Source organism: Microtetraspora niveoalba (assembly GCF_001570405.1).
GTDB classification, from domain to species: Bacteria; Actinomycetota; Actinomycetes; order Streptosporangiales; family Streptosporangiaceae; genus Microtetraspora; species Microtetraspora niveoalba.
Window position 1 is genome coordinate 54,535 of record NZ_BBYM01000031.1, and the last position, 56,316, is coordinate 110,850.

At 72.0% G+C, this 56,316-nt stretch carries 53 protein-coding genes and 2 pseudogenes (2 of these 55 cut by a window edge); 21 read left to right on the plus strand and 34 right to left on the minus strand.

Going from position 1 to position 56,316, the window contains the following annotated elements; all coding sequences use genetic code 11:
* The 4 genes in view from AWQ70_RS27820 to AWQ70_RS27835 are tightly spaced (at most 26 nt apart) and all read right to left on the minus strand, a layout consistent with a single transcriptional unit that may run on beyond the window.
* Positions 1–960 carry the 5' portion of an FAD-dependent oxidoreductase gene (locus tag AWQ70_RS27820; protein WP_067182252.1) on the minus strand. 309 nt of this gene lie to the left of the window's left edge, so only the first 960 of its 1,269 coding nucleotides appear in the window; its start codon is at positions 958–960; its stop codon lies off the left edge, out of view.
* A gap of 26 nt (positions 961–986) precedes the next feature.
* On the minus strand, positions 987–1,697 hold the full coding sequence (locus AWQ70_RS27825) for a maleylpyruvate isomerase family mycothiol-dependent enzyme (RefSeq protein ID WP_067182127.1): 711 nt from the start codon (positions 1,695–1,697) through the stop codon (positions 987–989).
* A complete protein-coding gene (locus AWQ70_RS27830; protein WP_067182130.1) occupies positions 1,697–2,545 on the minus strand; it encodes a fumarylacetoacetate hydrolase family protein in 849 nt (282 codons plus the stop codon). Before AWQ70_RS27830 ends, AWQ70_RS27825 begins: the two co-directional genes overlap by 1 nt.
* Positions 2,542–3,711, minus strand: coding sequence for a cupin domain-containing protein (locus AWQ70_RS27835; RefSeq protein WP_067182133.1), 1,170 nt, complete (start codon positions 3,709–3,711; stop codon positions 2,542–2,544). The genes AWQ70_RS27830 and AWQ70_RS27835 overlap by 4 nt, the downstream gene beginning before the upstream one ends.
* Positions 3,712–3,777: 66 nt before the next feature.
* Here AWQ70_RS27835 and AWQ70_RS27840 point away from each other — a divergent pair, with 66 nt between their 5' ends.
* Positions 3,778–4,554 (plus strand): IclR family transcriptional regulator, encoded by a 777-nt coding sequence (locus AWQ70_RS27840; RefSeq protein WP_067182137.1) that lies wholly within the window; start codon positions 3,778–3,780, stop codon positions 4,552–4,554.
* A 99-nt stretch (positions 4,555–4,653) separates the two neighbouring features.
* A complete protein-coding gene (locus AWQ70_RS27845; protein WP_067182140.1) occupies positions 4,654–5,427 on the plus strand; it encodes a MerR family transcriptional regulator in 774 nt (257 codons plus the stop codon).
* Between the two features lie 29 nt (positions 5,428–5,456).
* On the opposite strand, the gene AWQ70_RS27850 is transcribed toward AWQ70_RS27845, so the two are convergent.
* Positions 5,457–6,986, minus strand: a complete 1,530-nt coding sequence (locus tag AWQ70_RS27850) for an FAD-dependent monooxygenase (RefSeq protein WP_067182256.1) — start codon at positions 6,984–6,986, stop codon at positions 5,457–5,459.
* A 73-nt stretch (positions 6,987–7,059) separates the two neighbouring features.
* On the opposite strand from AWQ70_RS27850, the gene AWQ70_RS27855 reads away from it, so the two are divergent.
* Complete coding sequence (locus tag AWQ70_RS27855; protein ID WP_218004683.1) at positions 7,060–7,770, plus strand: TetR/AcrR family transcriptional regulator; 711 nt, start codon at positions 7,060–7,062, stop codon at positions 7,768–7,770.
* Between the two features lie 113 nt (positions 7,771–7,883).
* Here AWQ70_RS27855 and AWQ70_RS27860 read toward each other — a convergent pair whose 3' ends face one another.
* Genes AWQ70_RS27860 through AWQ70_RS27870 form a run of 3 tightly spaced genes read right to left on the minus strand, consistent with a single transcriptional unit; the run spans position 7,884 to position 9,229 of the window.
* Positions 7,884–8,039 (minus strand): hypothetical protein, encoded by a 156-nt coding sequence (locus AWQ70_RS27860; RefSeq protein ID WP_157530490.1) that lies wholly within the window; start codon positions 8,037–8,039, stop codon positions 7,884–7,886.
* A 31-nt stretch (positions 8,040–8,070) separates the two neighbouring features.
* Positions 8,071–8,682 (minus strand): TetR/AcrR family transcriptional regulator, encoded by a 612-nt coding sequence (locus tag AWQ70_RS27865; RefSeq protein WP_067182145.1) that lies wholly within the window; start codon positions 8,680–8,682, stop codon positions 8,071–8,073.
* 43 nt (positions 8,683–8,725) lie between these two features.
* Positions 8,726–9,229, minus strand: coding sequence for a DUF6653 family protein (locus tag AWQ70_RS27870; protein ID WP_067182148.1), 504 nt, complete (start codon positions 9,227–9,229; stop codon positions 8,726–8,728).
* A gap of 249 nt (positions 9,230–9,478) precedes the next feature.
* On the opposite strand from AWQ70_RS27870, the gene AWQ70_RS40010 reads away from it, so the two are divergent.
* Positions 9,479–10,969, plus strand: a complete 1,491-nt coding sequence (locus AWQ70_RS40010; protein WP_084517888.1) for an ATP-binding protein — start codon at positions 9,479–9,481, stop codon at positions 10,967–10,969.
* Positions 10,963–12,153 carry a tetratricopeptide repeat protein gene (locus AWQ70_RS27880; protein WP_067182151.1) on the plus strand — a complete coding sequence of 397 codons (1,191 nt, stop codon included), beginning with the start codon at positions 10,963–10,965 and terminating at the stop codon, positions 12,151–12,153. The genes AWQ70_RS40010 and AWQ70_RS27880 overlap by 7 nt, the downstream gene beginning before the upstream one ends.
* Positions 12,154–12,313: 160 nt before the next feature.
* Here AWQ70_RS27880 and AWQ70_RS27885 read toward each other — a convergent pair whose 3' ends face one another.
* The 4 genes from AWQ70_RS27885 to AWQ70_RS27900 form a co-directional block, all read right to left on the minus strand.
* Positions 12,314–13,015: a hypothetical protein gene (locus tag AWQ70_RS27885; protein WP_067182153.1), complete on the minus strand. Its 702-nt coding sequence runs from the start codon at positions 13,013–13,015 to the stop codon at positions 12,314–12,316.
* A gap of 70 nt (positions 13,016–13,085) precedes the next feature.
* On the minus strand, positions 13,086–13,736 hold the full coding sequence (locus AWQ70_RS27890; RefSeq protein WP_157530492.1) for a response regulator transcription factor: 651 nt from the start codon (positions 13,734–13,736) through the stop codon (positions 13,086–13,088).
* Positions 13,724–14,896 carry a sensor histidine kinase gene (locus AWQ70_RS27895; RefSeq protein WP_067182159.1) on the minus strand — a complete coding sequence of 391 codons (1,173 nt, stop codon included), beginning with the start codon at positions 14,894–14,896 and terminating at the stop codon, positions 13,724–13,726. Before AWQ70_RS27895 ends, AWQ70_RS27890 begins: the two co-directional genes overlap by 13 nt.
* Positions 14,897–15,183: 287 nt before the next feature.
* Positions 15,184–16,224 (minus strand): FUSC family protein, encoded by a 1,041-nt coding sequence (locus AWQ70_RS27900; RefSeq protein WP_245647180.1) that lies wholly within the window; start codon positions 16,222–16,224, stop codon positions 15,184–15,186.
* 264 nt (positions 16,225–16,488) lie between these two features.
* On the opposite strand from AWQ70_RS27900, the gene AWQ70_RS27905 reads away from it, so the two are divergent.
* Positions 16,489–17,022 carry a GNAT family N-acetyltransferase gene (locus AWQ70_RS27905; RefSeq protein WP_245647181.1) on the plus strand — a complete coding sequence of 178 codons (534 nt, stop codon included), beginning with the start codon at positions 16,489–16,491 and terminating at the stop codon, positions 17,020–17,022.
* 24 nt (positions 17,023–17,046) lie between these two features.
* On the opposite strand, the gene AWQ70_RS27910 is transcribed toward AWQ70_RS27905, so the two are convergent.
* A complete protein-coding gene (locus AWQ70_RS27910) occupies positions 17,047–18,012 on the minus strand; it encodes a helix-turn-helix transcriptional regulator (protein WP_084517898.1) in 966 nt (321 codons plus the stop codon).
* Positions 18,013–18,115: 103 nt separating this feature from the next.
* Between AWQ70_RS27910 and AWQ70_RS27915 the strand changes: the two genes are divergently transcribed.
* The 4 genes and pseudogenes from AWQ70_RS27915 to dnaK form a co-directional block, all read left to right on the plus strand.
* A complete protein-coding gene (locus AWQ70_RS27915) occupies positions 18,116–19,243 on the plus strand; it encodes an epoxide hydrolase family protein (RefSeq protein ID WP_067182164.1) in 1,128 nt (375 codons plus the stop codon).
* A gap of 24 nt (positions 19,244–19,267) precedes the next feature.
* Positions 19,268–20,422, plus strand: coding sequence for a winged helix DNA-binding domain-containing protein (locus AWQ70_RS27920; protein WP_067182166.1), 1,155 nt, complete (start codon positions 19,268–19,270; stop codon positions 20,420–20,422).
* A 339-nt stretch (positions 20,423–20,761) separates the two neighbouring features.
* Positions 20,762–21,547 (plus strand): annotated as a pseudogene (locus AWQ70_RS41560) (serine/threonine-protein kinase); the annotation flags it as partial.
* Positions 21,548–21,583: 36 nt separating this feature from the next.
* Positions 21,584–23,062: pseudogene (gene dnaK / locus AWQ70_RS38080) on the plus strand (molecular chaperone DnaK); the annotation flags it as partial.
* Positions 23,063–23,227: 165 nt separating this feature from the next.
* Here the strand turns inward: dnaK and bla are convergent.
* Positions 23,228–24,196 (minus strand): class A beta-lactamase, encoded by a 969-nt coding sequence (bla, locus tag AWQ70_RS27930; protein ID WP_084517891.1) that lies wholly within the window; start codon positions 24,194–24,196, stop codon positions 23,228–23,230.
* A gap of 227 nt (positions 24,197–24,423) precedes the next feature.
* Here bla and AWQ70_RS27935 point away from each other — a divergent pair, with 227 nt between their 5' ends.
* Positions 24,424–25,086: a hypothetical protein gene (locus tag AWQ70_RS27935; RefSeq protein ID WP_067182169.1), complete on the plus strand. Its 663-nt coding sequence runs from the start codon at positions 24,424–24,426 to the stop codon at positions 25,084–25,086.
* 39 nt (positions 25,087–25,125) lie between these two features.
* Here the strand turns inward: AWQ70_RS27935 and AWQ70_RS27940 are convergent, their stop codons facing one another.
* The 3 genes from AWQ70_RS27940 to AWQ70_RS27950 all read right to left on the minus strand — a co-directional run bounded on the left by AWQ70_RS27940 (position 25,126) and on the right by AWQ70_RS27950 (position 27,982).
* Positions 25,126–25,947 carry a sulfite exporter TauE/SafE family protein gene (locus tag AWQ70_RS27940; RefSeq protein ID WP_218004685.1) on the minus strand — a complete coding sequence of 274 codons (822 nt, stop codon included), beginning with the start codon at positions 25,945–25,947 and terminating at the stop codon, positions 25,126–25,128.
* A gap of 104 nt (positions 25,948–26,051) precedes the next feature.
* Positions 26,052–26,828, minus strand: coding sequence for a GntR family transcriptional regulator (locus tag AWQ70_RS27945; RefSeq protein WP_067182277.1), 777 nt, complete (start codon positions 26,826–26,828; stop codon positions 26,052–26,054).
* Positions 26,829–27,127: 299 nt separating this feature from the next.
* Positions 27,128–27,982, minus strand: coding sequence for a hypothetical protein (locus AWQ70_RS27950; RefSeq protein WP_157530496.1), 855 nt, complete (start codon positions 27,980–27,982; stop codon positions 27,128–27,130).
* A gap of 122 nt (positions 27,983–28,104) precedes the next feature.
* Between AWQ70_RS27950 and AWQ70_RS27955 the strand changes: the two genes are divergently transcribed.
* Entirely contained in the window at positions 28,105–28,413 is a 309-nt protein-coding gene (locus tag AWQ70_RS27955; RefSeq protein ID WP_157530498.1) for a hypothetical protein, read from the plus strand.
* A 435-nt stretch (positions 28,414–28,848) separates the two neighbouring features.
* Entirely contained in the window at positions 28,849–30,417 is a 1,569-nt protein-coding gene (locus tag AWQ70_RS27960) for a glycosyl hydrolase family 18 protein (RefSeq protein WP_067182177.1), read from the plus strand.
* Positions 30,418–30,477: 60 nt separating this feature from the next.
* On the opposite strand, the gene AWQ70_RS27965 is transcribed toward AWQ70_RS27960, so the two are convergent.
* The 9 genes from AWQ70_RS27965 to AWQ70_RS28005 all read right to left on the minus strand — a co-directional run bounded on the left by AWQ70_RS27965 (position 30,478) and on the right by AWQ70_RS28005 (position 38,988).
* Positions 30,478–30,879 carry an ASCH domain-containing protein gene (locus AWQ70_RS27965; RefSeq protein WP_067182179.1) on the minus strand — a complete coding sequence of 134 codons (402 nt, stop codon included), beginning with the start codon at positions 30,877–30,879 and terminating at the stop codon, positions 30,478–30,480.
* A gap of 210 nt (positions 30,880–31,089) precedes the next feature.
* Positions 31,090–32,025: a LysR family transcriptional regulator gene (locus AWQ70_RS27970; protein WP_067182182.1), complete on the minus strand. Its 936-nt coding sequence runs from the start codon at positions 32,023–32,025 to the stop codon at positions 31,090–31,092.
* 155 nt (positions 32,026–32,180) lie between these two features.
* Positions 32,181–32,690, minus strand: coding sequence for a hypothetical protein (locus AWQ70_RS27975; protein WP_067182185.1), 510 nt, complete (start codon positions 32,688–32,690; stop codon positions 32,181–32,183).
* A 39-nt stretch (positions 32,691–32,729) separates the two neighbouring features.
* On the minus strand, positions 32,730–33,608 hold the full coding sequence (locus tag AWQ70_RS27980; RefSeq protein WP_067182187.1) for a polysaccharide deacetylase family protein: 879 nt from the start codon (positions 33,606–33,608) through the stop codon (positions 32,730–32,732).
* 35 nt (positions 33,609–33,643) lie between these two features.
* A complete protein-coding gene (locus AWQ70_RS27985) occupies positions 33,644–34,645 on the minus strand; it encodes an asparaginase (protein WP_067182280.1) in 1,002 nt (333 codons plus the stop codon).
* 5 nt (positions 34,646–34,650) lie between these two features.
* Positions 34,651–35,382, minus strand: coding sequence for an SDR family NAD(P)-dependent oxidoreductase (locus tag AWQ70_RS27990; protein WP_067182188.1), 732 nt, complete (start codon positions 35,380–35,382; stop codon positions 34,651–34,653).
* A 13-nt stretch (positions 35,383–35,395) separates the two neighbouring features.
* Positions 35,396–36,175 (minus strand): SDR family NAD(P)-dependent oxidoreductase, encoded by a 780-nt coding sequence (locus AWQ70_RS27995; RefSeq protein ID WP_067182191.1) that lies wholly within the window; start codon positions 36,173–36,175, stop codon positions 35,396–35,398.
* Positions 36,172–37,548 carry an MFS transporter gene (locus AWQ70_RS28000; RefSeq protein WP_067182194.1) on the minus strand — a complete coding sequence of 459 codons (1,377 nt, stop codon included), beginning with the start codon at positions 37,546–37,548 and terminating at the stop codon, positions 36,172–36,174. The genes AWQ70_RS27995 and AWQ70_RS28000 overlap by 4 nt, the downstream gene beginning before the upstream one ends.
* Before the next feature lie 336 nt (positions 37,549–37,884).
* Complete coding sequence (locus AWQ70_RS28005; protein ID WP_067182196.1) at positions 37,885–38,988, minus strand: LacI family DNA-binding transcriptional regulator; 1,104 nt, start codon at positions 38,986–38,988, stop codon at positions 37,885–37,887.
* Positions 38,989–39,158: 170 nt separating this feature from the next.
* Between AWQ70_RS28005 and AWQ70_RS28010 the strand changes: the two genes are divergently transcribed.
* Positions 39,159–39,617 carry a GNAT family N-acetyltransferase gene (locus AWQ70_RS28010; RefSeq protein WP_174552426.1) on the plus strand — a complete coding sequence of 153 codons (459 nt, stop codon included), beginning with the start codon at positions 39,159–39,161 and terminating at the stop codon, positions 39,615–39,617.
* Here the strand turns inward: AWQ70_RS28010 and AWQ70_RS28015 are convergent.
* Both AWQ70_RS28015 and AWQ70_RS28020 read right to left on the minus strand, forming a co-directional pair.
* On the minus strand, positions 39,592–40,839 hold the full coding sequence (locus tag AWQ70_RS28015; protein WP_067182200.1) for an MFS transporter: 1,248 nt from the start codon (positions 40,837–40,839) through the stop codon (positions 39,592–39,594). The genes AWQ70_RS28010 and AWQ70_RS28015 overlap by 26 nt on opposite strands.
* A gap of 72 nt (positions 40,840–40,911) precedes the next feature.
* Positions 40,912–41,799: a LysR family transcriptional regulator gene (locus AWQ70_RS28020; RefSeq protein ID WP_067182287.1), complete on the minus strand. Its 888-nt coding sequence runs from the start codon at positions 41,797–41,799 to the stop codon at positions 40,912–40,914.
* A 353-nt stretch (positions 41,800–42,152) separates the two neighbouring features.
* Between AWQ70_RS28020 and AWQ70_RS28025 the strand changes: the two genes are divergently transcribed.
* On the plus strand, positions 42,153–43,895 hold the full coding sequence (locus tag AWQ70_RS28025; RefSeq protein WP_067182291.1) for a glycosyl hydrolase family 18 protein: 1,743 nt from the start codon (positions 42,153–42,155) through the stop codon (positions 43,893–43,895).
* 81 nt (positions 43,896–43,976) lie between these two features.
* Here the strand turns inward: AWQ70_RS28025 and AWQ70_RS42580 are convergent, their stop codons facing one another.
* Positions 43,977–44,375 carry a Vgb family protein gene (locus AWQ70_RS42580; protein ID WP_444543149.1) on the minus strand — a complete coding sequence of 133 codons (399 nt, stop codon included), beginning with the start codon at positions 44,373–44,375 and terminating at the stop codon, positions 43,977–43,979.
* A 50-nt stretch (positions 44,376–44,425) separates the two neighbouring features.
* On the opposite strand from AWQ70_RS42580, the gene AWQ70_RS28035 reads away from it, so the two are divergent.
* Positions 44,426–44,722, plus strand: coding sequence for a hypothetical protein (locus AWQ70_RS28035; protein WP_067182206.1), 297 nt, complete (start codon positions 44,426–44,428; stop codon positions 44,720–44,722).
* A 132-nt stretch (positions 44,723–44,854) separates the two neighbouring features.
* Here AWQ70_RS28035 and AWQ70_RS28040 read toward each other — a convergent pair whose 3' ends face one another.
* On the minus strand, positions 44,855–45,466 hold the full coding sequence (locus AWQ70_RS28040; RefSeq protein ID WP_157530501.1) for a hypothetical protein: 612 nt from the start codon (positions 45,464–45,466) through the stop codon (positions 44,855–44,857).
* Positions 45,467–45,853: 387 nt separating this feature from the next.
* On the opposite strand from AWQ70_RS28040, the gene AWQ70_RS28045 reads away from it, so the two are divergent.
* Genes AWQ70_RS28045 through AWQ70_RS28055 form a run of 3 tightly spaced genes read left to right on the plus strand, consistent with a single transcriptional unit; the run spans position 45,854 to position 49,852 of the window.
* Positions 45,854–46,990, plus strand: coding sequence for a hypothetical protein (locus AWQ70_RS28045; protein WP_067182208.1), 1,137 nt, complete (start codon positions 45,854–45,856; stop codon positions 46,988–46,990).
* A gap of 52 nt (positions 46,991–47,042) precedes the next feature.
* Positions 47,043–48,488 (plus strand): hypothetical protein, encoded by a 1,446-nt coding sequence (locus AWQ70_RS28050; protein WP_067182212.1) that lies wholly within the window; start codon positions 47,043–47,045, stop codon positions 48,486–48,488.
* Positions 48,485–49,852, plus strand: coding sequence for an AAA family ATPase (locus tag AWQ70_RS28055; RefSeq protein ID WP_174552427.1), 1,368 nt, complete (start codon positions 48,485–48,487; stop codon positions 49,850–49,852). The genes AWQ70_RS28050 and AWQ70_RS28055 overlap by 4 nt, the downstream gene beginning before the upstream one ends.
* Positions 49,853–49,866: 14 nt before the next feature.
* On the opposite strand, the gene AWQ70_RS28060 is transcribed toward AWQ70_RS28055, so the two are convergent.
* The 4 genes from AWQ70_RS28060 to AWQ70_RS28075 all read right to left on the minus strand — a co-directional run bounded on the left by AWQ70_RS28060 (position 49,867) and on the right by AWQ70_RS28075 (position 53,885).
* Positions 49,867–51,228: a hypothetical protein gene (locus AWQ70_RS28060; protein ID WP_067182215.1), complete on the minus strand. Its 1,362-nt coding sequence runs from the start codon at positions 51,226–51,228 to the stop codon at positions 49,867–49,869.
* The gene (locus AWQ70_RS28065; RefSeq protein ID WP_067182218.1) at positions 51,225–51,707 is read right to left on the minus strand and encodes a SigE family RNA polymerase sigma factor; all 483 of its coding nucleotides are present in this window, start codon (positions 51,705–51,707) and stop codon (positions 51,225–51,227) included. Before AWQ70_RS28065 ends, AWQ70_RS28060 begins: the two co-directional genes overlap by 4 nt.
* 42 nt (positions 51,708–51,749) lie before the next feature.
* Positions 51,750–52,181 (minus strand): hypothetical protein, encoded by a 432-nt coding sequence (locus AWQ70_RS28070; protein WP_067182220.1) that lies wholly within the window; start codon positions 52,179–52,181, stop codon positions 51,750–51,752.
* A 150-nt stretch (positions 52,182–52,331) separates the two neighbouring features.
* The gene (locus tag AWQ70_RS28075; protein WP_067182223.1) at positions 52,332–53,885 is read right to left on the minus strand and encodes a trypsin-like serine peptidase; all 1,554 of its coding nucleotides are present in this window, start codon (positions 53,883–53,885) and stop codon (positions 52,332–52,334) included.
* A 570-nt stretch (positions 53,886–54,455) separates the two neighbouring features.
* On the opposite strand from AWQ70_RS28075, the gene AWQ70_RS28080 reads away from it, so the two are divergent.
* On the plus strand, positions 54,456–54,965 hold the full coding sequence (locus AWQ70_RS28080; protein ID WP_067182226.1) for a hypothetical protein: 510 nt from the start codon (positions 54,456–54,458) through the stop codon (positions 54,963–54,965).
* A protein-coding gene (locus AWQ70_RS28085) for a hypothetical protein (protein ID WP_067182228.1) crosses the window boundary here: on the plus strand, positions 54,965–56,316 show its 5' portion. It continues 58 nt past the right edge of the window; the window shows 1,352 of its 1,410 coding nt (coding positions 1–1,352); the start codon lies at positions 54,965–54,967; the stop codon falls past the right edge of the window. The genes AWQ70_RS28080 and AWQ70_RS28085 overlap by 1 nt, the downstream gene beginning before the upstream one ends.

Genomic DNA, 56,316 nt, shown 5'->3' on the forward strand with positions numbered 1-56,316 from the left:
GAGCACCCAGCCGTCCTCGATGGCCATGATCGCGCCCTGCGCCATGTACTGCAGCGGCGGGTGGGCGGCGTCGCCGAGCAGCGCGATGTTGCCGTCGACCCAGGTCATGATCGGGTCGCGGTCGAACATCCGCCACCAGCGGTCGCGCCACATCAGCGGGATGCCGGCCCGGACCTCCGGGCAGGTCGTGGCGAAGGCGGCGTCCAGTTCGTCGGGCGTGCCCCAGTCCTCCTCCCCGGCGAGGGCCTTCGGGGACTCGAAGACCGCGACCTGGTTGAGCATCTCGCCGCCGCGCAGCCCGTATTGGACGAAGTGGCAGCGCGGGCCGACGTGGACCGAGACCTCGCTGAGGTCGACGTCCCGACCGGCCTGCTCGATGGGCACCGCGGCGCGGTAGGCGACGTAGGACGAGCTGACCGGCTCGTCCTCGACGAGGAGCCGGCGCGCGACCGAGTGCAGGCCGTCGGCGGCGACGACGATCCGGGCCTCGTCGGCGCGGCCGTCCGCCCGCAGCGCCCGGGCGCCGGACGCGGTGTTCTCGTAGCCGCTGACGCGGGCGTCGGTGACCAGGTCGACTCCCGCGCGACGGCAGGCGCGCAGGAAGATGCCGTGCAGGTCGCTGCGGTGGATGACCATGTACGGGAACCCGTAGGCGCGTTCCAGGTCCACCAGGTCCAGGCGGGTCAGCTCGCCGCCGTCGACGGCGTCGCGCATCACCATGCTCTTCGGCACGACGCCGAGGCTCTTGGCCTCCTCCAGCAGACCGTAGTCGTGCAGGATCCGGGTGCAGTTGGGCGCGATCTGGAGGCCGGCGCCGACCTCGCCGAACTCGCGGGCCTGCTCCAGCACGCGCACCCGCAGGCCCTCGCGGGCCAGGGCGAAGGCCGCGCTCAGGCCGCCGATGCCGCCCCCGACGATCAGGACGTCGACGGGGTCGGCCGAGGTGGTGGATGTCGTCACGCTGCTCTCCTCGAAGGCCGGGACGCTCACAGCCACGCCGGCAGGGTCGGCGCGAGGGAGCCGTCGGGGGTGGTCAGGGCGTGCGGGCGTCCGGCGAGGTAGGCCGCGACGTCGGCGAGCGGGCCGCCGACGGTGGCGGGCTCGCCCTCACCGGGCAGCTCCCAGCGGTCGCCGGTGTCGGTGGCGGCCAGGACGACCGCGAGACCCGCGGCCCCACCGCGCTTGGCGGCGATGTCGTCGGCGAGGGCGGTCAGGAAACCGGCGGGCAGGTCGCCGAAGGCGATGCCGGAGGCCAGGTCGACGGCGTGGACGCAGACCTCGCGGGCGCGCAGCCACGGGATCTCGGTCGCGGGGACGGTACGGCCCTGGGCGGTGACGACCTCGGCGTTCCACTGGTCGTCGTCCAGCCCGGCGATGCCCGCGGCGAGCCGTTCGGCGGACGAGCTCAGCCAGGCGGCCAGCTCGGCGGCCGGCCTGCGGGAGCCGGCCTCGATGTCGGCGTCGCGCTGCCGGGGCGAGGAGTACATCGGGGTCCTCTCGCCGGTGGCGGCCCAGCGCACCAGGTTGCTGAGCGCGTCGGCGTTCGCCGCCACGTGCGCCACCAGGTGCTTGCGGGTCCAGCCGGGGAGCCCGGAGGGGGCGAGGAACTGCTCCTCGCCCCACCCGGTGGCGGCGCCGAGGAGCAGCTCGGTGCCCGTCTCGCTCCAGCTCAGGGTGTCGTCGAAGGTGCGGCGCATCAGGCCGCCCCGTCCTTGGCCACGGTGTTCTCGAGCCGGCCGATGCCCTGGATCTCGGTGACGACGCGCTCGCCGCCGGTCAGGTAGCGCTTGGGGGTGCGGGCGTGGCCGACGCCGCCGGGGGTGCCGGTGGCGATGATGTCGCCGGGGTTGAGGCGCACGATGGTCGAGACGTACTCGACCAGTGCGACCGGGTCGAAGAGCAGGTCGCCGGTGTTGTCGTGCTGCATGATCTCACCGTCGACGCTGAGGGTGACGTCGAGCTCGGGGCGTACGCCGCCGGGCAGTTCGTCGGGGGTGACGAGGTAGGGGCCGACGGGGGTCGAGGAGTCCCAGATCTTGCCCTGCAGCCACTCGCGGGTGCGGAACTGCCAGTCGCGGCAGGTGACGTCGTTGAGGACGGTGAAGCCGGCGATCGCGGCTTCGGCCTCGGCGCCCTCGGCACGGCGGACCGGCTTGCCGATCACGACGGCGAGTTCGACCTCCCAGTCGAACTCCGCGGTCTCGTCGGGGCGGGCGATGTCGTCGGCGGCGCCGATGAGGCAGTCGGCGAACTTGGCGAACAGGGTGGGGTACTGCGGCAGGTCGCGGCCCATCTCCTGGATGTGGTTCTTGTAGTTCAGGCCCACGCAGACGACCTTCGAGGGCCGCGGGACGACCGGCGCGAAGTCGGCGCTCTCGACGGGGTAGGTCGTGGCCGTGCCCGCGTCGACGGCGGCGGCCTCGGCGGCCCAGTCGTCCCGGGAGAGGAGTTCGCCGAGGTCGGCGGCGCCGAGGTCGACCAGCCGGTCGCCGTCGAGCCGTACGGCGCGGGTCGAGTCGTCGACGCGGAGGGTGGCGAGCTTCATCGGGTGGTCCCTTCGATACGGGTGTCGTGCTGGGTGCGGTCGAGCCGGAGAGCCTCGAAGACGGGGGCGTCGCTGAACCGGAACAGGTCCAGCGCGCCGGAGTCGGAGTCGGTGGAGCCGGCCTCGGACCGGGCCGAGAACGGCTGCCAGGACGGGACGGCGAACAGGTCGCCGCGGGTGACCGTCCAGGTCCTGTCGCCCACGGTCACGGTGCCGGAGCCGTCGAAGACCTGGTAGACCGACGAGCCGGTCTCGCGTACCGGGGCGGTCTCGGCTCCGCGCGCGATGCGGTGCATCTCGGCGCGGAGCGTGGGCAGCACGTCGGCGCCGGTGGCGGGGTCGGTGTAGCGGACGGCGGCGTGGCCGGGCTCGACGGTGCCGCCGAAGCCCTCCGCCTCCAGGGCGAGCTGGTCGGCCAGGGCGCGGTCGGTGAACTCCCACTTGTACGACAGCAGCGGGCTGCCCGGGGCGAGCTCGCCGACCGACAACGGGCGCAGGCCGGGGTGGCCCCACAGCCGCTCGGAGCGGGACCGCTCGGGGGTGATCCGCTCGGCGTCGCTGATCGCGTCGCGGCCGAACTCGAAGAACTGCGTCTCGGTGACGTACTGGAAGGGGATGTCCAGGCCGTCGAGCCAGGCCATCGGCTCGCCGGCCGCGTTGTGGTGGGCGTGCCAGTTCCAGCCGGCCTGCGGGAGGAAGTCACCGCGGCGCATCGGGACCGCGTCGCCGCCGACGACCGTCCAGACGCCCTCGCCCTCGACGACGAAGCGGAAGGCGTGCTGGGTGTGGCGGTGCTCGGGAGCGTCCTCCCCGGGCATCAGGTACTGGATCGCGGCCCACAGCGTGGGCGTCGCGAAGGGCCGTCCGCCCAGCGCGGGGTTGGCCAGCGCGATCGCCCGCCGCTCTCCACCGCGGCCGACCGGGACCAGGTCGCCGGCCTGCTCGGCGAGCCGCCGCAGGTTCTCCCAGCGCCACACGTGCGGCACCGCGCGCGAACGGGGACGCGCCGGCATCAGGTCGCCGATCTCCGTCCACAACGGCACGAGCAGCTCCCGCTCGAACCCGCGGTAGAGGTCTTCGAGCGCGGGGGTGACGTCGGGCTGGTCCGGCGCGTCGACCGCGCGGAGCCGCACCGGGGAGTCTGGCGAGGTCACAGGGGTGCTCATACGGCTAATGTTGCTGCCGCATCACTATGAAGAACGCGTAATTCTGCTCTGCAGAATCGAGGGGCCATGGGCAAGCCGCTGAAGAATCCGCCGACCTACATGATCAACAGTGTCGACCACGCGCTGCGGATCGCCGCGATGCTGCAGTTGGAGGGCGAGCTGACCGTCTCGGAGGTCGCCGATCGGCTGGGCGTGGCCCGCTCCACCGCGCACCGGCTGCTCGCGATGCTGGTCTACCGGGACTTCGCGGTCCAGGACGAACGGCGCCTCTACCGGGCCGGCCCGGTCCTGGAGCTCGCGGCCCACTCGCCCTCGGCCGCGTCCCGCCTGCGGGCGGCGGCCCTGCCGCACATGCACCGGATGGTCGGCGTGCTCGACGAGTCCGCCAACCTGACGGTGCGCACCGGGGACACGGTCCGGTTCATCGCCAGCGTCGAGTGTTTCCAGAGCCTGCGGGTGGGCTCCCGCGAGGGCATGGTGTTCCCGGCCCACCACACCACGGCGGGGCTGCTGCTGCTGGCGGAGCTGAGCGGCGAGGAACTCGAGGCGGTCTATCCGGCCGAGCGGTACGCCGACCGGCCCGCCGAGCGGCCCGACCTGGACCGGCTGCGGACCGAGCTGGCCCGGGTGCGGCGCAACGGTTTCGCGCTCAACCAGGGCCGCTCGGAGCGCGGCGTGGTGGCGCTCGGCGTGCCGGTCCGGGCCCCGGACGGGACCGCCCTCGCCGGCCTGTCGGTGTCGATGCCGAGCGCACGCTACGACCGGCACCGGTTGCCGTCACTGGTCGACGCCCTCTCCCGTACCGCGGGCGCCGTCGAGGCCGATCTCGCCCGCTCCGCCTGAACGGGTGCTGCGCCTCCGCGCGCCTCACCCCGCATACGTTCGACGCCGGTGTGCGAGACGGCTTGACCCCTACGTGGCGTGAGGCGGCACGGTGGTGGCATGAACGCAGAGGAGTACACCGTCGGCGTCGTCGCCAAGATGGCCGGAGTGTCCGTACGCACGCTGCACCACTACGACGAGATCGGCCTGCTGGAGCCGGAGGGGCGCAGTTCCACCGGCTACCGGCTCTACACCGGCGACGACATTCGCACGCTGCAACGCATCCTGTTCTACCGGGAGCTGGACTTCGACCTGGAAGCGATCCGGGCGATCCTGGCCGACCCGGCGTCCACCGACGTCGACCTGCTCCACCGGCAACGGCGCCTTCTCACCGAACGGGTGGCACGACACCAGGCCATGGTCGCCCTGATCGACAAAGAGTTGAACGCGCGCACGCTCGGCATCACCCTCACCCCGCAAGAGCGGCTGGAGGTCTTCGGAAGCTCCGTCTTGGAGGACAACGCCACGCGCGCCGAGGAGCAGTGGAGCGGGTCCGACCTCTGGGAGCAGCGGAAGCTCCGCGCCTCGGCCTACTCGGCCGAAGACTGGCGGGAGATCCGCTCGGAGCAGTCCCGCATCCATCAACGCTTTCTCGACTCCATGAACGCCGGGATCCCCGCCACCGACCCGACCGTCATGGACGTGGCCGAGGAGCATCGGCTCCACCTCCACCGGCGGTTTCACGACTGCGACTACGGCACTCATCGATCGCTCGCCGAGTCCTACCTCGCCAATGAGCGGATCGGGCTCAACTTCGACGACGTGGCCCCGGGCCTGTCGCGATACATCCATGACGCGATCAACGCCAACGCCGAGCGCATGACGGACGCCTAAGGGTCCCGCGGCGCGGGCGTGGCGGAGCCTCAGCCCGGGCTGAACCAGCGGGTGAGGGCCGACTTCAGGCTGTCGGGGTCGCCGCCCGCCCAGGCGACGTAGCCGTCGGGACGGATGAGCAACGCGGGCGCCGGGGAGTCGTCGGCGGTCGCGGTCACGCGGCGCACCCGGTCGCTCCAGGACGCCGCGGTGGCGGCGAGGTCGTTCCCGCCGGTGAGGTCGAGGAGCAGGGGACGGGCGTCGCGCAGGAGCTCGGCCAGGCGCCGTGTGCGTCCGTCGCCGGTGGTCAGGTCGACGGGTGGCACGAACCAGCCGGTGGGCGCGGCGGGGTGTTCCTCGCCCATGTCGTGGCGGACAGCGGCGCCCGCCATCAGGGCGGCGACCATGTGCACGTTCTCGGCGCGCTCCAGGAGTTCCGCGAAGAGCCGGCGCAGTGCGGTGACATCGCCGCCGGGCGCCATCAGAGCGGTCGCGGCCCGGGTGTGCATGAGCACACGTTCACCGCTCGCGCGGCGTTCGGTCTCGTAGCTGTCCAGCAGGCCCTCCGGGGCCCACCCCCGCAGTGCGGCGGCGAGTTTCCAGGCGAGGTTGGCCGCGTCCTGCAGCGCCTCGTTGAGGGTCGGCCCGTGGCTCACGTGCGCGGCGTCGCCGGCGATGAAGACCCGACCGGCGCGGTAGCGGTCGGCGAGCCGGAAGTTCCGGCCGCACAGGCGGCGAAGCAACGTGGGCGCGCCCTCGGGCGGCGGAGCCAGGGGCAGGCGCACTCCGAGGACCCGTTCGACGCTCTCCTCCATCTCGGTCAGCGTCATCGGCGCGCCCGTCCCCGGGAAGTCGCCCGCCGGGTGATCCTCCCATTCGGCCGTGTTGACCAGCGGCCGCTCCGGGTCGTGCGCGAGAAGGGTGAAGACGCCCCGCTCGGTGCGGTGGAACATGGCCGGGATCTCGCCGAGGCCGTCGATCACGACACGTCCCCCCGGCGTGAAACGGAAGCGGTCGCTCGGGCCGATCAGGGCGGTCCGGTCGACGACGTTGTCGTCGCTGACGCCGGAGAAGGCGATCCCCGCCCGCTTGCGGATCAGGCTGCGGCCGCCGTCGCAGCCGACGAGGTACCGGGCCGTGAATGTCGTCTCGGTGCCGTCCGAACCGCGTGCCACGACATCGACCCGGTCATCGGTCTGGTCGAAGGACAACACGTCCCAACCTCGCCGGACCTCCGCGCCGAGTTCCGCCGCGCGCTCGTGGAGCACACGTTCGAGATCGCGCTGGTTGACCGGCAGGAGATACATCGGGTTCTCCTCGCCGAGCACGCGCAGCGGCAGCGGCATCCCGCCGAAGAACAACCCCGGCGCGGGCGCCGGCGCCCCTCGGCCCCCGCAGCGTTCGAAGAGACCGCGGTTGTCCAGCAGCCGCACGACCTGGCCGGCGAGGCCGTGCGCCTTGTCTGACAGGTCCGGCTCAGCCCGTCGTTCCAGCACCAGGGGCCGGACTCCCGCGAGGCGGAGCTCGCAGGCCAGAAAGAGGCCGGTGGGTCCACCGCCGACGATGATGACGTCGAACATCACTGACGCTTCCTTAGGATACGCGACTGTATCTAACGGCGGACACCGTAGATCACCGAGATAAGATACGCAAGTGGATCCTAAGCACGAGCGGATCGCCGGTGACCGCGGGGCGATCGGGGCGGGCGGGGCGCGGACGGCGGAACGTCGTGCCGACGGCGGCGCGACCGGCGACGGGGGCACGCCCCGCGACGGCGGCGCATCCCGTCGACGCGGCACCGAACTCGAAGGCGCGATCCTCGACGCCGCGTGGGACGTGCTGGTCGAGCACGGGTACCACGGCTTCACCTACGAAGCCGTCGCCGCCCGCGCCGGCACGAGTCGTCCCGTTCTCTACCGGCGCTGGCCGCGGCGCGACGACCTGCTGCTGGCCACCCTCGCCAAGTTCTGGCAGCCGATCGCGGTGCCCGACACCGGCAACCTCCGCGACGACGCGATCGGCTTCCTGCGCAACGCCGACGCCGACCGGGCGGGCATGATCACATTGATGAGCGTGCAGCTGGTGGGCTACTTCCGCGACACCGGCACCGGCCTCGGCGACCTACGCGACACCCTCCTCACGCCGGGCCTGGCGACCGCGTTCGAGATGATCGTCACCCGCGCGGTCGAGCGCGGCGAACTGCCCGACGTGCCGCGCTCGTCCCGCGTGGTGAACCTGCCGCTGGACCTGTTGCGCCACGACATGCTCATGACGATGCGCGCGGTGCCGGACGAGTCGATCGTCGAGATCGTGGACGAGGTGTGGCTGCCGCTGATGGGAGTGCCCGGGGCCCCGTCCGCGTAGACGCGGCACCCGCCGGGGACCCATCTTGATCGATTCCCGGTGTCGCGATGGTACGCCGCGGGCCGCGCGGTACGGCGCCCTGGCCCCGCGGCGTGCGCCACCGGGGGCGGCCGTCAGGCGTCCGGCGTTCCGTCCTGCTCCGGCACTCCGTCCTGCCGGTGGACGGCGGCGAGATAGGCATGGATGGCGTCGCGGTTGCGGGTGAGGCGGTCGATGCGCTGCTGGATCCGCTCCGCCTCGCCGGCCGTCCTGCCGGTGCTGTCCGGCACCGATCTTCCGGCCGGCAGGTTCACCTGCGGGTCACTTCCGCCCGGTGAGACCTGAGGCGACGATGTCGACGAGCAGGTCGAGGATCTTGCCGTGGAGATCGGGGTCGCCGAGCCGGTCGGCGAACATCGGCACCAGCAGCACGCACTGCAGCACGCCGATGATCACGGCCGGGTCGGCGTGGACGAGCTCACCGCGGCCGGAGCGGTCGGCGACGAACTCCGTCAACGCCGTGACGGGGTTGTCGCCCAGGGCGGTGACACGTGCCGGGTCGAGCTTGCGCGCCACGGCCTGCATCTCTTCCGGGTGGGTCATCAGGCGGCGCCACAGCGGGTTGGCCGACAGCTCGGCGAGGGTGGCGTGCAGGAAGCGGCGCAGCCCCTCGCGCGGGTCGTCGGCGCTCAGCAGGGCGCCGTCGATGACCCGGCGCTTGACCTCGCCCGACTGGCGGATCATCAGTTCCAGATACAGCGCTTCCTTGGAGTCGAAGAAGACGTAGAAGCTGCTCTTGGCCACTCCGGTGGGGGCCATCAGCTCCTCCAACGAGGTCTTGCGCAGCCCTTGGGCGGTGAACAGCTTCTCTCCGGTCTCCAGGAGCAGGGCCGTGATGTGGGCCTTCTCCTCGGCGGTGAACGCGGGCGGCATCGGGGGCAACCTTCCTTCAAGCGAACGCTTTGTTCATATGTTTTCACTGTTCCGTGCGGACGTGGCCGAGCGCCCGTCGCAGGCCCTCTTCGTAGATGGCGACGAAGCGGTCGATCTGCCACAACTGGGAGATGAAGACGAGTGCCCATCCGAAGACGGCGGGCCAGGCCTCGACGCGGACCAGGCCGTACACCATGATCAGGGCGCCGACGGCGGCCATGGCGATCAGCCACCGAACCGCGGGCCGGTGTGCCTCTGCCGCCAGTGAACGGTCGGCGGCGTACATCTTCTCGCCGTAGATGCCCTTCTCCGCCCAACTGCGCGGCTCGTGGACCGGTTTGAACGCGTGGGGGTTGATCCACATCCAGATCACGCCCGCCGCGATCGGGACCAGCGCCCACCAGCCGAAGACGTCGCGGAAGTAGATCGGCAGCAGGATCGGCGCCAGCCCGGCCATCCGGGTCCACACGCTCCACGCGTTGGCGTGCCGCTTCCACGAGTCGTCGTCGAGCCCGAACGTCGCCGCGGCGGCCTGGGTGAGCTTCATCGTCGCTCCTCGAAGAGGGAATCGGTCGGGCACCTCCCGGCCATGCATCCATAAAACCAGATTGGAGATTTGTTTTCAACACTCGGCGATCTCCGCCTCCGGTCGCCGCCGGTGCAGGCCCGGCACTCCCGTCGGACGGCGGAGCGGTGATGGGGGCCGGCGGCGGAGCCGTACCGGTGCATGTAGGCCGATTTCGATATCTTGCATAGTTCGTGGCCGACCGAAACCTGTGACAGAAGGGAACGGCACGTGCTCGACGATGCTGGCCTACAGGCGCTCCGCGAAGCGGCGCGTCTTTCTCCGGAGAATCTCCCCCTGCGGCAACACCTCGCCGGACAGCTCCTGGCCCGGGGGTACCTCGCCGAGGCCGAGGCCGAATATCGGGCCGCTCTCGTGCTCGCCCCCAAGAACGCGGACATCACGGCGGGTCTGGCGGAGGCGTTCGTCCGGCAGAGCGCCCACGGCGCCGCGCTGGCGGCGCTCGAACCGCTGCTGGCCTCACCCGGCTACCCACCCAAGCTGGGCGTGCTGGCGGCTCGGGCGCTGCTGGCCGAAGGGGACGCGGCGCGGGCGGCCCACCGCTACCACGAGGCCGTGTCCCGTGATCCGTCCGTGGGCGACCCCGATCTCGCCGCCCGCCTGTCGGTCCCTCCCGCGCCCGCGTCGCCGTACCCGGCGCCCGCGCCCACCCCCGCGTATCCGGCGTATCCGGCGCCAGGATCCGCACCGGCCCACCACCCGGCGCCCGCTCCCGCTCCCGCTCCGGCGAACGTCGCAGCGGGCTCCGCACCGGCCCACCCGCTGTATCCGCCGCCCGCCCCCGCACCGGCGTACCCGGCGGCGGGCCCCACGCCGACGGAGAGCGCCGAGGTCGAGCGCTCCGGCCTGTCCTTCGCCGATGTGGCGGGCATGGAGGCGGTCAAGGAGGCCCTGCGCATCAAGCTGCTGCTGCCGATCCAGCAGCCGGAGCTGTTCGCCGCGTACGGCAAGCGCGCCGGCGGCGGGGTGCTGCTGTACGGGCCTCCGGGAGCGGGGAAGACCCACCTGGCCAGGGCCGCCGCCGGCGAGCTGGGCGCCGCCTTCGTCAACGTGGGACTGGCCGACATCCTCGACATGTACATCGGGTCGAGCGAGCGCAACCTGCGCGCCACCTTCGATCTGGCCCGCCGCAACCGGCCGTGCGTGCTGTTCTTCGACGAGGTCGACGCGCTGGCGGCCCGCCGCTCCGACATGCGCCAGGCGCACACGCGGCAGCTCGTCAACCAGTTCCTGGCCGAGCTGGACGGCGTGGACCAGAAGGCCAACGAGGGCGTCCTGGTGCTGGCCGCCACGAACGCCCCGTGGTACGTGGACGCGGCGTTCCGCCGTCCCGGCCGGTTCGACCAGCCGGTGCTCGTGCCGCCGCCCGACGCCGCGGCGCGCGCGGCCATCCTGCGCATCCTGTGCCGGGACAAGCCTCTGGCCGAGATGGACTTCGACGCGGTGGCGCGGGTGACCGAGCATTTCGTCGGCGCGGACCTGAAGGGCGTGGTGGACCGGGCGGTGGAGGCCAAGCTCCAGCAGTCGATCAGCGCCGGTCGTCCCCTCCCGCTGTCGACGCCCGACCTGCTGGCCGCCGCTCAGACCGTGCGGCCGACCGCCGTGCGCGAGTGGATGGCCACCGCGCGCAACTACGTGATGCACGCCAACGACTCCGGCGCCTGGGACGAGCTGCTGCCCTGGGTCAAGGCCAAGTGGTAGCCGTCTCCGACTCGGTGCAGCGGGCGCGCATGCTCCTGGAGATGCGGCGTCCGGCCGACGCCGAGCGGGAGCTGCGCGGCGTGCTCGCCCAGGAGCCGCAGCACGTCACCGCGCATTCCTTCCTGGCTCTCGCCCTGGTCCAGCAGGGCGACGTGGCCGAAGGCGTCGCGGAAGCGCACGAGGCGGTACGGCTGGCGCCCGACCAGTGGCTCACCCACTACATGGCCGGACAGGTGTACCAACACGCCGGCCGGCCCGACGAGGCGATGGCCGCGATCAACGTGTCCCTGGCCCTCGAGCCCGAGTACGCGCCGGCCTGGGAGCTGCTGGCCCGGGCGCACCTCGGGAAGGGCGAGTGGCCCCAGACCGCCGAGGCGGCGCGCCGCGGGCTGGCCCTGGATCCGCAGGACTCCGATCTGGTGAGCCTGCTGGCGCTGGCCCTCACCAAGATGGGAGACGAGGAGCAGGCCACAGCCGCGGCCGCGCACGCCGTGCGGCTGGACCCGGAGAGCCCCACCGCGCACCTGGCGTACGGCCGTGCGGCGCTGGCCTTCGGTGATCCCCGGCGAGCGGCGGACGCCTTCCGCGAGGTGCTCCGTCTCGCCCCCGGCTTCGACGAGGCCAGGGACCTCCTCGTGGCCGCGCTGAAGGACCGCAATCCTCTTTACCGGAGGCTCGCGCGGCTGCGCGGCGTGTTCCGCGGCGGGCGGCGGCTCGTGTTCCTGCTGCCCGCCGCGCCGCCCCTTGTCGTGTTCTTCATCCTCGTCGCGGTGCTGCACTGGGCGGCGTGGGTCGCCGAGGCATGGACCACGCTGCGCCTGGCCCGTGCGAAGGCGACCCGGCTGCTCTTCTCGGACGTCGAGGCCCGCGTGGCCGTGCTGTGCTGTTGCCTGGTGGCCGCGGGCGCGGCGCTGCTCGCGCTGGGAGGGACGCTCGGCCTGAGCGCGGTCGGCACCGCGGGCGTGGGCGTCATGGCCCTGGTCACCCCCGTCCAGGAGGCCGTGCACACCGGCTCCGCCCGGGCGCGGACGGTCCTGTACGCCTGGACGGCCCTTCTCGGCCTGGCCGTCGCCGTGTCGATGGTTCTCACCGCGCCGACCACGGCGCTGCTCTGCGTGTACGCCGGGCTGGCCACGATCTGGGTGGCGGCGGGCGTACGGCGCGTGCTCGGCCACGAGAGGTAGCGAGGCACAGAGGTCGGGGTCAGCGGGCGGGGTCAGCGGGCGGGGCCGGGCCGACGGCGGCGTTCCGTTCTTCACCGCGCCGGCCCCTGCCGTACGGGCTCGGGCACGTCGTGTCACGACCCGCGGCTTGTCACGTCCCGCGGCGCGGAGCCGCTCCGGCTCAGCCGAGCGTGCCGCTGAGCACGGCGACGGCGCCCAGGACCAGGGTGAGCGGATAGGCCCACCACCTGGGCGCCGGCCCGTCCCGCAGGACGCGCACCCCGAGCGGCACCAGCGCCACGCACAGGCACGCGGTGGCGACGATCGACATGGGCCATGTGCCCTTGAGGACGCCGATCGGCAGCGCGGACACCGACGCGAGGGCGATCGACCTGACCGTCCCGAGGACGCCCGCACGCCACGCTCCCACGGCCAGCACGATCCAGCCGAAGAAGATCGCGATCGACAGGCTGTGGAAGACGTGGAAGGCGCCGTAGGAGTCGGCGATCACGGTACGCGCCGCCTCCACGCCCCGGACGTCGACGAGCTGGAAGGCGAGGTGGTCGACCCCGGCGTGGAAGACGCGGGCGAACAACCCGGAAAGCACCATGACGCCTCCCCACAACGCCCACCGCGGCCGGGCCGGCCACACACGCCGGACGAGCGCGATGACCGCGGGCCACAGCAGGACGTTCCCCGCGGCGAAGGCGCTGTAGGACGCGGTCATCCGGCCCGGGTTCCCGGCGAACGCGGCGAGCTGTCCGGGGAAGAAGGCGTCGACGTCGACGCGGAGCAGCACTCCGGCGAGCATCAGGACCGGTCCGAGGACGAGTGCGACACCCTCCACCCAGCGGCCGGGGAATTCGAACGAGGTCGTTGTCATGCCGTCGATCCAACCGGCGCGGCACCCGCCGCACATTGGCGTGCGGTGGAGCCCCGGGGTAGACCTGGCACTACCTCGACTCGGCCTGGAGGTAGGCCAGGACGGCCAGCACGCGGCGGTGCCCGTCGGCGGTCGGCGGGAGGTCGAGCTTGGCGAAGATGCTCGCGATGTGCTTGGCGACCGCCGCGTCGCTGACGAAGAGAGCCCGGGCTATCGAGCCGTTGGACCGCCCCTCCGCGATCAGGGCGAGCACCTCCAGCTCTCTCGGAGTGAGGCGCCGCAGCGGGTCACGCCGCCAGCCGAGCAGTTGCCGTACCACCTCGGGATCGATGACCGTGCCGCCTTCGGCCACCCGGACGAGCGCGTCGGCGAATTCGCGGACGTCCCCGATCCGCTCCTTCAGCAGATAGCCGATGCCCGCGCCGCCGGCGGAGCCGAGCAGCTCGGCGGCGTACGTCTGCTCGACGTACTGGCTGAGCAGCAGCACGGCGAGACCCGGGTGCGCCGCGCGGAGGGCGAACGCGGCGCGCAGCCCCTCGTCGGTGAAGCCGGGGGGCATGCGCACGTCGGCGACGACGATGTCCGGCCGCTGCTCCTCCACCGCCGCGACGAGCGAGGCGGCGTCACCGACGGAGGCGACGACCGTGTGCCCGAAGCGTTCGAGCAGGCCGACCAGGCCCTCGCGGAGCAGGACGGCGTCCTCCGCGATCACAACGCGCACGGGATCTCCACTCTCATCGTCGTCGGCCCGCCTGCCGGGCTGGACAGCGACAGTCTGCCGTCGACGACGGCCACCCTGTCGGCCAGCCCGGTCAGACCGGTGCCGCGAGCCGGGTCGGCGCCGCCGACTCCGTCATCGCGGATCTCCATGGTCAGCACGCCGCCGGCCAGCCGGCCGCGGACGGCGGCCCGGCTCGCCCGGCTGTGCTTGGCGACGTTCGCCAGAGCCTCGGACACGACGTAGTACGCGGCCACCTCCACGGACTGGGGCGGCCGCCGCGGCAGGGAGAGGTCCACGTCCACCGGGACCGGCGAACGCGCCGCCACGTTGCGGACGGCGGCGGCGAGGCCGCGGTCGGTGAGCACCTGCGGATGCACCCCGCGGACCAGCTCCCGCAACTCGACGAGCGCGAGCTTGGCCTCCTCGTGGGCCTGCGCGAGCTGCTCGGCGAGCGGCGAGTCCGGTGGCAGGTCGAGCCTGGCCAGCCCCAGCCGCATGCTCAACGCGACGAGCCGCTGCTGGGTGCCGTCATGCAGATCGCGCTCGATCCTGCGGCGTTCCGTCTCGAACGCGTCCACGAGCCGGGCCCGTGAGCGCAGGACCTCGGCCAGCTCGGTCTCTCGGGGAGCGAGCAGCGTCCTGACGAGGGCTCCGCGCGCCCCCGCCCAGGCGGTGAAGGTGTAGGGGGCGACCAGCAGGAGGAGGAGCCCCATCGCGGAGGCCGTGAACGCGGCCGCGAGCGCCCACGCCCCGTCCGTCGGCTGGAGCACCGGCGAGAGGATCAGCACGACGGGCCCGCCGACCGTCGCGCCCACCACCAGCAGATCGATCCACCAGAACACGAAGAGCGAGAACAGCGCCACCGCGGCGTCCCTCCGCCGTCCGGCGGACGCGCGAGGCGTCGGCGTGGAGTCGACCAGCCGCAGCCGCCACCGCTCGAACCGCGCCAACGGCGGCACCGCCAGACCGGCGGCGGCGATCCCGGCCGGCACCATGAGCGGCACCCGGCCCACGAGCGAGATCGACAGCGCCGTGACCGCGACCACGAGGCCGGGCACCGTGCTCGACAGCAGGTACGCCAAGGACCTCCACGGCCAGCCGGACGCCAGGAACGCCGCCGGCCGCCGGGCGAGGGCCTCCAGGGCGGTTCGCGTGAGCACGTCCAGAAGCTACCGGCCGCCGCCGTACCGGAAGACCCGCCGGCCGTGGCACCGCATGTACGAGGACAGCGTCGCGGTCGCCGAGGCGTTCGCCGGGGCTTGACCGGCCCCCCGGGCCGGGGGTGGCGCGGCGGCGCGGATCGCGGGCCGTACGGTTCTTCGAACGGGTGGGCTTCACCCGGCACGGCCCGACCGGACTGGTGCCCGGACTCAGGCACGGCGGCGGGCGGGTCCACCAGCAGACGATGGTCTGGAGTCTCGGGAGACGGCGCGACACGATGAGCGCCTCAGCCGCGTACGCTCTCGTCGCTCGGCTCGTCCAGCGGCGTCAGCGCGGCCGAGGCGGTGTCGTGATCCATCCCGGTCGCCTGGAGCAGGTCGACGGCGATGGAGCGGAGCTGCGCGAGGGCGACGTTCGCGGAGAAGCCCAGATTCTTGGGCCGCTCCCGTGCGGCGACGGCGAGCAACGCCTGCCTGGCCAGCATCGGCTCGCGTCCCGCGCCCAGTTCGAGCTGGAGCAGCAGCGCCGCCTCCGAGACCTCGCGCAGCGACTCGGCCAGCGCGGGCGGCGGCGGGTTGGCCTCCCCCAGCGCCGCGAGCGTGCGGCGGACCAGCACCCGTGCGTTGCGCAGCGCCAGGTCCACCGGTACGGCGGCGGTCTGGTACCTGGCCAGCCGGGCCCGGTGATGCCAGCGCAGCGGGGAGATCATGATGATCTCCTTGCTGTTCTCCAGCGCCGCCCCGAACTCCTCGACCGCCGTCTGGGTCCTGCGTCCGCACTCCAGGGCCTCGGCGGCGAGGTCCATGTCCCCCTTCTCGATCGCCTCCGCCGCCTGCTCCAGCACGGTGGAGAGGGCGTCGAGCACGCCGGACAGGTGCTTGCCCGCGATGCTGAGCGGGTGGGCGGGCAGTAGCGCGACCGCGGCGATGCCGATGACGCCTCCGGTGAGCGCGTCGGCCATCCGGTCCAGCCCGCCGACGTCCGCGCCCGGCACCACCATGGCGACCAGCACCGCGGACGACCCGACCTGCGACACGAACAGCTCGCCACTGGTCAGCAGCCCCGCGACGGCCATCGCCAGCGCGATCACGAGCGCCATCTGCCAGGGGCCCGAGCCGATCCAGGACACCAGCAGGTCGCCGATGCCCACGCCCAGGCTGACGCCGACCACCAGCTCGACCACCCTGCGCAGCCGATGCCCGTGTCCCAGACCCACGCAGGTCATCACGGAGATGGGCGCGAAGAGGGGGTGGGCGTGGCCGAGCAGATGAACGGCGACGATCCAGGCCAGCGCAGCGCCCACGGCAGACTGCGCGATGGAGGGCACGATGAGACCGAACGTACCCAGCCGGTTCCTGACATGATCACTGAGCCACGTCCGCACCCTTCCACCATGGCGAATCTTTATGACATTGGGATCACATTTGCCCTGGATTCTTCTGATTCGATCCATTGGCGAAGGTCGCCGCACGGCCTCCGTCCGCCCGGGACCGGGCCGCGGGCGGTGAAGGTGTTCCCGGCCGCGGGAACGGGCCCGTCGAGGAGCGGCACGACTACCCGGCCGCCCCGGGTTCGCGGAAGACTCCCGTACGTGGACCAGCACAGCGGGGGCGGCCGCCGTATGACCGCCGACGACATCGAGGCCGGCCGGCTCACGCTGACGCCTCTCTCGGTGGAGGACGCCGACGACATGGTGGGCGTCCTCGCCGGTGACGGCCTTTACGCCTTCATCGGAGGCGAGCCGCCGGACCTGGACTCCCTGCGGGCCCGGTACGCCAGGCTGGCCGCGGGACACTCCCCGGACGGCCGGCAGGACTGGCTCAACTGGATCCTGCGGCTCAGGCCGGACGGCCGGGCGGTGGGCACCGTCCAGGCGACCGTGACCGGCGGAGGGGCGCGGGCCGAGATCGCGTGGGTGGTCGGGACCGCCTGGCAAGGGCGCGGATACGCCTCGGAGGCCGCCGAGGCGCTGGCCGGATGGTTGCGCGGCCGGGGGGTCGGCCTCCTCCAGGCCCACATCCGTCCGGATCACGAGGCGTCCATGAAGGTGGCGGCCCGGGTCGGGCTGCGGCCCACGGACCTCGTCGAGGACGGCGAGCGCCTGTGGGTGTGGGAACGGGTCTGAAACCCATTTCCCGGCCGCGGGCTCTTACGACCGCCCCGCGCCCCGGGCGGCCCGTGCGCTGAGCTCCCCGAGGTGGTCGATGAGCTCCGGGGGTTCGTGCACCTCGAACTCATGTCCGAGCATCATCAACGACTGGGCGAGCCACGGCAGCGTGTCGGTGTGGCTGCGCACCCGGCAGGTGTGGTCGTCGAGGGGTTCGACGTCGCCCGGCCTGTCGCCCAGGCGTCCGGCGACCCGCGCCGCCGGCGCGTATACGGTGGCGACCGCTCTGTAGGTCGGGACGAGCGAGTAGATCTTGCTGGTCACGAACTCGGTCGCGTCCTCGGCCGGGAGCTCGCGCGGCGCGTACGGCTGCCCGGTGGGGCGCGGCCCCCGCACACGGTCGACCCGGAAGATGCGCCAGCCGTCGCGTTCGAGGTCGTAGGCCACCAGATACCAGCGCTTGCCGACGGGAACGAGGTGGTAGGGCTCCACCAGCCGACGGGTCTCGCCGCCGTCGGCCGCCTCGTACGTGAATCGCAGCCGCTCGTGGCCGGCGGCGGCCGCGGCGAGCGCGGTCAGATCCTCCGGGTCGACGCTCGACCGGCCCGGGTTCGGCGCCATCGGCACCGTCGCGGCGCTGAGCGCCCTGACCCGGTGGCGCAGGCGGGACGGCAACACCTGCTCCAGCTTGGCCATCGCGCGTACGGACGCCTCGCCGATGCCGTCCACCGGATGCCCGGCCGCCGTACGCAGGCCGACCGCGATCGCCACCGCCTCCTCGTCGTCCAGCAGGAGCGGCGGCATCGCGGTGCCGGCGACCAGGCGGTAGCCGCCCACGGCGCCCATGGTGGCCTCCACCGGATAACCGAGATCCCGGAGCCGATCGATGTCGCGGCGGATCGTGCGCGGGCTCACCTTCAGCCGTTCGGCCAGCTCGCTGCCGGGCCATTCACGCGGTGTCTGCAGCAGGGACAGCAGGTTCAGCAGCCGGGCCGGGGTGTCGCTCACGTCATCCATCATGCGGGACATCTAGGTCATGAACTGACCTAGATCGCTTCTAGTGTCGACGACGTCGCCGCAGATCGCGGTCGGCCCGCAATCGAGGAGCGCCATGAGCACCGAGATCCGCCCATTCCGCATCGACGTTCCCCAGCGTGACCTGGACGACCTGATCGACCGGCTGACCCGGACCCGCTGGCCCGAGCAACTGCCCGGGGAGGGCTGGAGTCGCGGCGTCCCGGTGGCCTACCTCAAGGAGATGGCCGGCTATTGGCGCGACGGCTTCGACTGGCGGGAACAGGAAGCGCGGCTCAACGCGTTCCCGCAGTTCGTCACCGAGATCGACGGGCTGGACGTGCACTTCCTGCACGTCCGGTCACCCGAGCCCGACGCGCTGCCGCTGATCCTGACGCACGGCTGGCCGAACTCGGTCGTGGAGTTCACGGACCTCATCGGCCCGCTGACCGATCCACGCGCCCACGGCGGCGACCCGTCGCAGGCGTTCCATGTGGTGGCGCCGTCGGTTCCGGGTTTCGGATTCTCCGCCGCACCGCGCACGACCGGGTTCGGCGCGGCGGACGTGGGGCGGATGTGGGCGGAGCTGATGAGCCGCCTGGGTTACGAGCGGTACGGCGCGCACGGCGGTGACCTGGGCGCGTACATCACCCCCGCGGTCGCCCAGGCCGACCCCGAGCACGTCGTCGGCGTGCACATCACCGGAGGCATCGGGTTCCCGACCGACGAGGACGTCCCGGACATGAACGCCGAGGAGCGCGCGCAGTACGAGGAGATGCGGCGGTGGGTGGGCGGTGGCGTGGACCACCACCGGCTGCTGCGTGCCGCACCGCAGACCTTCGCTTTCGCCTGGCACGACTCCCCCGCCGGGCTGCTCGCGTGGATGATGCAGAAGAACAAGGAGTTCGCGATCAACGTCGACGAACCGGACCAGGCCATCGACCGCGATCTGCTGCTCGCCAACGTGACGCTGTACTGGCTGACCGGGACCTCGGGCTCGTCGTCGTGGTTCATGTACGAGAGCACCGAGTTCCGCTGGCCCGTGGGACAGGACCGGGTGCCGACCGGCGTCTACTGCGGCCCGCCCGCCATCCGCCGTCTCGCCGATCGGAACAACACGATCATCCACTGGCCGGACAGCAACCCCGGCGGGCACTTCGTCGCCATGGACGAGCCGGAGGCCCTCGCCCGCGACCTGCGCGCCTTCTTCGACAAAGTCCGCTGACCACGAGCCGGGGAGCCACCACCGATGAACGACCTGCCGCGTTTCTCCTGGTCCGACGTGCGTGCCCGACGCCTGGACCGGCATGCGCTGACCACCCCTTCGAAGACCGCCCGGCCCGCCGACATCGTGGCCGCGATGGCGAGCACCCACGCCCAGGTCATGTCGGCCGCCGAGCTGGGCATCGCGATGCGCGCCGACGGCGCCACCCGCCTGGACGTACGGGAGGCGCTGTGGAACGAGCGCAGCCTCGTCAAGACCTATGGGCTGCGCGGGACGGTGCACCTCATACCGGCCCGGGATCTGTCGTTGTGGGTCGGCGCGTTGTCGGCTCTCCCGTCCGCGCCGTCGGCCATGCCGCCCGGCATCCGGCTCGCCCCCGACCAGGTCGAGGCGGTCGTGGCGGCCGTCGCCACAGCGCTGGACGACACCGAGCTGACGATCGACGAGCTCACCGAGGCGGTCGTCGAGCGTACGGGCTCCTGGGCGGGCGACCTGGTGATGGAGGCGTTCCAGGGCAAATGGCCGCGCTGGCGTCAGGCCATGCACCTGACCGGGATGCGCGGCGTCCTGTGCTTCGCCCCCAACAGGGGCCGCAAGGTCACCTACACCAATCCGCGGCGGTGGCTGCCGGGCTTCGAGCCCGCCGACGCGGAGACGGCTCTGTCCTGGCTGGTGACGAGCTATCTGTACGCGTATGGGCCGTCCACACCCCAGCGGTTCGCGCACTGGCTGAACGTCCCGGTGACATGGGCCAAGGAGCTGTTCGGCTCGCTGGGCGAGGCACTCCAGGAGGTCGACGTCGAAGGCGAACGCGCCTGGGTCGCCGCCGGAGATCTCGATGTACCGGCGGACCGGCCCCAGGGCGTGCGGCTCCTTCCCTACTTCGACGGCTACGCGTACCGCGTCGGCAACCAGCCGCCCGCGTCGCTCTATCCGGGCCGTGCCGCCGAACGTGTCCTGCCCGGCAACTTCCAGGCCCTCCTCGTGGACGGCGTCGTCGCGGGCCTGTGGCACCAGCGCCGCTCCGGCCGGCAGATCAGCATCACCGTCGAACCGCTCGACGCGCTCACCGCCGCCCGACGCCGCGACCTCGACGACCAGGTCGACAGGATCGGGGAGATCCTCGAAGGCACACCACGGCTCACCATCGGTCCGGTCACCGTCGGCGGCCACGCCTGATCTCGATGACGCGTTCCTGCTCCTCCGGCGACTTCGTGTGGGTGAGGCACCTGAGCTCAGGAGGGCGCGGCGACGAACCCGCACAGCAGGCGCCGGAGCCGTTCCTGCTCCTCCGACGTCGGCCGGGCGGATTTGGCGAGCCGATGTCCATGTGACAGGTGATCGAGCTTCCCTTTCACAACGATGGTGCCGGCATTACGGTGATCGGCATGCCGGTCCGCTCATGTCCCGAGGCGTCAACGCCTCGCGCGTGTGGGTCACCCTTTGCCACCGGCCCGGCGGGGGCCCGGGAAAGTCGGCCACGACGTGCGGAGGTGGGATGTGGAGGCCGGTACTGAGATGGCCGGCCGCTACCTGCTGGAGCGGTTGCTCGGCCGAGGCGGGATGGGCGAGGTGTGGCGGGCCATCGACCAGACGCTGGAGCGGCCGGTGGCGATCAAGCTGTTGCCGGCCAACCTGCTGGGCGACGACCGGCAGCGCGATGAGGCTCTGGCACGCTTCCGGCGCGAGGGCAAGGCGGCCGCGCGCCTGAACCACCCCAACATCACCGCCGTCTACGACTGGGGTGAACACCGGGAAACCCGCGACGGCATCGAAACGGTTTTCCCGTTCCTGGTGCTGGAGTTCCTGCGGGGCCGCGATCTGAGATCCGTTCTCGACGACCACCTCGATGGCCTGCCGGTCGACCGTGTCCTGGACTACGGCGCTCAGATCGCCGACGCGCTGGCCGCCGCGCACGCGGCCGGGATCGTGCATCGCGACATCAAACCGGCCAACCTCATGCTGCTGGACGACGGCACCATCAAGATCTGCGACTTCGGCATCGCTCGTCTGCATGATGCGACCGCCGGCCTGTCGGCGACCGGGATGGTGATCGGCACCGTGCTGTACATGCCGCCCGAACAGCTCGAGGGCCGACGGGTCGACCATCGTGCCGACCTGTACGCCTTCGGCGCCACCCTGTACCACCTGCTCACCGGCCGGCCCGTCTTCGCCGCCACGGACCTGCGGGTCCTGGCCTACATGCACGCCACCAGAACCCCCGCCCCGCCGAGCACACTCCGGCCCGGCATCGGTCCCGACGTCGACCGCCTCGTCTGCGCGCTGCTCGCCAAACTCCCCGATCAGCGACCCGCCTCCGCCGCCGATATCGCCCGTGATCTGCGAACGGCCCGGTCCCGAAGCCCGTCCTCGAACCGGGCAGTGGGGATCGACTTCGGGACGACCGACGCGGTCGTCGCGATCCTCCAGGGTGGCAGACCCACCGTCGTCGCCAACGCGCAGGGCTCCCGGAGCACGCCGTCCGTGGTCGCCTTCGCGAAGGACGGCGAGGTCCTGGTCGGCGAGGCCGCCGAGCGGCAGGCGGTCACCAACGTCGAGCGGACGGTCCGTTCGGTCAAGCGAGAGATGGGCACCGGCTGGACCGTCGAGATCGACGGCAGGAAGTTCACGCCGCAGCAGATCAGCGCCTTCGTCCTGCAGAAGCTCAAGCAGGACGCCGAGGCCTACCTTGGCGAGAGGGTCACCGACGTGGTGATGACCGTGCCCGCCTACTTCGATGAGGCGCGGCGGCAGGCCATCAGGGAGGCCGGCGCCATCGCGGGCCTCAACGTGCTGCGGGTCATCGCCGCACCCGTCTCCGCCGCGCTGGCCCTCGGCCTGGACAAGGAGGAGGAAGAGCGGACCATCCTCGTCTTCGACCTGGGCGGTGGCACCCTCGACGTGTCGCTGCTTTTCGTCGGCGATGGCGTGGTCGAGGTGTGCGCCACGACCGGAGACCCCCACCTGGGTGGTGACGACTGGGACCGGGGCGTCGTCGACGAACTCGTCAAGCGCTTCAGGAACGCGCACAGCGTCGACCTGTCCAAGGACAGGACGGCCCTCCACCGTCTGCGTGAGGCGGCGGAGAAGGCCAAGATCGAGCTGTCGAGCCAGACCGAGAGCACGGTCAGCCTGCCCTACATCACCGCCTCGGCCGAGGGCCCGCTGCACCTTGAGGAGAAGCTGACCTGCGCCGAGTTCCAGCGGATCACCGCCGACCTGCTCGAGCGCTGCAAGTACGTGTTCCATAGGCTCATGAAGGACGCCGGCATCAAGGACGCCGGCATCAAGGTCTCCGACATCTCCCACGTGGTGCTCGTCGGCGGCTCGACTCGTATGCCGGCTGTGACCGACCTGGTCAAGGAGCTGACCGGCGGCAAGGAGCCGTACAGGGGCGTCAACCCTGACGAGGTCGTGGCGCTCGGCGCCGCGCTCCAGGCCGGTGTGCTCAAGGGTGAGACCATGGACGTCCTGCTGATGGATGTGACCCCACTGTCGCTGGGCATCGAGACCAAGGACGGCATCTTCACCAAGATCATCGAGCGGAACACCACGATCCCCACGAAGCGGTCGGAGTTCTTCACCACCGCCGAGGACGACCAGCCGTCGGTGCAGATCCAGATCTTCCAGGGTGAGCGCGAGATCGCGACGTACAACAAGAAACTGGCCACCTTGGAGCTGACCGGCATCCCGCCCGTGCCGCGCGGCGTGCCGCAGATAGAGGTCACCTTCGACATCGACCCGAACGGCATCGTCACCGTCAGTGCCAAGGACCTCGGTACCGGCAAGAAGCAGTCGATGACGTTGTCGTCCGGTTCCCTCTCCCGCCGTACAGTCGGAACCTTGCTCCCCGTATTGTCCGCCCAGTAGATCCGGGCCTGCCGGTGACCTGAACCCCCGAGCGGATCCACCCGCCCGCTCCGTCCGGTGCATGCGCACCGGTCCGGAACAGGCGACACGCACGGCCCGGTGCCGGGCGTGAGCTCAGAGCTTGCCGACGCCGCGGGCCAGGATGGCGGCGGTCTTGGCGATGGTCCTGTTGTCGGTGGCGAGGCCCGGGGTGCGGTTGGTGTAGATCGCCATGATGACGGGAGCGGCGCCCTTCGCGGGCCAGATGACGGCGATGTCGTTCCCGCCGCCGAATCCGTCGGAGTTGGTGCCGGTCCTGTCGCCGATCGTCCAGGTCGTGGGCAACCCGGCGCGGATGCGCTCACCGCCGACCTTGTTCGCCAGCAGCCAGGTGATGAGCTGCTGCCGGTCCTTGGCGTGCAGCGCCGTCCCGGTCGTGAGCGCGCGCAGGTCGCGGCCGATGGCCGCGGGCGTGGTGGTGTCGCGCTTCTCGCCGGGAGCCCAGTTATTGAGCCCCGGATGCCACCGGTCCATGCGGGAGGTCCGGTCGTTCAGCGTACGGAAGTACCTCGTCAGGCCGGCCGGCCCGCCGATCTGCTTGAGCAGCAGATTGGACGCGGTGCCGTCGCTCTGGGTCATGGCCGCCTCGCACAACTGGGCGACGGTCAGGCCGTCCTTGATGTGCTTCTCGGTGACCGGCGAGTTGGGCTTCATGTCGGCCGCCGTCCACTTGACGACCGTGTCCATCAGTCCGGGCTTGGCGGTGCGCGCCTTGTGCAGCACGGCCGCGCACAGAGGCGCCTTGAACGTGGACAGGAGCGGGAAGCGCTCGCCCGCCCGGTACGTCACCGTCTTCCCGGTGGACGTGTCGAGCGCGTACGCGCCGATGCGCCCCTTGAAGGACGCCTCCAGCTTGCGCAGGTCCTTCCTGACCTTGGCCTCTCCCGCGACCGCCGCCGGCGCCACCGGCACCGGCACCGGCACCGGCATCGTCGTCGCGGCCGGGGCCGTGCCCGTTCCGAGAGCGCCGCCGGACAGGAGGGAGATCGACAAGGCTGCCGCGGGCAACACGGCCGCGAGCCGGCGGGCGGCGAAGTGTCGCATGTCGAATCCTCGCTTCTCGTCTGTCAGAAAGGAGGAGCAAACCAGATGTGATCAGGAGATGTCTAACAGCGATATTCGGAGGCGATCGATATCGGTTTCAGTACGAATACTGGTCAGACGGGCACGCCATACCGGCACCGGCGCGGACGACATACAACTGGAACGGTGGAGGCTCGCCGACACACCGGCCCGCATCAGACGCGCGTACCGATTCGGATGGATGAAGGATGCGATACGACCGACATGGGGAGAAATCGGTTGCCGCATTGCGGGACCGGCTCCAGCATGTGTACTGGATCGGCGGCGGGAGCGGCGCGGGCAAGTCGACGATCGCCCGTCGCATAGCGTCCAGGCACGGTCTGCGTCTCTACGCGACCGACGATGTGATGTCGGATCACGCCGGCCGCAGCACCCCCGAGGAATGCCCGTACCTCAGCGGCTTCGTGGCCATGGACATGGACGAGCGATGGGTGAACCGATCTCCGGAAACCATGCTCGAGACCTTCCACTGGTTTCGGGGGGAGGGCTTCGACCTGATCATCGAGGATCTCCTCCGCCTGCCGAGGCGACCGGGGGTCGTCGTCGAGGGCTTCCGGCTGCTGCCGCACCTGGTCGAGCCTCTCCTCGCGGCGCCGGGGCACGCCGTCTGGCTCCTCCCGACACCCGGCTTCCGAGAAGCGGCGTTCGCCAACCGAGGTTCGACGTGGCAGATCGCAGGGCTCACCAGCGACCCCGAGAGAGCCCTGAACAACCTGCTCGAACGCGATCGGATGTTCACGGAACGCCTCGCCGGCGATGTGAAGCGCCTCGAACTGCCCGCCGTAGAGGTCGACACCCCGATGACCGAGGACGAACTGACCACGCGAGTGACCGAGGCCTTCGGCCTCTGACCACTCCCCCGGGGAGCGGTCATCGGCGGGAGCGTCGCCTCAGCCGTGCAGGGCCAGATAAGGGGCCAGGGCGAGCAGCGCGACGATGAGCCCGTACTTCAGCCCCCGGGCCGGCAGGGCGTGCGCGATCTTCCAGCCGATGAGCACGCCGGCGAGCTCGGGGACGCCGACCAGGGCGGCCAGCGGCCAGTCGACGGCGTCGTGCGCCAGATAGCCGAGGGTGCCCACCGCGGCGACGACGACCGACTGCACCTGCGCCGACGCGAGCGATTCCAGCACGGGGACGCCGAGAACGATCAGCAGGGGCACGGTCAGCATCGGCCCTCCGATCCCGACGACACCGGCGGCGACGGCCACCGCGAGGCCGAGCCCGGCCACCAGCGGGGTCGGCGGGACCGCTCCCGCGGCCGGGCCGCGCCGCTCGCGGATCCACACCAGCGCGGCCACCAGGACCAGGAGCAGCCCGAGCGTCAGCCCGAACGCCCGCGTGGACACCATGGTGTTGACCAGCACACCGAGCGGAGTGCCGACCACCGCGGTGCCGGCCAGCAGCAGCGCCGTACGGCGGGTCGCGGGGTCGCGCAACTGCCCGGAGCGGGTGTACGCGGCCGTGGCGAGCGCGCCCGTCGCGACGTGGGTGACGATCGCGGTGCCGGCCACCTCGGCCGGGGACAGCCCCGTCAGGGCGAACAGCCCGATCGTGGGCAGGACGCCGCCGGGCCCGAGCGCGGTGATCCCGACCCCTCCGGCGAAGCCGAACAGTCCCAGCAGCACCAGCAGCGGAAGCGACAGGTCCTCCATCAGCACGCCTCCGTACGGCGGGATCGCGGCGTGTCCGGGCGGGCGAAAGTCATGGGCCACCTTCAGGCGAGAGTCGAGCCGGACGAACCGCCCGGCCCCGGGGATGTGGGGAGGTCGGCCGACCGCCGGGGTCGGCCCCGGTGGTCGGTCGGTCACGTAGAACGTCAGCCGGTCGGCGGGAACGTGGACGGATCCGAGGCCGACCGGCCGCGGTGCACGGTCGCGCACAGTGTGAACCGGTCGGCGCGGACGCGGATCGACTCGACGTCGACCGGCCGCCCGTCGGACAGGAAGGTGAGCCGTTCGATCGCGAACACCGCCGCGCCGACCGGGATCTCCAGCAGCGCCGCGGTGCCGGGATCGGCGGTGACCGCGTGCACCGCCACCTCCGCACGGCCGAGCAGGAGACCCGTCGTCTCCTCGATCAGTGCGAAGACGTCCCGTCCGGCGAGGTCGCCGCCCAGGACGCCCCGCCCCACATCGGCCGTGAGGTACGACGTGTCCAGTGACAGCGGCAGCCCGTCCAGCCTGCGCAGCCGTTCGATGTGGACCGCCGCGGCCCCGGCCGGCAGGTTCAACCGCTCGGCGATCGCCGCGGGCGGGCCGGCGACGACCTCGGCGACGCGGACCTCGTTGGTGACCGTTCCGTAGCCGGTCAGGGCCTCGGCCAGTCCCGCCAGCCGGTCCAGCCCGTGGCCGTACTTCGGCGTCACGACGGTGGTGCCCACCCCGCGCCGCCGGGTGATCAGGCCCTCGCCCCGGAGCAGGCCGAGCGCCTCCCGGACCGCGTTGCGCGAGGCGCCGAGCCGATCTCCAAGGGTGCGCTCGTCGGGCAGCACCCCGTCGCCGAACGCGCCGGCCGTGATCTGCTGCCGCAGCAGGTCGGCCACCCGCCGCGCCCGCTGGGCCCTCGGCTGTGACGACACCCAGCCGTCGCTCATCGAATCCCCCGTCCGGGTGCCGACACCGCTGTCCGCCACCGGTCACGCTATCCGGGCACTGTTACGCCAGAGTTACGCCACCCAGGTTGACCTGCGCGAACGCCTGACCTCGGGGTTCCCGGAGCCGCTGCGGGGTTGCGCCGCCCTGATCCGCGCACGGAGCCGGGGACCGGTCCCCCGCCGCTCGCGGCGTCCCACCGCCGCCTGGCCGCCGCCGACCGCCCATGTGCCGGCTGGACTCTCCCAGACGACTCCGGGTATCCGTTCCGCCCCGGACAGGGACACGAGGTCGGCGCGGGCTACGAGCCCACCGGTTCGAGGAAACCTTCGAGGACCACCACGCCCTCCCCGTACTTCTCGTCGACCTCGCGCTGGAGTTCCGGCGTGACCACCCAGACGCCGATCGAGACCTGGCCCGTGCGCCCGTCCGCCGAGGCCGACTGCACCCCCTTCATCTCCTTCAACACCCGCTCCTGGATCTCGCTCAGCTCGGCCTCGCTGCGCTGAGCGCTGTTCAGGCACAGCGCACCGCCCCAGATCTCACGGATCTCGGGCTCGCGCGCCGACGCGTCGCCGGTGAACCACAGGTTCAGCACGAGCCGCTTGGGGTCGTTGGCGTAGCGCTCCACGGATCGCACGTCATCGGGCCGGTACTCCTCGATCTCTTCCAGGTAGCTCTGGTCCAGCACGGCCTGCGCGTACCCGGGAAGCGTCCGGGCCTTCTCGATCGCGGCCTCCATCGCCCGGGAGGTGGCCTTCGCGGGGTCGACCGGCCGCCAGCCGCCCGCGGGCTCCGGGCAGGGAGTGGTGGGGCCGGACCGGTCCGGCGGGGCGTCGGGACGCTCGGCGGGGCGCGGCGGCTCGGTGAGCGTCAGCCTCGTGCCGTCCCAGGTGCCGACCACGTGGTACTCGCCCCAGCGCACGCCATTGCGAGCGGAGTGCTCGACCGCGTTCCAGTCCCACCCGACGACGTCGGGCCCACCGCACTGCGGCGGCATGGATTGCGCGACGAAAGAGCAGAGCTGGGGACCGTGCCGCGCGTCGGACAGCACGGTCGCGTCGGCCTGGTACCTCTCCGGGTGAGCGGTCACGGCCGGGGCCGTCCCACAGGCGGCGAGCGTCACGAGCGCGGCCACAGACCAGATGCCTCTCATGCACCTGAGACGGACCTGAGCGATCAAGGGTTCACAGCACCCTCGATCGGTCCGTACGTGACAGGTCCGTCACGCCCCATAAGGTGTCACAAAAGTGATCGCACACCCCTAATGTGACCGGCGTGCGGAAACCGATCATCGCCGCCCTCACCGCGGCAACGCTGCTGCTCACCCCCGGAGCCGCCGCCTTCGCGGCTACCGACGCCCACTCCCACACGGCCTCGGCCGGCTGGTGCGCGAAGAGGCAGCCCTCGGGCAAGTACTACTACCGGCACCAGAAGCACTGGGACTGCGTCTCGCCCGGCGCCTTCTGCGCCCAAGCCCAGCACAACACGTACGGATACTCCATGCGGGCCGCCGCCCACACCAAGCGGTACAAGTGCGTCCGGTACCCCAGCGGCACCTGGCACTGGAAGCCGGTCCCCGCCTGACCCTCGCCGACACAACCGAACACGTCCCAGCCGGCACCGCCGGGAGTCGCCGATCGCGGCCTCCCGGCGGTGCCGCTTTTATCTCGCCCGCCGTCATCACGGAGCCTCCGTCGGGGAGGTCCGGAGCGCCGCGGACCTGCACTGTCCTGCGGACCCCCGGAAGGCCGCGCCCCGGCGGCGCGCGGCGCGTCGTGCCTCCGACCCGGCCCGATGCCGTACACCCCGAGCATTGTCGCTGGTAAGAGAGTTATCAGTTAAGAAACTTGACAGATGAGCCGGTTGGTCCCGACGATGTAACCACTCGGATCCGTGTACCCATCCAGCGCCTGCCGGCGAGGAAGCCCTCCGGCGACGTCGCCGGTGCGCCATCACCCGTGCCCTCACCCCCCTCGATCGGCGCGAAGGCTCCGATCGCTCCTGGTTCGGGAGACCTTCATGCGAAATCGAACACCACGCCTGCTGACGCTGGCGGTGGCAGTGCTGCTGGCGGCCCTGGGTGCCCTCGTCACCCAGACCTCGGCCAGCGCGGCCAACCTGCTCGCGAATCCGGACTTCGAGACCGGAACCCTCTCGCCGTGGACCTGCACCGGCGGACTGGGGTCGGTGGTCGGCTCCCCGGTCCACTCCGGCACCAAGGCGCTCGCCGGCGCGGCGAGCGGCTCCGACACCGCCCAGTGCAGCCAGACCGTGTCCGTACGGCCCAGCACCGCGTACACGCTGTCCGCCTGGGTCCGGGGCAGCTACGTGTACCTGGGCGTGAACGGCGGCGGGTCCACCTGGACCTCCTCGCCGACGGCGTACACGCAGCTCACCGTCCCCTTCACCACCGCGGCCGGCCAGACCACCGCGGTGATCTACCTGCACGGCTGGTACGGCCAGGGCACCTACTACGCCGACGACCTGAACTTCGACGGCCCCGGCGGCCCCTCCCCCTCCCCGTCGGCCTCCGCCTCGCCGTCTCCCTCGGCCTCGCCGTCGCCGTCCCCGTCCGCGTCGCCGTCGCCGTCGGCCTCCCCCTCGCCCTCCCCCTCGGCCTCGCCGTCGGACGTGACGTGCGCGGTGAAGTCGAGGCCGACCGGCAAGGTCCTGCAGGGATACTGGGAGAACTGGGACGGCGCCTCGAACGGCGTGCACCCGCCGCTCGGCTGGATCCCGATCACCGACTCCCGCATCCAGGCCCACGGCTACAACGTGATCAACGCGGCGTTCCCGGTCATCCGCTCCGACGGCACCGCCCTGTGGGAGGACGGCATGGACTCCACGGTCAAGGTGGCCACCCCGGCGGAGATGTGCGCGGCCAAGGCCGCCGGCGCGACGATCCTCATGTCGATCGGCGGAGCGACCGCGGGCATCGATCTCAGCTCCAGCACGGTCGCCGACCGCTTCGTCGCGACCATCGTGCCGATCCTCAAGCGGTACAACTTCGACGGCATCGACATCGACATCGAGACCGGGCTGAGCGGCAGCGGCAACATCAACCAGCTCTCCGCGTCGCAGGCCAACCTCATCCGGATCATCGACGGCGTGCTCGCCCAGATGCCGTCGAACTTCGGCCTGACCATGGCCCCCGAGACGGCGTACGTCACCGGCGGCAGCGTGACCTACGGCTCGATCTGGGGCGCGTACCTGCCGATCATCAAGAAGTACGCCGACAACGGCCGCCTGTGGTGGCTGAACATGCAGTACTACAACGGCAGCATGTACGGCTGCTCCGGTGACTCCTACTCCGCGGGGACGGTGCAGGGCTTCACCGCCCAGACCACCTGCCTGGACAAGGGCCTGGTCATCCAGGGCACCACGATCAGGGTTCCGTACGACAAGCAGGTCCCGGGGCTGCCCGCCCAGCCCGGAGCCGGCGGCGGCCACATGGCGCCCTCGCTGGTGAGCCAGAGCTGGAACAGCTTCGGCGGCAACCTCAAGGGCCTGATGACCTGGTCCATCAACTGGGACGGGTCGAAGGGCTGGACCTTCGGCGACAACGTCAGGTCGCTGCAGGGCCGCTGATCGTACGCACGGGCCGCTCCTGCCTGACCGGGAGCGGCCCGCCGCGTGCCGGGACGCCCGTCAGCGGGTCTCGACGACGCGGAAGGCCAGGCAGACGACGAGGGTGCGATCGTCGACCGGGGTGCCGACGCGGCTCCAGAAGCGGCGGTGGACGTCGCGCCACTCCTCAAGGGAGGCATCGCCTTCGCCCTCGGCCTCGGCGTGCTCCCACGGCACGTCGACGAAGGGCGTCACCGCCACGCCGGTGACCTCGATGACGGCGACGGACCGGCCCTCGTCGTCCAGCAGCGCCAGCCGTTCGCCGGGGTACTCCAGCCCCTCGGCCTCCCTGGTGTAGTCCTCGACCAGCAGGCTGGTCGTGGCGGTCTTCTTCCCGGCCAGGACGAGAGCGTTCAGCTCCCCCCGCACCGCGCCCGGTGTGCCCAGCTCAAGGGAGCGCATCCCGTCGACTCGCGGCCACATCGTCTCTTCGCCTCACTCCGGGAAATCGGCGGATCACAGGTACTCCGCCGGATCATAGGGGCGGCCCGCCCGTACCGGCGTCCGAGTTTTCCGCCCGCCGCCGGTTTTCCGCCCGCCCCTGCCCGCCCCGCCGCTGCGTACGGAGTGCGCGGCCGCCTGATCCCGGGTGGCCGCGCGCTCTTCCGGTCCGGCCCGCCGAGGCGGCGGCGTTCAGCGCGGGATCACCCAGTCCGGCGTCCAGGTCCCAGCGGCGCCGTGGCCGGCCGCCGTGGCGGCGAGGTGGGCGCGGAGGGTGGCCAGCGCGGGGTGGGGATTGTCGCGGTGCCACAGGAGCGAGTGCGGGTAGACGGGCACGGGGTCGGTCACCGGGATGCGGCGCAGGCCGTGGTCGGCGGGCCAGACCAGGCGGGTCTTCCCGCCCATGAAGGTGGCCAGGGCCGGGGTGTCGGCGATGGTGTCGAGGAGCGCGTCGGAGCCGAAGTTGGGGCCGGTCGCCTCGATGGTGAGGCCGAACTCGGCGACGAGGTCGTCATAGTAGGCGGCCCACTCGGTTCCGGGGGCGAGGCCGGGCATCCAGATCCGGTGCCCGGTGAGCTGAGCGATGGTCACCGACCGGGCGGACGCCAGCGCGTGGGCGGGGCCGATGAGGAGCTGGAGCGGCTCGTCGAGCACCCGGACCGACTCGATGTCCTCGGGAAGGGGCCGGCCGGGCATGGCGACGGCGCGGAAGGACGCGTCGATCGCACCGGACCGAATGGCGGCGACGGCCTTCTCGATGTCGAACAGCATCACCACGTCGAGGTCGATCTCGGGGTACGCGCGGTGGAAGGCGCGCATCAGGCCCGACGCCGCGCTGCGCGAGGCGATCATGTCGACGCGCAGCGGACGGCGGCCGGTGCGCACGGACGCGACCGCGCGCTCGGCGACGCGCAGCAGCTCCCGGGCGTGGGGCAGGAACGCCTGCCCGTCGATGGTGAGCTCGGCGCCGCGCGGCGTGCGGGTGAACAGCCGCACGCCGACGTCGCGCTCCAGCGCGGCGATGCGCTTGGAGACGGCCTGCTGGGTGACCGCCAGCTCGGCGGCGGCCTCCTGGAACTGCCCCGCGTCGGCGGCGGCGACGAAGGTCCGGAGGATGTCGAGGTCCATGCGGACACCCTATGGAGACAACCGTTGGTTGTGGCCGGGTGGCCCTGCGGTTGTTCGATCCCTGGGTACGGCGCTCTCTTTGATGCTTCCGATCGCGGATCGGTTGTGCGGGCGAGTGGCGAGGGGCCTGCGGGATCGCGCGATCATCACCCTGGTCACGCCGCGGCGGCGCCCAGGATCCTCCCGTCCGCCGCGAGCAGCCGGAACGGCGCCACCCGCTCGGGCGCGTCCAGGGCGACCGCGCGCCGGTCGAACGCGCGGACCCCGAGCCCGAACGCGGCGAGCCGCAGATGCAGGCCGCCGTCCGGCGGCACGCTCATCACCGTGACGGCCGCCGGCGGGTGCGGCACGACGGGCGGGCGATAGCCGGGAAAGGCGTCGTCCTCGGGGCCGGTCCCGCGCTCGTGGTCGCGCAGCGACGCTTCGAGCTCGTCCCATCCCGCCGCCGCCAGCCGGTGCGCCACGCCGTCCAGCAGCCGGTCGAGGGTCGGCGCGACGAGGGCGCCGCCGGTGCTGCCGGAGGCCAGCCAGCCCTGCGGGACGGGCCGGACGGTCACCCCCGCGCACACCGCTCCGACGAACCGGGCGACGGCCGACCGCCGCCGGAGGCCGGAGACGAGCGGCCCGGCCCAGTCGGCGGGCGGCCCTCCGCAGGCACCGCACATCCGGCACCCTCCTTCCTCGTCGCGCCCCTCGCCGTACGGCTACGCCCGGGGGCGGCGGGCCCTGAAGTCGTCCGCGATGCCGTCGAACGTGGACCACCGGACGCCCTCGTGCTTGTTGATGTGCTCGATGAGGCGCTCCAGCATGAGGAGGACCTGCGGGCGGCCCGAGACGTCCGGGTGGATCGTCATGGTGAAGACGGCGTAGTCCGACTCGCGGTAGACCCAGTCGAACTGGTCGCGCCACATCTCCTCGATGTCGCGCGGGTTGACGAAGCCGTGGCTGTTCGGGCTGGTCTTGATGAACATCATCGGAGGGAGGTCGTCGAGGTACCAGCTCGCCGGGATCTCGATGAGGTCGGTCTCCCGCCCGCGCACGAGCGGCTTCATCCACTCGCGGGCGTCCTTGCCGTAGTCGATCTTCGACCAGGTGTCCCCGACCCGGACGTAGTACGGCTCGAAGTCGCGGTGCATGAGCGAGTGGTCGTACTTGATGCCGCGTTCGAGCAGCAGCTCGTTGGTGACCGGCGAGAACTCCCACCACGGCGCGACGTACCCGGTGGGGCGCCGGCCGGTGCGCGTCTCGATGAGGTCGATGCAGTAGTCGAGGATGGTGGACTCCTGCTCGCGGCTCATCGCGATCGGGTTCTCGTGGCTGTACCCATGCACGCCGATCTCGTGCCCGGCGGCCACGACCTCGTCGAACTGCTCGGGGAACGTCTCGATCGAGTGACCGGGCCAGAACCAGGTCGACGGCAGGTCGTACTTCTTCATCAGCGCGTTGAGCCGCGGGACGCCCACCTCGCCGGCGAACATGCCGCGCGAGATGTCGTCCGGCGAGTCCTCACCGCCGTACGAGCCGAGCCAGCCGCCGACGGCGTCGACGTCGATCCCGAACGCCACGAAGATTTCCTTGGCCACAGCGCATCCTCTCTTCCGGTTTGGTACGGATCTGGTCAGACATGGGGTGCGAGGGTCGCCCGATCGACGGGAACCCCCTCGGAGAGCAGCAGCGCCAGCAGCAGCCTCGCCTGGTAGAGAGGCAGCCCGCCCATGCTCAGCGCCCCGGCGCGTACGAGGTCCACCCCGCCGCCGTTGCCGTACGTGGGCACGACCGGCCCCTCGGCGACCCGCGTGGACAGTCCCACGACCGTTCCCGCGGCCACCGCCTCGGAAACCCACTCCAGCAGGGCGTGGTTGGCGTTGCCGACGCCGGTGCCGGCGAGCACGACCGCCCGCGCTCCGGCTTGTACGGCGGCCCGGGCGAGCGCGGCGTCGGCGCCGGGGTGGAGCGCCACGACGTCCACGCGGGTGTCGTCGAAGCGCGGACCGGGCCGCTCCAGCGGCGCCGGGCGCACCGGCCGCGCGGTGATCCGGACCCCCGCCGGGCCGACCCGCCCGATGGGGCCGCCGTCCAGGGTCCTGAACGGCTCGGCGGCGACGGTGTGGTGCTTGCGGGTGCCCCGCGCGGCGAAGATCCGCCCGGCGAAGGAGATGAGCGCGCCGCATCCGCGCGCTTCGGGGGACGCGGCCACGGCGACGGCCTCCCGCAGGTTGCGGGGCCCGTCGCTGTCGGGCTGGTCGGCCGCCCGCTGCGCTCCGGTGAGGACGACGGGCTTGTCGCTGTCGTGGACGAGGTCCAGGAGGAACGCCGTCTCCTCCATGGTGTCGGTGCCGTGGCTCACCACGACGCCGGTCACCTCGTCCCTGGCGACCTCCTCGGCGACGGCGTCCGCGATGAGGCGGAGTTCGTGGTGGCCGAGGAGGTAGGAGCCGAGGTTGAGCAGGTCGCGCCCCTCGACCTCGACGTCCCCGTACCCGGCGGAGCCGAGAAGCTGCGCGGCGGTCCTGCGCGCCACCGCCGCGCCGCCGGGCTCGCTGCTTGAGGCGATCGTCCCGCCGGTCGCGATGACGACCACGCGTGCCCTCGGAGGGGCGTCTGTCTTGCTGCCGGCCATGTCGTTCACGGCATGACGTCGCCGCAGTTGGGGCCGAGCGTCTGCCCGACGTAGATGTCGCCGTCGGGCGAGCAGGCCAGCAGCAGCGCGGTCGGCGCGACCTCCTCGGGACGCCCGAACCTGCCCAGCGGCAGCTCGGCGGCCTTGCTCCGCTTCCACTCCTCCGAAAGCCCGTCGATGAGCGGCGTCACGATCGGGCCGGGGGCGATCGCGTTGACGAGGACGCCCTTCGGCGCGAGTTCGAGGGCGAGGGCCTTCGTCAGGCCGATCACGCCCGCCTTGGCGGCGACGTAGTGGGCGAGCCCCGTGCCGCCCTTGATCCCGAGCTGGGAGGCGATGTTGACGATGCGCCCCCGCCCCGCCTCCACCATGTACGGCGCGGCGAAGCGGGCCGCGAGGAAGACCCCGCGCAGGTCCACCGCGACGGTCCGGTCGAAGCGCTCCGGCGTCATCTCCAGGAAGGGGACCTCGTCCAGGATGCCGGCGGCGCTGACCAGGACGTCGATGCGGCCGTGCCGTTCCACGACCTCGGCGGTCGCGCGCTCGACCGCGGCGGCGTCGGTGATGTCGACGACGTGGCCGGTGACCCGGCCGAGGCTCAGCAGCTCCTCGGGGACGGGCCTGACGTCGAACAGGGCGAGTGAGGCGCCTTCGGCGGCGAACAACCGGGCCGTCGCGGCCCCGATCCCGCTCGACGCGCCGGTGATGACGGCGACCTGGCCGGTGAGCTTTCCCATGTCCCGTCCTCTCTCAGCTCGGCCAGCGGACGGTGAGCCCGCCGTCCACGATGACGCTCTGCCCGGTCACGTACGCGGCGTCGTCGGAGGTGAGGAACCGGATGACCCGGGCCGCCTCGTCGACCGTGCCGACCCGTCCGGCCGGGATGATCTTCCCGGCCTCCCGCAGGCCCTGCGGCCCGAGCGAGTTCACCTCGTCCAGCGACTGGGGGCTCTCGATCAGTCCGGGGATCACCGCGTTGACGCGGATGCCGCGCGGCGCCAGCTCGACGGCCAGGGAGCGGCAGAGCCCGAGCACGCCGGCCTTCGCCGCCGCGTAGTGGCTGTGCTCCTCCCAGCCGTACACGCCGCCGGCGATGGAGGAGGTGGCCACCATCGCGCCGCCGTGCTCCATGCGGGCCGCGCAGGAGCGGAAGATCCGCAGGACGCCGCCGAGGTCGACCGACAACATGTCGTCCCACGCGCGGTCGGTCATCTCCTCCAGCGGCTGGCGGCGCAGGACGCCCGCCGCGGCCACGGCGATGTCGAGCCGGCCGAAGGCGTCCACGGCCGCCTGCGCGAAGCGTTCGGTCTGCTCGAACGACCGGACGTCGAGCTCCACCGCCGCGCAGCGCCCGCCGGCCGCCTCGACGGCGGCGACGGTCTCGCCCGCGTCGTGCGGGTCTCCGGGGTAGTAGCCGACGACCGAGTGCGCCCCGGCCCGGGCGTACGCGACGGCCAGGGCGCGGCCGATGCCGCTGGCCCCTCCCGAGATGACGGCGACCTTGCCGTCGAGCCCGTCGTCCCTGGTCATGCGAGAACCTCCTTCTTCTCAGCCGCGTGGTCGCCGAACCGGTTGGTGGTGTTCGCACCGAGCATCAGGAGACCCGAGATCAGCATGAACGCGGAGCCGGCGGTGATCGCGGCGACGGTCATGGACAGGCCCGCCGCGAGCAGCACGCTGAGCAGCGCCGATCCGGCGATGCCGCCCAGCGGAGCCATGACGTGCGCCACGTTGGCTCCCGTTCCCCGCACGTGCGCCGGGAACGACTCACCCATGTAGAACAACATCGCGGCGTAGGGGCCGTTGAGGAAGAAAAGCGTCAGCGCGTAGAGCGCGATGGTCAGCCCCTGCCCGGTGGGCAGGACGAGCATGAGGAAGCTGACGGAGCCGCCGATGAACCATCCGAGGGTGATGGTCAGCTTGCGCCCGATCCGGTCGCCGATCCAGCCGTGGAAGAGGTATCCGGCGAATCCGGCGATGTTGGACAGGACCAGGACGATGAGCGCGCTCTCGAACGAGACGCCCTTCGCCTCGACCAGGACCGTGGTGCCGAGGACGGAGAAGACCTGGATGCCCATCCAGTTGGTCAGCCAGGCGAGCGACAGGCTGATGGTGTGCCGCCGCAGCCCCGGGGCCAGGACGTCCTTCAGGCCGCCCCTCGTGCCGCCGTCCACGAGTTCGGTGACGTCGTGCTCCTCGGCGAGCACACGCGCCCCGGCGTGGTCGCCCTGCTCCTGGCGGCGCTTGACCTCCTTCATCGCGAGGAACGTCGGGGACTCGGGCAGCTTGAGCGCGAGCAGGATGATCGGGATGGAGAAGACGAGGGCGAAGAGGAACGACCACCGCCATCCGGCGAGCGGCAGGAGCACCGCCGTGATGCCGGCCGAGAGCAGGGCGCCCACCGGCCACCCCGCCTGCACCAGGCTGAAGACGAAGCCCCGGTTCTTCACCTTCTTGAACATCTCGTTGAGGTAGACGGCGTTGACCACCTCTTCGGAGAGCGAGAGGCCGGTGAACGCCCGGATGACGACCACGCTCATGGCCCCGGCCGCGAGTCCGGTGAGCCCCGAGGCGAGCGCACCGCCGGTCATCAGCAGGACCAGCGCCTTCTTGCGGCCCATCTTGTCCAGGACCGGCCCGACGACGAGGGAGACGATGAAGACGCCGACGGTGGCGAAGGTGTTGACCATCGTCGACTGGCTCGTCGACCAGCCGAAATGCTCACCGATCACCGGCAGGAGGGTGCCGAAGAGCGTGTAGTCGTACACGGAGGCGACCCAGGCCAGGAAGGCGATGACGCTGACGTAGCCGACCGTCCGCTTCGTCACCGGCCGGTTCCAGGGTTCGTGCGCGGGCGCTTCGAGGGACGCGCCCGGCGCTCCCTGCGGTGGGACAGCTCCCATTGGGGGGGACTCCTCCTACTTGGTGCTCTGGAACGCACACAAAGGTTTGTGCAACGCTACACAAAGGTTTGTGTGAATGGCAGAGACGAGAGACATGACCTTTTTCGGGGTGATTTCGAGTGGGATCACGAGTGCGATGAAGACGTGGCCGCCGCCTGTCGCGCGGACGTCACGTGTGCGTTCACCGGCCCTGACGCCGACCGGCGGCGGAACTGTTCACTCCACGCGCCCGGCCGGACGGGCCGCACCTGGGAGGCAGTCGCAACCCAAGCCGCTACCCAAACCTTTGTGTAAGCTGCAGGCAGGTTAAAGTCCGGCATCCGCGCATGTCAAGGGTCAGGTTCGACCGGAACCGGGATGGACGGCGTCCACCCGGGCCGCCTCCGAAGGCGTCTCCGAGGACGCCTCGGAGGACGCCTCGGAGGACACCGTGGACTCGCGGACGACGAGCGTGGGCGGCAGGCGCAGCGGTTCGACGTCGTCGCCCTGCAGCAGGTCGAGCAGCATCCGCAGCCCCAGCCGTCCGATCTCGTGCATCGGCGAGCGCACGGTGGTCAGCGGCGTGGGCAACTCGGCCGCCAGCGCCGTGTCGTTGTAGCCGACCAGCGCGACGTCGTCGGGCATCGACAACTTCCTGTCGCGCAGCGCGCCCATCACGCCGATCGCCGCGAAGTCGTTGGTGGCGAAGATGGCGTCCGGCAGCGGGTGCGAGTCGAGGATCCGCTCCGCCGCCGCGCGCCCGCCCTGGGCGTCGAAGTGGCCGTGGACGATGCGGTGCGGCGGGACGTCCACGCCCGCCTCGCGCAGCGCGTCGACGGCCCCCTGGGTCCGGTCGAGACCGGTCGCGGCGTACGGCTCCCCCGCAAGGATCGCGACGTCCCTGCGGCCGATGGACACGAGGTGCTCGCCCACCAGCCGGCCGCCGAGATGGTCGTCGCAGGTCACCGACGGATAGTCGCGGGAACGCCTGGAGACGAGGACGAACTTCGTGCCGCGCTCGGCGACCCCCTCCAGGAACTCGCCGTCGAACTGCGCGTCCCCGAAGATCATCCCTTCGACCCGGCGCGACAGCAGCGTCTCGGTCGCCTGCGCCCGCTTCCGCGGATCGTCCAGCGAGTTGGTGACGAAGGTGGCGAAGCCGTTCTCGGTGGCCGCCTCGTCGATCCCCTCGTAGATGGTGGCGAGGACGTAGTCCTGCAGCCGGGGCACGATCACGCCGATCAGCCGCGAGCGCCGCGTGCGCAGCCCGACCGCCTGCGGGTTCGGCGTGTACCCGTGCGAGGCCGCCGCGGCCCTGATCCGCAGGATCGTCCCCATGGACGCCCAGCGGCGCGCCGACGCCTCGGAGGCCGAGTTCAGCACCCGGGAGACCGTGGAGGGGGTGACGCCCGTCTCATCCGCGATCATCTGGAGCGTGGCGTGGGGCGTCCGCCTGCCCATCAGCTCTCCCTGCACCCGCGATCCGTGTCAACCCGCGACCATACACGCCGCGGGACCATGCCCATTCTCCCGCTTCTGGGCCGGACGGGGGAACCGCGCCGGAGACGGCCGCGGCTCGTTCGGAGGCGGGCGGGCGGTTCTGTCGGTGGCGGCTGCCAGACTGCCGTCCCATGGACGACGTCATGCGGTTGCGGCCGGTCGAGGAAGCGGACCTGGAGCTGTTCTTCCAGCAGGAGCACGACCCCGAGACGGTGCGCCGGTCGAAGTTCACCCCACGCGAGCGGGACCGGTTCATGACCCACTGGGCCACGAGGGTGCTGGGCGACCCCACGATCCTGGTGCGCACGGTCACGGTGAACGGCGAGACGGCGGGCAACGTCGTGGCCTGGTGGGAACAGGACCGGCGCTTCATCGGGTACGCCTTCGACCGCCGGTTCTGGGGCCGGGGCGTCGGCACCCGGGCGCTGACCCTCTTCCTGGAGGAGGAGACGAACCGCCCGCTGTACGCCGACCCCTACCAGGGGAACACCGGCTCAGTGCGGCTGCTGGAGAAGTGCGGCTTCCGCCGGTCCGGCACCCTGATGCACGGCGAGAACGAGCACATCATGTTCGTGCTCGACGAGAGGTGACGTCCTCCCGCCCGGCTGCGCCGGCGCCCCGGCGCCGGGAGACGGTCTCCACGACCCACACGAGCAGTCCGGCGGTGGGGAAGATCGCGCCGAGCACGCACACGGCGGTCCATCCCCAGGCGGAGTAGACGACGGCGGACAGGCCGCTGCCGAGCGACCCGGCGGCGAAGTAGCTCGTCATGTAGGCGGTGTTCAGCCTGCTGCGGGCGTCGGGCCGCAGCGGATAGAACAGGCTCTGGTTGCTGATGTGGGTGCCCTGGATGCCGAGGTCGAGCAGGGCCACCCCGGCGGCCAGGGCCGCCACGTTCGCCCGGCCCATCGCGAGCAGCACGAAGCTGAGCGCGGTCGCGGCGACGAACGCGCCGGTCTGGGCGCGGGCGTGGCCCCGGTCGGCGAGGGTCCCGGCGAACCGCGCGGCCAGCGCCCCGGCCACGCCGACGAGGGTGAACAGGCCGATCCGCGCGTCGCTCCAGCCGTAGCCGGGCCCGGCGAGCAGGAAGCCGACGCTGGTCCAGAACACGCCGAACGACGCGTACGTCAACGCGCCGTAGGCCATGCGCAGGCGCAGCACCGGTTCCTCGGCGACCAGCCGTACGACCGAACGCAGCAGGGCGCGGTAGCCCAGGCCGGTGCTCGGCGCGACCACCGGCAGCCTGCGGTGCAGCAGCAGCGAGGTCGCCACCATGAGCGCGGCGGCCAGCCAGAACACCGCGCGCCAGCCGGCGACCTCGGCGACCAGGCCGGCCACCACGCGGGACAGCAGGATGCCGAGGAGCAGCCCGGTCATGACGCCGCCGATGACCCGGCCGCGTTCGTCGGCCCGGGCGAGGGACGCGGCGAACGGCACCAGCACCTGGCCGACCACGGACGTGACGCCGACGAGCAGGGCGGCCACGCCCAGGACGGGCCAGCTCGGCGCCAGGGCCATCCCGGCCAGCGACAACGTGGTCGCGCCGAGGATGACGACCAGCAGGCGGCGGCGCTCGATCAGGTCGCCGAGCGGCACCAGGAGCGCGAGGCCGACGGCGTAGCCGACCTGGCTCGCGGTGACCACCAGCCCGACGCTGGTCGTGGACGTGTGGAAGGCGTCGGCGATCGCCCCGACGAGCGGCTGGGCGTAGTAGCTGTTGGCCACCACCATGCCGGAGGCCAGGGCCATGACCAGCACGAGGCCCCGGTCCATCCGCCGTCCGGTTCCCGCTTCCGTCGTCGAGCTGCGCATCGGTCCATCATGTGGCGGACCCGATTAAGCTGTCCAACGCATCTTTCTTGTCACACCGATCGATCTGATCGCTTAATCTCGCCCGTCGACCGGCGGCATACGCGCGAGCTCGGCCAGGAAGGCGCGCGCGGCCGGGTTGACCGGCGGCCGGGTCACCAGCGCGATCGTGCGGGTGGGCGCGGGGTCGCCGAGCCGGGCCATCGGCAACCCGCTGCGCAGGGCGACCGGCTCGGGCACGATCGCCACCCCGAGCCCGTGCCCGACGAGGGCCAGGAGCTGGTCCATCTGGCTGACCCGGCAGGTGATGAGCCGGGTCAGTCCCTCCCGCGCGCACAACTCGCGCACCACGGTCTGCAGGCCCATCCCCGCCTGGAAGTCGACGAACGGCTCGGCGTGCAGGTCGGCGAGCGCGACCCGGCCGACCGTCGCGAGCCGGTGCCCGGGGGCGGCGATCAGCACGAGCTCCTCCGTGCGCTCCTCGACGACCCGCACGTCCGGCGGCAGCGGGGTCGCGTCGCGTGCCAGGTACGCCAGGTGGAGGTCTCCGGCGCGGACCTGGTCGAGGAGCTGCGCGGTCGGCGCCTCGAGCAGCGTGATCTGCACGCCGGGATGGGCACGCTGGAACCCGGCCAGCATCGCGGGAAGATCCACCGAGGCGAGCGTCTGCACCGTGCCGACGGCGAGCCGGCCGACGGTCAGCTCCGAGACGGCGGTCACCGCCTCCCTCGCCCGCCTGGCCTGGTTGACCAACTGGCGGGCCAGGGGCAGCAGCGCCTCTCCCGCGACCGTGAGCGTGACCCGCCGCGTGCTGCGGCTGAACAGCTCGCCGCCCAGCTCGCGCTCCAGGCTGCGGATGGACGAGCTGAGCGCCGACTGCGACAACCCGACGGCCTCGGCGGCCTTCGTGAAACTCAGGTGATCGGTGACCGCGAGGAAGTGGTCCATCTGCCGCAGCTCCATGTCAGCCTCCATCGCAGCCTCGCGATCCGACGCCCCCGCCTCGGCCGTCACGCGCGGCCGGGCCTTCCACCGTACGAGGACGAGGGGCGCGGCGGGCACCCCTGCCTTACCGCCCCGTATCGCAGGGGCGGAACGCCCGCGGAGCGACGGCCGCACCATCCTCGCTGATGGCGAACTCATCTGTTAAGAAACTTGACAGATGAGACCGCGATCCCAACGATAGAGGCACGCGGATCCGTGCGCTCGTCCAGCAGCCCGCTGCTGAGGAAGCTCACCGGCGATGTCGCCGGTGCACCATCACCCCCCTCGATCGGCGCCGTCGGCTCCGATCGCTCCTGGTGCAGGAGACCTTCATGCGACCACGCACACTGCTGCGCGCGGCACTGGCCTTGCTCGCCACCGCCGCCGCGGCGCTCACCCTCTCCCCGGCCCAGCCGGCCGCCGCGAGCTCGGCGGCCGCCCTGCCCCCGCACGTGTTCGCGCCGTACTTCGAGGCGTGGACCGGCGAGGACCCGGCGACGCTCTCCGAGCAGTCCGGCGCCAAGTACCTGACCATGGCGTTCCTCCAGGCCGCGACCCGCGGATCGTGCACGGCCTACTGGAACGGCGACACCGAGATGCCGATCGCCGCCTCCACGTTCGGCGCGTCCATCACCAAGATCCGCAACGCGGGCGGCGACGTCATCCCGTCCTTCGGCGGCTACACGGCCACCAACACCGGCACCGAGATCGCGGACAGTTGCTCCAACGTGAACTCGATCGCCGCGGTCTTCCAGAGCGTGATCACCACGTACGGGGTCACCCGGATCGATCTGGACATCGAGGACAACTCGCTGAACAACAGCGCCGGGATCGACCGCCGCAACAAGGCGATCAAGCTCACCCAGGACTGGGCCGCCGCCAACGGCAGGACCGTGCAGTTCTCGTACACGCTGCCGACGACCACGCACGGCCTCGCCGACAGCGGCCTCGCCGTGCTGCGGAACGCCAAGGCCAACAACGCCAGGATCGACGTCGTCAACATCATGACGTTCGACTACTACGACGGCGCGGCCCACAACATGGCGGACGACACCCGGACCGCGACGACCGGGCTGCACGCCCAGCTCTCCGCGCTCTACCCGGACAAGACGCCGGCACAGATCTGGAACATGATCGGCGTCACCGAGATGATCGGCATCGACGACTACGGCCCGGCCGAGACGTTCAGGACCGCCGACGCGGCTCCCGTGCTGGACTGGGCGACCTCCAAGGGGCTCGCCATGATCTCCTTCTGGGCGCTCCAGCGTGACAACGGCGGCTGCCCCGGCGTCGGCGGCTCCGACAGTTGCTCCGGCCTCGACCAGAGCACCTGGTACTTCAGCCGCGCGTTCGCGCCGTTCTCGGGCGACGGGCAGCCTCCCGGCGACGGCTTCTCGCTCGACGTCTCGCCCGCGTCCGGCTCGGTCGATCCGGGCGCGACCACGACGGCGACCGTCAGCACCACGCTGACCGGCGGAAACGCGCAGACCGTCACGCTCGCCGCGACCGGCGCGCCCACCGGGGTCACCGCGACCCTCAGCCCGGCCTCGGTCACGACCGGCGGCAGTTCGACGCTGACGCTGGCCACCACCTCGGCCGCCCAGCCCGGCAGCTATCCGATCACGGTCACCGGCACCTCCCCGTCGGGCAGCCACACGGCGACCTTCACCCTGACGATCAACGGATCGACGGGCGGCACGATGGGCAACCCCGGATTCGAGTCCGGCGCGCTCAGCCCGTGGACCTGCCAGACCGGCAGCGCCGTCGTCGGCTCCCCGGCCCACTCCGGCGTGCACGCGCTGCGGGTCTCGCCGACGCAGAGCCAGACCGGCCAGTGCGCGCAGTCGGTGACGCTCGCGCCCAACCACGCGTACACGCTGAAGGCCTGGGTCCAGGGGAACTACGCCTTCGTCGGCGTCTCCGGCGGCGCGACCGCCAGCACCTGGACGTCGTCGAGCGGCTGGAAGGAGCTGTCCCTGCCCTTCACCACCGGCTCGTCGGGCACGGTGACCGTCACCGTGAACGGCTGGTACGGCCAGGACGACGTCCACGCCGACGACTTCTCCATCAGCTGATCGGGAGGATCTGCCCGGCACGCGCGGGCCGCCGCACCCGAACGGGTGCGGCGGCCCCTTCCGTCGCGAGCGGGACCCCGGTCAGGGGGTGACCACGGCGAGCTTGTCCACGTAGTCCTCGGTGGCCCACAGGTTGTCGTCCGGCCCCGGTGTGATGTCGAACGGCCCGGCCACGCTCGTGGGCACGGGATACTCGCTGATCGTCCCCGTCGTCGTGACACTGGCGATGTCGCCGGCGGCCTGCTCGGCGAACCACAGGTTGTCGTCCGGGCCGGCGGTGATGCCCCAGGGGAACGCACCGGACGTCGGCAGCGCGTACTCGCTGATCGTCCCGGACGTGGTGATCCGCCCGATCTTGTCGGTGTTCGACTCCGTGAACCACAGGGCTCCGTCGGAGCCGACGGCGACGTGGGCCGGCTGGGCGTCGGTGGTGGGAACGGAGTATTCGGTGAACGCGCCGCCCGTGGTGACCCGGCCGATCTTGTCGGCGTAGTTCTCGGGCGAACCAGAGCGCGCCGTCCGGCCCGGCGGTGATCCCGACCGGAGCCGCCGGGCTGGTCGGGATCGAGATCTCGTTGATCGTCGCCGCCCGCGACGCCTCCGCCGTACGCCGGGGACGGGGCGGGGGCGGGAAGTGGCAGCGGATCCGCCGGTGTTGCGGCCTCCGCTCGAGCATGAGGCAGATCTTCACCCACGGGCGAAGCGACGGCGGGCCGGGCGGCCGGGCGGCGGACGCCCACCCGGACGCCCACGCCGACAGCGGGGCGGACGCGGTCAGGACCAGGGCCAGGGCGATGAGCGGGTACCCCAGGCGTCGGGTGCGGTGACGCAATATCATCCCTTCCAACGGACGTTCGGAAAGAGCCGGGGAAGGCCCACTCTCTCTCGCCTGCCGCGCGGGGTCCCGCCGCCCGCGGTCCGTGGCCGGTCAGGACGGGACCAACTCCTGCCCGCAACGGTCAGGCGACGGAGTGGGTGACGACGCCGGTGTAGACGCCCGGGAGGACGACGGCCGGGATGGTGACGACGAGTGTCGGCGCCCAACTGCTGGAGTAGCTGATCCCGGCCAGCTTGCGTCCGCTGAACGCGGTCACGGTGCCGGAGAGGGCGACCGCCTGCGCGGCGGTGGCCTGGCCGGGGACGCGGGTCCCGCCGCCCGCCGAGGCGGTGGTCGGCCCTGACCAGTACGACACGTCGCTCTTGGGGATCGTCTGCGTCGGCAGCCCGGTCCCGGTGGTGAAGTTCGTGGCCGACACGGTCGCGGTCCAGGTCGGGTTGCCCGCTCGGGTGTCCGTCACGGTCACCGTGCCCATGGACGCGCTGATCGAGCCGCCGAGCGTGCCGCTGCCGAGGTTCGCCGTGCCGGGCACGGTGATCTCCAGCGGATCCTGGCGCAGCGCGACCATGGCGTTCCATCCGGTCTCGGGGGCGGAGGCCGAGGCGGGCGGAGCCCGCAGGACGAGCGACAGGACGAGTGACACGGCGAGCGACAGGGCGAGTGACAGGGCGGCCGCGACCGGCGTCGACAAGGGGGTGCGCGCAACGAAGACGCCCGTACGGACCTTCCTCATTTCGATTCCTCACATGTCTCGTCGGCCCTGCCACCCGGCGTACGGCGGGGCCTCGGGCGGCGGGGGAACCGTCCGGATGCGGCGCCCGGCTCTCGCGGGCAGGGCCTCCGGCCGGAACGGGCGCACGGCCGAGCCACGGGGTTCCGGTCATGGTCGTCGGCAGCCTAGATCACGGTCGCCGGGCGGCGTTCCCCCGCACCATCCCGGGGAGGTAATCCCCTGCCAAAGATCGCGGCGGGAACACGCCGCCGGCCGGCTCGCCGGTCCCGTACCGGTGACCATGCGGAACGCTCGGTTTTGACGGAGGTCGCTGTTAGGCTGCCGACCCCCGCGACCACCCCGCCGCGGCCGCCGGGAACGACCGATCCGAAAAACCGCGAGGACCGAGTGAGCAGCTCCACCCACCGGCTCGACGCCCTGCGAGGGGGCGCCGCGCCCGTCGACCACAGCGCCCGCACCGTCGCCGCCCTGGCCGGCAACCCGGGGTGCGACCGCCGGGCCGTGCTCGACGCGGCCGGGATCAGCAAGCGGAACACCGCCGTCCACCTCGGCCACCCCGCTCCTTTCGGGCAGTCGCCGTTCGCCCTGGCGCGGGCGAGGTCCTTCGAGGAACTGGTGAAGGCCGACCGCTGGGCGCACCTGCGGCGGCTGCTGCGTGAGACGCTCGGCCTGCCGATCTCCGGGATCTCCTGCGTCGACATCGGCGCCGGCGGTGACGCCACCCGCGAGCCGCGGCACGCCCGCACCCGCGAGGAGCTGCGGCGGGCCCTGGAGGAGGGTGAGCGCGCGGACGGCGAGCGCGCGGGCGGCGGCGAGGCCGCGCTCGTGGAGCGCCCGCTGCTCCGGCTGCCGGTCGCGGGCCACGAGGTCTACCTGGAGCCGGCCGTCGTCGTCGTCCGGGCCGGCGGCCGGTTCCACATCGTGGAGATCAAGTCGTTCGCGGTCATCGACGGGGCCGCCGACCCGGCGCAGGTCGCCGCCGCCTCCCGCCTCTCCGCCGTCTACGTGTACGCGCTGAAGGCGATGTTCGCGGCCGAGGGCGTCGACCCGGGGCTGGTGTCGCACGAGGTCGTGCTGGTCTGCCCCAAGGACTTCGCCAACCACCCGACCGCGACGCTGCTCGACGTGCGCCTGCAGCTCGCCGCGCTGCGGCGGCAACTTTCCCGGCTCACCCGCGTCGACCGGATCCTCGACCGGCTCCCGGCCGACCTCACGTTCAGCCTGGAGCAGTCCACCGACGAGCTGGCCCGCGCGGTGCGCACGGTCGAGGCCCGGTACGCGCCCGAGTGCCTGTCCACCTGCGAGATGGCGTACTTCTGCCGTTCCGACGCCCGCGCCGCGGGCTCGCTCGACGTGCTCGGCCGGGTCACCCGCGACGACCTCGGCGGCCTCGGCTCGGTCGACGCGGTGCTCGACCTCGCCTCCGGCGAGCACGGCGCGCCGGCCGGGCACGCCGAGATCGCCGAGCAGCTCCGCCACGTCCACTCCATCTATCGCGAGCACGCCGCGGCGGTCGTGGCATGAGCGGGCGAACCGGCCTGCCCACGGTCCCGGCGGGCGTCAGCGAGGTGGGCGCATGAGCGTCGTCACGTCCTACGCCCGCGCGCTGGCCGTCCGCGAGGGCCGCGCCCAGCCGATCGCGACCGTACGGCACCTGCACCTGGCGGCCGACCCCATGGTCCTCATCCCGCTCCGGCTGGCCGGTGAGGCGGCGGCGCCGCTCGGTGCCATGGTGGGCAACGATCCCGCGCGTCCGCGGCTGCTGGTCGTCCCGCAGCCGCGCAACCGCGACCTGCGGTTCGCCTTCATGGCCGAGCTGGCCCGGATCGTGCTTCCGTACATCGAGAGCCGGGCCACCGCGACCGAGACGGTCACCGGGAAGAACGAGCGCGAGCGCTACCTGGACGCGCCGCAGGTCATCGTGCCCGGACGGGGAGCGGTCGAGTTCGTCCGGCTGCTCGGCCGCTCCACCCGGTTCCGCCGCACCGACGGCCCCTATCCCGTCGACCCCGCCGTGCCCGTCCTCGGCCAGTGGCTGACCTTCCTGTACGAGCGCGCCGAGTTCGCCGGGTCGTCGGCGCTGGTCCCGATGACCGAGGCGCTGACCCTGCACTGGGCGACCGGGCAGAGCCCGATGGAGGACGCCAACCTGGCCACGCTGCTGGCGTGGATCTGCCCGCCGCCGGGGCTGGACGCCCGGGAGGCCGCGGCCGCCGCCGAGGATCCCGCCCACCGGCCCCCGGCCGGGCCGGACACCGACCCCGGCTTCGACGCGCAGGTGTTGCGGCCCGCGATCGAGGCGTACGACGCCTCCGGCTCGCCGGAGCAGGTGCGGGAGGCCCTGCGCACCCAGCTCGAACCGACCTGGCGGCTCATGTGGCAGGCCGTCGACCTGCTGCGCGGCCTGCCGGAGGCGGCGAGCGTCGTCGACCGGTGGGCCCTCGACCGCGATCGGTACACGCGCGAGATCGCCCGGCTGGCCGAGGGCGGGCCGCCCCGGGGCCGCCGCGACCAGGCGGGGTCCGCCGCGGCCCGGCTGTGGGACATGGAGTCGGCCCGGCAGTCCTACGACGCGCAGCGCGCCTACGACGACCCGCTGGTGATGGCGGAGCACCGCGCGACCGGGAAGGCGTTCGCCGGCGAGGTGGTCCACGTCGAGGCGGACCGGATGATCCTGCTGCCCGGCGGGCGCAAGCCGGTCCTGCGCCCGCTGGTCACCGTGCGCTCCGCCGACCCTGTGCGGCTCGCTCCCGGGAAGAAGGTCTTCTCGGCACACCGCCGCCGGCAGTCGGGCGAGATCGTCGAGGTCGACGGCGACCTCGTCGTGGTCCAGCTCAACGACCAGCTCGCCAAGGGCGCGGGCGTGCCCGCCGCCGGCGACGCGGTCTGCTTCACCGAGCTGGACCTCGGCGGGCGGATCCGGCCCGGCTTCCCGGCCGCCGAGGAGACGCCCTGGACCCACGGCGGGCCGCCCGCCGCGTACGAGCCGACCGACGAGGACGCCGAGGAGGCGTGGTCTTGACCGTCACCCGTTTCCCCGACCCGCTCGGCCTCGTACCCGCCGCCCCCTGGCCGGAGGAGGACCCGGGGGTGGCGGCCGACCGCGCCACCGCCGCGATCCTCGCCGACTTCACTGGCGGGCGGCATCGGGGCGTCATCGTCGACTCGCCGCCGGGGGCGGGCAAGTCCACGCTGGTCGTGGCGACGACGCTGGAGCTGGCCGGGGCCGGCGAGCGCCTGATGATCGTCGCGCAGACCAACGAGCAGGTGGACGACCTGGCCGACAAGATCGCCACGCGGAATCCGGCGCTCACGATCGGCCGCCTGCACAAGGACGGCTTCCTGGTGCCCGAGCGGGTGACGCGGCATCCCGGCGTCCGGGCGTCCAAGAAGGTCGACGACGTGGCGTCCTGCGCGGTGGTCCTGGCCACCGCCGACAAGTGGGCGTACGTGTCCGGCCACACCTGGCAGTGGGCGATCATCGACGAGGCGTACCAGATGCGCTCGGACAAACTGCTGGCCATCGCCGCGCTGTTCGAGCGGGCGCTGTTCGTCGGCGACCCGGGCCAGCTCGACCCGTTCTCCGTCGTGGAGACCGAGCGCTGGGCGGGCCTCGCCTGGGACCCGATGCAGAGCGCGGTGGCCGTCACCGCCCGGCTCAACGACCTGCCGGTCCACCGGCTGCCCGTCTCCTGGCGGCTTCCGGCCTCGGCCGCCCCGCTCGTCTCGGAGGCGTTCTATCCGTTCACGCCGTTCCGGTCGGGCACCGGGCCGGGCGAGCGCGTCCTCGAACTCGCCGGCCCCGGATCGCCCGTCACCGGGACCCCCGCCGCCTGGGACCGCGCCCTTGAGGAGGCCGCGGCGACCGGCTGGGCGCTGCACGAGCTGCCCAGCCGCCACACCATACGGACCGACGCCGACGCGGTGCGGGCGTGCGCCGGGCTGGCCGCCCGGCTGGTGGAACGCGGCGCGGTCGCCCACGACGAGCACGGCTCCCATGGCGTGGACGCCGCCCGCGTCGCCATCGGGGCCGCCCACAACGACCAGGTGGCCGCCATCCGGGCCGCCGGCGTCCCGGACGGTGTCACCGTGGACACCGCCAACCGGCTCCAGGGCCGCGAGTACGACGTGACGATCGTCCTGCACCCGCTGTCCGGGCGGCGCGACGCCACCGCGTTCCACCTCGAATCGGGCCGCCTGTGCGTGCTGACCTCGCGCCACCGGCACGCCTGCGTCGTCGTGGCCCGCGCCGGGATCCCCGAGCTCCTGGACGCCCACCCGAGCACCGGGCGGGTACGGCTGAACGAGCCGGTCAAGTTCCCGGACGGCTGGGAGGCCAACCAGGCGGTCCTCGCCCATCTCGCCGCCCACCGCGTGCCCGGCTGAGCGGACCCGCCGCGTCAGCCGGCGGGCGGGACGGCGGCCAGGTTGAGGATCTCGTTCTCGTCCCCCGGCTCGACGATCTCCGTGGTGCACATCGTGGCACCCGGTGAGGGGGCGCCGGCCTCCCCGGGCAGGTCCTTGCGCTCCCGTTCCGACATCGGGCGGCAGGTCTCCTTGCTCTCGACCTGCTGGGCGTTCCAGTAGAAGACCTGGGTGGGCGACGACGAGACGCCCCGCCCCCATCCTCCATTGCTCCCGTCCGCGCTGGTGGCGCCGACGGCGCCCGCCTTCCCCGTGGCGAGGTCGTAGATGACGGGAGACAGCCCCCTGCCGCTCACCTCGGTGAAGCGGCCTCCGTAGATCTCCCCCGTGTGCGAGAACCCGGTCAGGCGGCGGACGTCGGCGCCGTCGACGCGCATGGAGACCGGTGTCCGGTCCGCCCTGCCGAGGCACCACTCGGTGGAGCAGCGCAGGCCGGTCACGCCGGGAGGCGGGGTGATCGTCCGCCGGGTGCCGTTCTCCAGGTCGACCAGCAGGGACTGGTCGGCGTTCCGCGCCTTCTCGTCGAAGGAGTCGCCCGGCACGTCGCGCGCCCACGGCCAGGAGTCCAGCCACAACCCGTCGGTTCCCTCGATCTTCTCCGGGGCCCCTCCGCCGATCGGCATCCGGTACACCCCGCCCGACCGGGGCGACCAGACGATGTGGTCGCCGGTGACCCCGATGCGGTCCACCAGAGCCACGTCCCCGGTCACCTCGCCGACCCGGACCGGGTCCCCGCCCTGCCGGGGGACGACCCAGAAGTCGGCCCACTTGTCGTCGTCGTTGGGCGTGGTGCCGTACCAGGCGATGTAGTCGCGGCCGGCTTCGACGTCCTGCGTGTAGTAGCCCTTCCGGCCGGAGGCCAGCGTGGCGAGCACCCGGGACGTGCGCGTCCCTGTGTCGTACACCTCGATCCGGCCGGCCTTCTCGAACGACCCCTCGGCGGTGAGCAGGATCTCCGTGGGGCCGAGCGCGGTGACCGGCCGGTACCTGAAGCCGTCCGCGGCCTTCTTCGGGATCGTCGACACCGCCTCCGGCCACACCTCACGGGCCCGCGGCCCCCGCGCTCCCTCCGCGCCCTCTTCGCCCGCCGCGTCGGAGGCGCCGGGGGCGGCCGTGGTCACCGGCCCTGCGACGTCCGCGGGTTGGCCTCCGCGCGTGACGGCCGTGCCGCCGAGGACGACGGCGACGACCCCGGCGGCGGCCAGGAGCGACTGGTGGCGGCGGCGACGCGTCCTGCGCCTGCGGCGGTCCGATACGCCCCGGTCGAGATCGGCCGGGACGGACGCGCCGTTCGCGGCGTTCCTGAGCGCCTCGACGAGATCGTGTTCCGTTCTCATACTTCCTCCATCCGGGTCGCGCGGCGCTGGATCCGCAGCTTGTCGAGGGCGCGCGAGGCCTGGCTGCGTACGGTGCCCCGGGAGACGCCGAGGATCCGCGCGATCTCGGCGTCGGGAAGGTCCTCGTAGTAGCGCAGCACGAGCACCGCCCGCTGCTTCGGCGGCAGCCCGGCGATCTCCTTCCACAGCCCGGCGTCGCCGTCGAGCAGCGGGTCGGTGTAGCCGTGCTCGGGGGTGTCGGCCACCAGGTGCTCGCGCCGCCTGCGCCGCCACCAGCTGATGTGCTGGCGGGCCATGACCGTCCGGACGTAGCCTTCGGGGTCGTCCTTACGGACGACGCGCTTCCAGGCGTCGCCGAGGCGCAGCAACGCCTCCTGCACGAGGTCGGCCGCGTCGTCCGCGTTGCCCGTCAGCACGATGCCGTAGCGGAAGAGCGCGCCGCCCCGTGCCCGGACGAATTCGTCGAAGGTGTCGTCCACGAAACCAGGGACGTCCGGCCGTCCCGGTCTGTTGCACGGCCGTCAGGCCGGCGCCCAGTATTTGTGGAGGATCTTCTCCAGCCGCCGCACCACGGGGCTCCAGGAGGAGGAGAGCGTGTAGCGGAGTGCGCGGTGGCCGCGGTAGGTCAGCGTGTAGCCGATGAAGTCGGCTCCCGGTGGCTGCGATTCCGAGCGGCCCAGCCGCAGGTGCGTGAGGTCGCGGCGCAGCCCGCGCATCTCCGCGTCGGTGAGGCACCTGCGCACGACCGGTCCGGTACGGCGGCTCAGCCGGGCGCATCCGTCGGTGTACACGGTGACGCGGTCGTCGAGACCCGCGAAGCCGCCCCGCTCGCGGAGCTGTACCAGCACTTTCTTCCGCGCGGTCGCCGCCTGTGCCGACGGCTCGGGGGCGACGGTCGTGACACCCAAGATCAGGACGAGTGCCGCCAGAAGCGCGATTCGCCAAATCCTCATACTCAGTTGGACGTATCCGACGGCCGATCGGCTCAAACCGGCGCGGAACGACCTGACACGGCAAGAGGGCCCGGCGCGAGCGCGCCGGGCCCTGACCAAGGGTGTTCCCCAGAGAGGCCGGACCTCTCGTTTCCCCGGTCGCTGGTCCCGCTAAAGGATCGAGCCGGACCAGACGTTCGCGGCCTGCGCGTACACGCCGTACGTCTCACCGTCGAAGTACGGCGAGAGGCTGGTGTCGATGCGGTTGTTGCCGTCGCGGTCGGCGATGGCGATGGTGACGCCGTTCAGGTAGCCGAGGCGGCGGGCGTTGCTGTAGTTGAGCAGCCACGCCGAGCCCATGGAGCCCTCACCGGTGAAGGAGGACTTCAGGCCCTGCAGCTCCTCGGCCTTCATCGAGGGCGCGGTGGCGCCGAAGGTCTTGCCGTAGCTCCACTTCGCCACCTGCCCGGTGAACGGCTTGGTGCCGTCGGGGTGCGAGCCGCTCGGGTAGCCGAACATGAACACGTTCTTGCCGAGCTTCTGGTTGTAGGCCATGCCCTGGCCGCCGACCCGGTCGCCCAGGCGGCCCGCGTCGCTGATGTCGCGGATGATGTAGGTGTCCTTGTAGTACTTCTCCGCGGCGTCCTTGACCCACTTCTTCACGAAGTACTGCTTCTTGAACGCCTCGACGACGCGCTTGCCGCGCTTGAGCTGCAGGTCGCCCTTGAACTTGCCGGCCTTCTTGGCCTTGGACAGCTCGTGGTACTCACGCAGGGAGATGCGGACCCAGTCGTCGCCGCGGAAGCCCCACTTCTCGCCGTTCTTCATGGCGGTGGAGGCGTTCGGGGCGGCCTTGTACTGGGCGCCGGTGACCTCGTCGGCGGTCAGCTTGACGCCGTCGACGCCCTTCCTGATGTACTCCCAGCGCTTGGCGAAGGCGTCGGCCGGCGGGTCCACCTGGGTGCCGCCGGGGACGGTCTCCTTCCAGTACGGCCCGCCCTCGGTGTACTTCTCGGCGAACTCGGCGGCGGTCACCTCTTCGGAGATGGTCTGCTTGTCGCCGGTGTAGGCGTCGTAGGTCTTCTTGTCGACCGCCTTGTCGCCACCGATGTTGATGCCGTTGTACACGGTGACGAACGCGTAGTCGCGGTCGCCGTCCTCGTACACGTCGAAGTCGTAGTGCGTGAAGGCCTGCTTGCCGACGTAGATGCCCCAGGGCGCCTTGCCCTTGTAGTAGCCGGGGACGAAGACCCACTTGTCGAGCGTGGCCTTGCTGCTCTTCGTGTCGTACGCGCAGTGGCCGGCGGTGGCGACCAGGTTGCGGTACTTCGACTGCACGGAGGTGCCGGTGCACCAGTGCGGCTTGCCGTCGGCGCCGAGGAAGAACACCTTGCCGATGTTCATCGGGAGGTTGACGTTCTTCGACTTCGAGACGGTCTTCTTCTCGTCGCCGATGGCCGGGACGACGCCCGGCTTCGTGTTGCCGGCGAAGCCGCCGGTGGAGACGTGCTTGGCCGAGACGACGGGCTCGACGTTGTACGGCGTCGCCTCCTGGAGGGTCTTGGAGGACCAGAAGAACGCGACCTGCTGTGCCGCGTTGGAGGTTCCGGCGAGGGTCTCCTTGACCTTGTAGTTGTTCGCCGCCTGGGCCGGGGTGGACACCATGGCGGTGGCGAGCATGCCGGCGGCGGCGAGGGTTCCGCCGATGGCGAGGGTGCGCTTCAAGGGGGATGCTCCTTGCGCTGTCGTGGGACGTCACCTGCGTCCCATCCGTCAGTAAAGGACGGGTCAAGAACCTACAGAGGGGTGCGGGGGTTCGTAAGGGTCGTGATCCACAGCGTTTTCCCAGGTAAAAGGCCGTTATCTTTTCGTGATCAAGGGTGCGCGCCCCCCGGGAGCCGGGGCGCGTCCAGGTCACACCCGGTTTCCGGCAACCTGGACCCGACGTTCGGCGAGCTGTCAGGAACCGTTCAGAGTGTGACGCGAATCACACCGATTTTGCGGCACCGGATCGGCCGCACGGGCCGTCTAAAAATCCCTTCCGGCAATCACGTCCCACCCGAACGCCCCCGGGCGGCGGCCCGCCCCGGCTCGTAGGACAGCCGGGGATGGTCCGGCCCCTGCCCGTCCCTCTGGTCGGCGAGCGGGGCACTTCCCGCCATATATGCGGATGTATGGCGATTGACGGCAGCAGGTCAGCGATGGGGTAAGTTGGCCGATCATGGATCGGCCGTTCGCGCACGTGCCGCCGTACCGGCCGACGTCCGCGAGCCGCCGGGCGGGAGGTCGAGGGGCGTGAACGCGGAGAGTTCCGCATGGGAGCGGCGCAGCGCGGTGCGGGTCGTCCCGCCCGTACGGCCGCGCAAGCTGGCGAAGGTCCCCTTCGTCGAGCTGGCCGACGGGCGGTTGCAGGGCGTCGTGTCGAGCGGCTCGGACATCGAGCGGGTGTACGTCTCGTCGTTCACCGCCGGGACCCACTCGTACAGCTGCAGCACCAACAACAACCGGCCGTGCGGCGCCCTGCCGTCGGGCAGCTCGCCGTGCAAGCACCTGCACGCGCTCGCCGCCGAGGCCGTCCTGCAGTACGGAGTCGACCGCGTCGCCCGCTATCTCCGCGTCGACCTGGATGACGGCGCCTCCTCGGGCGCCGACCTGGTGGGCGGCATGAACGGCCAGGTCGAGCGCGCCCCGGCGGCCACGGTGTTCAGCCGGTTCCTCCGGCACCTGAACTATCTCGAGATCCCGGACACGACCACGCCCATCCCCGAGATGCACTGGTTCCCGGCCCTGGGGGCGGTCCGCTGATGCTCGCCGTGAACCTTTCCGAACTGCTCGACGGCCCCATCCCCGGGGTCGAGGAGGCTCTCGACCTGATCGCGGGCTTCGACGACGCCCTCGTCCACGGGCTGGGCCGGCTGGGCGAGGACCGCGCGGCCGCGCTGTCCGCCCTGGCCGGCGCGCTGGCGGCCGGTCCGCTCGGCGTACGGGCGGGCGAGGCGGCCGAGAAGATCGCCGCGGGTTCGGTCGCGGCCGAGCACCTGAGCGTGCTGGCCGGAGGCCGCGCGGCACTGTTCGGCGCGGTGCACGACGCCCTGCTCGACCGCCTCGACGCGGCGCTGGGGCGGACCAGGGCTCCGTGGGAGGCGTCGCCGTCCGCGGACTCCCCCGTCGCGGACAACCTGCTCGCCGGATGCCGGTCGTGGCTGCACGAGCTGGCCATCGCCGGCTGGCGCGGCGTGGACCACGATCTCGTCTCCGCCGCCGACCAGACGATCGAGGCGCTGCTCGCCGCACCGGACCTGCGCCGTACGGCGGTGCTGCTCGATGGCCTGGCGGCCGAGCTGCGGGCGTCGTGCCCGACCGCCACGATGGAGCGGCTGCCCGCCCGGCGGTGGGCCGACCTCTGGGCGCGCGCCCTGCTGCTGTCGCAGCCCGGCGCCCCGGCGGGCACCCCGCAGCCGGCGGCGACGGTCTCTGGACGGCTGCTCGTCCTCGGCGTGGACGTCCACGAGCATGGCACCGCGGTGCAGATCCAGGTCCACGCCGTGCTGGAGCCCGCGGACGGCGGGACGGCCCGGCTGGTGCGGGCGAGCGTGGCCGCGCCGAAGGTGGACACCATCGTCGGCCCGGCCCTGTGGCGGCTGCTCCAGTGGCACCCGGTGCTGCTGGGCGCGCTGGCCGAGCACCGCGGCCTGAACATCACCGACCTGCCGCTCCTCGACAGCGGCGACCTGGTGTGGCACGACGACCACGCCGAGGCGGGCGAGCCGGCCGACCCGTTCGCCACCGCGCGCGTCCTGCTCGGCGGCGCGCTCGCCCCGGCCGTGCCGCCGCTCGACCGCCATCCGGTGCGGATCTCCGAACCCGTGCTGGTCGAGGGGTACACGGCGACGGCCGACGGCGGGGCGGTCACGTTCGACCTCGGCGGGCGGTCGCTCGCCGTCGACGTCGAACGGCTGCCGACCTGCGGGCCGCTCACGCCCGAGCTGGTGGCCGCCTCCACGGCGTGCATCGGCCTGGTCCGCTGGGACGGCGGCGGGTGGGCCCTGCAGCCCCTCGCCGTACAGGCGACGGTGAAGCGCAAGCCGGTCACGGCGCACAACGGCGACTGGGCGCTCGGCCCGACGGACCCGAAGGTCGTGAAGGCGGAGGCCAA

Bases quoted from the DNA above. Each gene is read 5' to 3' on its own strand.
- AWQ70_RS27840 (WP_067182137.1), top strand. From the start codon at position 3,778: ATGGGCAAGCCGCTGAAGAATCCGCCGACCTACATGATCAACAGTGTC.
- AWQ70_RS28015 (WP_067182200.1), bottom strand. From the start codon at position 40,839: ATGCGCAGCTCGACGACGGAAGCGGGAACCGGACGGCGGATGGACCGG.
- AWQ70_RS28070 (WP_067182220.1), bottom strand. From the start codon at position 52,181: ATGAGGATTTGGCGAATCGCGCTTCTGGCGGCACTCGTCCTGATCTTG.
- AWQ70_RS28005 (WP_067182196.1), bottom strand. From the start codon at position 38,988: ATGGGCAGGCGGACGCCCCACGCCACGCTCCAGATGATCGCGGATGAG.
- AWQ70_RS28000 (WP_067182194.1), bottom strand. From the start codon at position 37,548: ATGGGAGCTGTCCCACCGCAGGGAGCGCCGGGCGCGTCCCTCGAAGCG.
- AWQ70_RS27870 (WP_067182148.1), bottom strand. From the start codon at position 9,229: ATGAAGCTCACCCAGGCCGCCGCGGCGACGTTCGGGCTCGACGACGAC.
- AWQ70_RS28025 (WP_067182291.1), top strand. From the start codon at position 42,153: ATGCGACCACGCACACTGCTGCGCGCGGCACTGGCCTTGCTCGCCACC.
- AWQ70_RS27915 (WP_067182164.1), top strand. From the start codon at position 18,116: ATGAGCACCGAGATCCGCCCATTCCGCATCGACGTTCCCCAGCGTGAC.
- AWQ70_RS27945 (WP_067182277.1), bottom strand. From the start codon at position 26,828: ATGAGCGACGGCTGGGTGTCGTCACAGCCGAGGGCCCAGCGGGCGCGG.
- AWQ70_RS27885 (WP_067182153.1), bottom strand. From the start codon at position 13,015: ATGACAACGACCTCGTTCGAATTCCCCGGCCGCTGGGTGGAGGGTGTC.
- bla (WP_084517891.1), bottom strand. From the start codon at position 24,196: ATGCGACACTTCGCCGCCCGCCGGCTCGCGGCCGTGTTGCCCGCGGCA.
- AWQ70_RS27825 (WP_067182127.1), bottom strand. From the start codon at position 1,697: ATGCGCCGCACCTTCGACGACACCCTGAGCTGGAGCGAGACGGGCACC.
- AWQ70_RS27850 (WP_067182256.1), bottom strand. From the start codon at position 6,986: ATGTTCGACGTCATCATCGTCGGCGGTGGACCCACCGGCCTCTTTCTG.
- AWQ70_RS27935 (WP_067182169.1), top strand. From the start codon at position 24,424: ATGCGATACGACCGACATGGGGAGAAATCGGTTGCCGCATTGCGGGAC.
- AWQ70_RS28020 (WP_067182287.1), bottom strand. From the start codon at position 41,799: ATGGAGCTGCGGCAGATGGACCACTTCCTCGCGGTCACCGATCACCTG.
- AWQ70_RS28010 (WP_174552426.1), top strand. From the start codon at position 39,159: ATGGACGACGTCATGCGGTTGCGGCCGGTCGAGGAAGCGGACCTGGAG.
- AWQ70_RS28060 (WP_067182215.1), bottom strand. From the start codon at position 51,228: ATGAGAACGGAACACGATCTCGTCGAGGCGCTCAGGAACGCCGCGAAC.
- AWQ70_RS27995 (WP_067182191.1), bottom strand. From the start codon at position 36,175: ATGACCAGGGACGACGGGCTCGACGGCAAGGTCGCCGTCATCTCGGGA.
- AWQ70_RS27920 (WP_067182166.1), top strand. From the start codon at position 19,268: ATGAACGACCTGCCGCGTTTCTCCTGGTCCGACGTGCGTGCCCGACGC.
- AWQ70_RS27965 (WP_067182179.1), bottom strand. From the start codon at position 30,879: ATGTGGCCGCGAGTCGACGGGATGCGCTCCCTTGAGCTGGGCACACCG.
- AWQ70_RS27845 (WP_067182140.1), top strand. From the start codon at position 4,654: ATGAACGCAGAGGAGTACACCGTCGGCGTCGTCGCCAAGATGGCCGGA.
- AWQ70_RS27990 (WP_067182188.1), bottom strand. From the start codon at position 35,382: ATGGGAAAGCTCACCGGCCAGGTCGCCGTCATCACCGGCGCGTCGAGC.
- AWQ70_RS27830 (WP_067182130.1), bottom strand. From the start codon at position 2,545: ATGAAGCTCGCCACCCTCCGCGTCGACGACTCGACCCGCGCCGTACGG.
- AWQ70_RS27865 (WP_067182145.1), bottom strand. From the start codon at position 8,682: ATGCCGCCCGCGTTCACCGCCGAGGAGAAGGCCCACATCACGGCCCTG.
- AWQ70_RS28040 (WP_157530501.1), bottom strand. From the start codon at position 45,466: ATGAGGAAGGTCCGTACGGGCGTCTTCGTTGCGCGCACCCCCTTGTCG.
- AWQ70_RS27950 (WP_157530496.1), bottom strand. From the start codon at position 27,982: ATGAGAGGCATCTGGTCTGTGGCCGCGCTCGTGACGCTCGCCGCCTGT.
- AWQ70_RS27960 (WP_067182177.1), top strand. From the start codon at position 28,849: ATGCGAAATCGAACACCACGCCTGCTGACGCTGGCGGTGGCAGTGCTG.
- AWQ70_RS27835 (WP_067182133.1), bottom strand. From the start codon at position 3,711: ATGAGCACCCCTGTGACCTCGCCAGACTCCCCGGTGCGGCTCCGCGCG.
- AWQ70_RS28050 (WP_067182212.1), top strand. From the start codon at position 47,043: ATGAGCGTCGTCACGTCCTACGCCCGCGCGCTGGCCGTCCGCGAGGGC.
- AWQ70_RS27985 (WP_067182280.1), bottom strand. From the start codon at position 34,645: ATGGCCGGCAGCAAGACAGACGCCCCTCCGAGGGCACGCGTGGTCGTC.
- AWQ70_RS27970 (WP_067182182.1), bottom strand. From the start codon at position 32,025: ATGGACCTCGACATCCTCCGGACCTTCGTCGCCGCCGCCGACGCGGGG.
- AWQ70_RS27975 (WP_067182185.1), bottom strand. From the start codon at position 32,690: ATGTGCGGTGCCTGCGGAGGGCCGCCCGCCGACTGGGCCGGGCCGCTC.